General features: G+C 64.5%; 54 protein-coding genes (2 of these 54 only partly in view). 32 read left to right on the top strand and 22 right to left on the bottom strand.

The features are described from left to right. Positions 1–1,397, bottom strand: partial view of a methylmalonyl-CoA mutase subunit beta gene (locus tag EJ069_RS15340; RefSeq protein WP_126062006.1) — the 5' portion only. 46 nt of this gene lie to the left of the window's left edge; 1,397 of the gene's 1,443 nt are visible here — the first part of the coding sequence; it begins with the start codon at positions 1,395–1,397; its stop codon lies off the left edge, out of view. Between the two features lie 635 nt (positions 1,398–2,032). On the opposite strand from EJ069_RS15340, the gene EJ069_RS15335 reads away from it, so the two are divergent. The 7 genes from EJ069_RS15335 (at position 2,033) to EJ069_RS15305 (ending at position 10,837) form a co-directional block, all read left to right on the top strand. Continuing rightward, complete coding sequence (locus EJ069_RS15335) at positions 2,033–3,556, top strand: helicase HerA-like C-terminal domain-containing protein (protein WP_126062005.1); 1,524 nt, start codon at positions 2,033–2,035, stop codon at positions 3,554–3,556. Positions 3,557–4,000: 444 nt separating this feature from the next. Continuing rightward, positions 4,001–4,420 (top strand): AraC family transcriptional regulator, encoded by a 420-nt coding sequence (locus tag EJ069_RS15330; protein WP_245456574.1) that lies wholly within the window; start codon positions 4,001–4,003, stop codon positions 4,418–4,420. A gap of 197 nt (positions 4,421–4,617) precedes the next feature. Then, complete coding sequence (locus EJ069_RS15325; protein ID WP_126062003.1) at positions 4,618–5,070, top strand: hypothetical protein; 453 nt, start codon at positions 4,618–4,620, stop codon at positions 5,068–5,070. Further along, positions 5,067–8,999 carry a YadA-like family protein gene (locus tag EJ069_RS15320; RefSeq protein ID WP_126062002.1) on the top strand — a complete coding sequence of 1,311 codons (3,933 nt, stop codon included), beginning with the start codon at positions 5,067–5,069 and terminating at the stop codon, positions 8,997–8,999. Before EJ069_RS15325 ends, EJ069_RS15320 begins: the two co-directional genes overlap by 4 nt. Before the next feature lie 44 nt (positions 9,000–9,043). Then, entirely contained in the window at positions 9,044–9,583 is a 540-nt protein-coding gene (locus EJ069_RS15315; RefSeq protein ID WP_245456573.1) for an invasion associated locus B family protein, read from the top strand. A 12-nt stretch (positions 9,584–9,595) separates the two neighbouring features. Next, on the top strand, positions 9,596–10,315 hold the full coding sequence (locus tag EJ069_RS15310; RefSeq protein WP_126062000.1) for a hypothetical protein: 720 nt from the start codon (positions 9,596–9,598) through the stop codon (positions 10,313–10,315). Between the two features lie 48 nt (positions 10,316–10,363). Next, positions 10,364–10,837, top strand: a complete 474-nt coding sequence (locus EJ069_RS15305; RefSeq protein ID WP_126061999.1) for a DUF4189 domain-containing protein — start codon at positions 10,364–10,366, stop codon at positions 10,835–10,837. A gap of 31 nt (positions 10,838–10,868) precedes the next feature. Here EJ069_RS15305 and EJ069_RS15300 read toward each other — a convergent pair whose 3' ends face one another. From EJ069_RS15300 to EJ069_RS15275, 6 genes are all read right to left on the bottom strand, one after another. Beyond that, complete coding sequence (locus EJ069_RS15300) at positions 10,869–11,786, bottom strand: MurR/RpiR family transcriptional regulator (RefSeq protein WP_189476384.1); 918 nt, start codon at positions 11,784–11,786, stop codon at positions 10,869–10,871. Between the two features lie 10 nt (positions 11,787–11,796). Continuing rightward, positions 11,797–12,855, bottom strand: coding sequence for a C45 family peptidase (locus EJ069_RS15295; RefSeq protein WP_126061997.1), 1,059 nt, complete (start codon positions 12,853–12,855; stop codon positions 11,797–11,799). Then, positions 12,845–13,573 carry a glutamine ABC transporter ATP-binding protein GlnQ gene (glnQ, locus tag EJ069_RS15290; protein ID WP_126061996.1) on the bottom strand — a complete coding sequence of 243 codons (729 nt, stop codon included), beginning with the start codon at positions 13,571–13,573 and terminating at the stop codon, positions 12,845–12,847. The genes EJ069_RS15295 and glnQ overlap by 11 nt, the downstream gene beginning before the upstream one ends. Further along, the gene (glnP, locus tag EJ069_RS15285) at positions 13,570–14,226 is read right to left on the bottom strand and encodes a glutamine ABC transporter permease GlnP (RefSeq protein ID WP_042641969.1); all 657 of its coding nucleotides are present in this window, start codon (positions 14,224–14,226) and stop codon (positions 13,570–13,572) included. Before glnP ends, glnQ begins: the two co-directional genes overlap by 4 nt. Before the next feature lie 96 nt (positions 14,227–14,322). Next, the gene (gene glnH, locus EJ069_RS15280) at positions 14,323–15,075 is read right to left on the bottom strand and encodes a glutamine ABC transporter substrate-binding protein GlnH (protein WP_126061995.1); all 753 of its coding nucleotides are present in this window, start codon (positions 15,073–15,075) and stop codon (positions 14,323–14,325) included. A gap of 118 nt (positions 15,076–15,193) precedes the next feature. After that, the gene (locus tag EJ069_RS15275) at positions 15,194–16,021 is read right to left on the bottom strand and encodes a 3-keto-5-aminohexanoate cleavage protein (protein WP_126061994.1); all 828 of its coding nucleotides are present in this window, start codon (positions 16,019–16,021) and stop codon (positions 15,194–15,196) included. Positions 16,022–16,100: 79 nt separating this feature from the next. On the opposite strand from EJ069_RS15275, the gene EJ069_RS15270 reads away from it, so the two are divergent. Both EJ069_RS15270 and EJ069_RS15265 read left to right on the top strand, forming a co-directional pair. Further along, positions 16,101–16,991: a MurR/RpiR family transcriptional regulator gene (locus tag EJ069_RS15270; RefSeq protein ID WP_126061993.1), complete on the top strand. Its 891-nt coding sequence runs from the start codon at positions 16,101–16,103 to the stop codon at positions 16,989–16,991. Beyond that, entirely contained in the window at positions 16,988–18,313 is a 1,326-nt protein-coding gene (locus EJ069_RS15265) for an aspartate aminotransferase family protein (RefSeq protein ID WP_126061992.1), read from the top strand. The genes EJ069_RS15270 and EJ069_RS15265 overlap by 4 nt, the downstream gene beginning before the upstream one ends. Before the next feature lie 50 nt (positions 18,314–18,363). Here the strand turns inward: EJ069_RS15265 and EJ069_RS15260 are convergent, their stop codons facing one another. From EJ069_RS15260 to EJ069_RS15250, 3 genes are all read right to left on the bottom strand, one after another. Then, complete coding sequence (locus tag EJ069_RS15260) at positions 18,364–18,987, bottom strand: FMN-binding negative transcriptional regulator (RefSeq protein WP_126061991.1); 624 nt, start codon at positions 18,985–18,987, stop codon at positions 18,364–18,366. Between the two features lie 564 nt (positions 18,988–19,551). Then, positions 19,552–20,379 carry a L,D-transpeptidase gene (locus EJ069_RS15255; protein WP_126061990.1) on the bottom strand — a complete coding sequence of 276 codons (828 nt, stop codon included), beginning with the start codon at positions 20,377–20,379 and terminating at the stop codon, positions 19,552–19,554. Between the two features lie 272 nt (positions 20,380–20,651). Continuing rightward, on the bottom strand, positions 20,652–21,314 hold the full coding sequence (locus tag EJ069_RS15250; RefSeq protein WP_126061989.1) for a haloacid dehalogenase type II: 663 nt from the start codon (positions 21,312–21,314) through the stop codon (positions 20,652–20,654). Between the two features lie 150 nt (positions 21,315–21,464). Between EJ069_RS15250 and EJ069_RS15245 the strand changes: the two genes are divergently transcribed. From EJ069_RS15245 to EJ069_RS15230, 4 genes are all read left to right on the top strand, one after another. After that, positions 21,465–22,343: a branched-chain amino acid aminotransferase gene (locus EJ069_RS15245; RefSeq protein ID WP_126061988.1), complete on the top strand. Its 879-nt coding sequence runs from the start codon at positions 21,465–21,467 to the stop codon at positions 22,341–22,343. A 203-nt stretch (positions 22,344–22,546) separates the two neighbouring features. Beyond that, positions 22,547–23,149: a superoxide dismutase gene (locus EJ069_RS15240; RefSeq protein ID WP_126061987.1), complete on the top strand. Its 603-nt coding sequence runs from the start codon at positions 22,547–22,549 to the stop codon at positions 23,147–23,149. Between the two features lie 541 nt (positions 23,150–23,690). Then, a complete protein-coding gene (locus EJ069_RS15235) occupies positions 23,691–24,128 on the top strand; it encodes a cytochrome c (RefSeq protein WP_126061986.1) in 438 nt (145 codons plus the stop codon). A gap of 9 nt (positions 24,129–24,137) precedes the next feature. Continuing rightward, positions 24,138–25,085 (top strand): cytochrome c, encoded by a 948-nt coding sequence (locus EJ069_RS15230; protein ID WP_126061985.1) that lies wholly within the window; start codon positions 24,138–24,140, stop codon positions 25,083–25,085. 8 nt (positions 25,086–25,093) lie between these two features. Here EJ069_RS15230 and EJ069_RS15225 read toward each other — a convergent pair whose 3' ends face one another. Beyond that, positions 25,094–25,483 carry an SET domain-containing protein-lysine N-methyltransferase gene (locus EJ069_RS15225; RefSeq protein WP_042642111.1) on the bottom strand — a complete coding sequence of 130 codons (390 nt, stop codon included), beginning with the start codon at positions 25,481–25,483 and terminating at the stop codon, positions 25,094–25,096. A gap of 99 nt (positions 25,484–25,582) precedes the next feature. Then, positions 25,583–27,694 carry a S9 family peptidase gene (locus EJ069_RS15220; RefSeq protein ID WP_126061984.1) on the bottom strand — a complete coding sequence of 704 codons (2,112 nt, stop codon included), beginning with the start codon at positions 27,692–27,694 and terminating at the stop codon, positions 25,583–25,585. A 133-nt stretch (positions 27,695–27,827) separates the two neighbouring features. Here EJ069_RS15220 and EJ069_RS15215 point away from each other — a divergent pair, with 133 nt between their 5' ends. Next, complete coding sequence (locus EJ069_RS15215) at positions 27,828–28,172, top strand: SH3 domain-containing protein (RefSeq protein ID WP_245456672.1); 345 nt, start codon at positions 27,828–27,830, stop codon at positions 28,170–28,172. 416 nt (positions 28,173–28,588) lie between these two features. After that, positions 28,589–29,014 carry a MucR family transcriptional regulator gene (locus EJ069_RS15210; protein WP_126061983.1) on the top strand — a complete coding sequence of 142 codons (426 nt, stop codon included), beginning with the start codon at positions 28,589–28,591 and terminating at the stop codon, positions 29,012–29,014. 84 nt (positions 29,015–29,098) lie between these two features. On the opposite strand, the gene EJ069_RS15205 is transcribed toward EJ069_RS15210, so the two are convergent. Continuing rightward, on the bottom strand, positions 29,099–29,527 hold the full coding sequence (locus EJ069_RS15205) for a SufE family protein (protein WP_126061982.1): 429 nt from the start codon (positions 29,525–29,527) through the stop codon (positions 29,099–29,101). 111 nt (positions 29,528–29,638) lie between these two features. After that, positions 29,639–30,028, bottom strand: coding sequence for a DUF5330 domain-containing protein (locus tag EJ069_RS15200; RefSeq protein ID WP_126061981.1), 390 nt, complete (start codon positions 30,026–30,028; stop codon positions 29,639–29,641). A gap of 557 nt (positions 30,029–30,585) precedes the next feature. Here EJ069_RS15200 and EJ069_RS15195 point away from each other — a divergent pair. From EJ069_RS15195 to EJ069_RS15185, 3 genes are all read left to right on the top strand, one after another. Further along, positions 30,586–32,322, top strand: a complete 1,737-nt coding sequence (locus EJ069_RS15195; protein ID WP_126061980.1) for a PAS domain-containing sensor histidine kinase — start codon at positions 30,586–30,588, stop codon at positions 32,320–32,322. Then, on the top strand, positions 32,297–33,082 hold the full coding sequence (locus EJ069_RS15190) for a peptidoglycan-binding protein (RefSeq protein ID WP_126061979.1): 786 nt from the start codon (positions 32,297–32,299) through the stop codon (positions 33,080–33,082). The genes EJ069_RS15195 and EJ069_RS15190 overlap by 26 nt, the downstream gene beginning before the upstream one ends. Positions 33,083–33,153: 71 nt before the next feature. Then, complete coding sequence (locus EJ069_RS15185) at positions 33,154–33,501, top strand: DUF1491 family protein (RefSeq protein ID WP_126061978.1); 348 nt, start codon at positions 33,154–33,156, stop codon at positions 33,499–33,501. Positions 33,502–33,565: 64 nt separating this feature from the next. Here the strand turns inward: EJ069_RS15185 and EJ069_RS15180 are convergent, their stop codons facing one another. From EJ069_RS15180 to EJ069_RS15145, 7 genes are all read right to left on the bottom strand, one after another. After that, on the bottom strand, positions 33,566–33,985 hold the full coding sequence (locus tag EJ069_RS15180) for a carboxymuconolactone decarboxylase family protein (RefSeq protein WP_126061977.1): 420 nt from the start codon (positions 33,983–33,985) through the stop codon (positions 33,566–33,568). Further along, a complete protein-coding gene (locus tag EJ069_RS15175; RefSeq protein WP_126061976.1) occupies positions 33,921–34,349 on the bottom strand; it encodes a MerR family transcriptional regulator in 429 nt (142 codons plus the stop codon). The genes EJ069_RS15180 and EJ069_RS15175 overlap by 65 nt, the downstream gene beginning before the upstream one ends. Positions 34,350–34,543: 194 nt before the next feature. Beyond that, positions 34,544–35,551: a DUF2336 domain-containing protein gene (locus EJ069_RS15170; RefSeq protein WP_126064740.1), complete on the bottom strand. Its 1,008-nt coding sequence runs from the start codon at positions 35,549–35,551 to the stop codon at positions 34,544–34,546. Positions 35,552–35,948: 397 nt separating this feature from the next. Beyond that, positions 35,949–36,497, bottom strand: coding sequence for a DUF1254 domain-containing protein (locus EJ069_RS15160; RefSeq protein WP_126061974.1), 549 nt, complete (start codon positions 36,495–36,497; stop codon positions 35,949–35,951). Beyond that, on the bottom strand, positions 36,490–37,074 hold the full coding sequence (locus EJ069_RS15155) for a DUF1214 domain-containing protein (protein ID WP_126061973.1): 585 nt from the start codon (positions 37,072–37,074) through the stop codon (positions 36,490–36,492). Before EJ069_RS15155 ends, EJ069_RS15160 begins: the two co-directional genes overlap by 8 nt. A gap of 179 nt (positions 37,075–37,253) precedes the next feature. Continuing rightward, positions 37,254–39,410 carry a penicillin-binding protein 1A gene (locus tag EJ069_RS15150; RefSeq protein ID WP_126061972.1) on the bottom strand — a complete coding sequence of 719 codons (2,157 nt, stop codon included), beginning with the start codon at positions 39,408–39,410 and terminating at the stop codon, positions 37,254–37,256. Between the two features lie 235 nt (positions 39,411–39,645). Further along, entirely contained in the window at positions 39,646–40,284 is a 639-nt protein-coding gene (locus EJ069_RS15145; protein ID WP_126061971.1) for a TetR/AcrR family transcriptional regulator, read from the bottom strand. A 112-nt stretch (positions 40,285–40,396) separates the two neighbouring features. Here EJ069_RS15145 and EJ069_RS15140 point away from each other — a divergent pair, with 112 nt between their 5' ends. The 3 genes from EJ069_RS15140 to EJ069_RS15130 all read left to right on the top strand — a co-directional run bounded on the left by EJ069_RS15140 (position 40,397) and on the right by EJ069_RS15130 (position 44,919). Continuing rightward, positions 40,397–42,808, top strand: a complete 2,412-nt coding sequence (locus tag EJ069_RS15140) for an FAD-dependent oxidoreductase (protein ID WP_126061970.1) — start codon at positions 40,397–40,399, stop codon at positions 42,806–42,808. Between the two features lie 12 nt (positions 42,809–42,820). After that, a complete protein-coding gene (locus tag EJ069_RS15135; RefSeq protein WP_126061969.1) occupies positions 42,821–44,374 on the top strand; it encodes a trimethylamine methyltransferase family protein in 1,554 nt (517 codons plus the stop codon). A 137-nt stretch (positions 44,375–44,511) separates the two neighbouring features. Further along, positions 44,512–44,919, top strand: coding sequence for a DUF3168 domain-containing protein (locus EJ069_RS15130; protein WP_126061968.1), 408 nt, complete (start codon positions 44,512–44,514; stop codon positions 44,917–44,919). Between the two features lie 112 nt (positions 44,920–45,031). Here the strand turns inward: EJ069_RS15130 and EJ069_RS15125 are convergent, their stop codons facing one another. Beyond that, positions 45,032–45,418, bottom strand: coding sequence for an ester cyclase (locus EJ069_RS15125; protein ID WP_042642024.1), 387 nt, complete (start codon positions 45,416–45,418; stop codon positions 45,032–45,034). Positions 45,419–45,623: 205 nt separating this feature from the next. On the opposite strand from EJ069_RS15125, the gene EJ069_RS15120 reads away from it, so the two are divergent. From EJ069_RS15120 to EJ069_RS15075, 11 genes are all read left to right on the top strand, one after another. Beyond that, positions 45,624–45,923, top strand: a complete 300-nt coding sequence (locus EJ069_RS15120) for a hypothetical protein (protein WP_126061967.1) — start codon at positions 45,624–45,626, stop codon at positions 45,921–45,923. A 64-nt stretch (positions 45,924–45,987) separates the two neighbouring features. Beyond that, complete coding sequence (locus EJ069_RS15115) at positions 45,988–46,653, top strand: response regulator transcription factor (RefSeq protein WP_126061966.1); 666 nt, start codon at positions 45,988–45,990, stop codon at positions 46,651–46,653. Between the two features lie 22 nt (positions 46,654–46,675). Next, positions 46,676–48,064, top strand: a complete 1,389-nt coding sequence (locus EJ069_RS15110) for an ATP-binding protein (protein WP_126061965.1) — start codon at positions 46,676–46,678, stop codon at positions 48,062–48,064. After that, positions 48,061–48,231, top strand: a complete 171-nt coding sequence (locus EJ069_RS32780; protein WP_189341641.1) for a hypothetical protein — start codon at positions 48,061–48,063, stop codon at positions 48,229–48,231. Before EJ069_RS15110 ends, EJ069_RS32780 begins: the two co-directional genes overlap by 4 nt. Then, positions 48,228–48,665, top strand: coding sequence for a hypothetical protein (locus EJ069_RS15105; RefSeq protein ID WP_126061964.1), 438 nt, complete (start codon positions 48,228–48,230; stop codon positions 48,663–48,665). The genes EJ069_RS32780 and EJ069_RS15105 overlap by 4 nt, the downstream gene beginning before the upstream one ends. Before the next feature lie 108 nt (positions 48,666–48,773). Further along, positions 48,774–49,898 carry a c-type cytochrome biogenesis protein CcmI gene (ccmI, locus tag EJ069_RS15100; protein ID WP_126061963.1) on the top strand — a complete coding sequence of 375 codons (1,125 nt, stop codon included), beginning with the start codon at positions 48,774–48,776 and terminating at the stop codon, positions 49,896–49,898. 3 nt (positions 49,899–49,901) lie between these two features. Beyond that, on the top strand, positions 49,902–50,345 hold the full coding sequence (gene ccmE, locus EJ069_RS15095) for a cytochrome c maturation protein CcmE (protein WP_126061962.1): 444 nt from the start codon (positions 49,902–49,904) through the stop codon (positions 50,343–50,345). Continuing rightward, positions 50,345–52,330, top strand: coding sequence for a heme lyase CcmF/NrfE family subunit (locus EJ069_RS15090; protein ID WP_126061961.1), 1,986 nt, complete (start codon positions 50,345–50,347; stop codon positions 52,328–52,330). The genes ccmE and EJ069_RS15090 overlap by 1 nt, the downstream gene beginning before the upstream one ends. Beyond that, on the top strand, positions 52,327–52,788 hold the full coding sequence (locus tag EJ069_RS15085) for a cytochrome c-type biogenesis protein (RefSeq protein WP_126061960.1): 462 nt from the start codon (positions 52,327–52,329) through the stop codon (positions 52,786–52,788). The genes EJ069_RS15090 and EJ069_RS15085 overlap by 4 nt, the downstream gene beginning before the upstream one ends. Positions 52,789–53,229: 441 nt before the next feature. Beyond that, positions 53,230–54,786: a Do family serine endopeptidase gene (locus tag EJ069_RS15080; RefSeq protein WP_126061959.1), complete on the top strand. Its 1,557-nt coding sequence runs from the start codon at positions 53,230–53,232 to the stop codon at positions 54,784–54,786. 253 nt (positions 54,787–55,039) lie between these two features. After that, positions 55,040–55,565 carry the 5' portion of a response regulator transcription factor gene (locus EJ069_RS15075; RefSeq protein WP_042642042.1) on the top strand. The gene runs 149 nt beyond the window's last position, so 526 of the gene's 675 nt are visible here — the first part of the coding sequence; the start codon lies at positions 55,040–55,042; its stop codon lies beyond the right edge, outside the window.

The raw sequence follows: 55,565 nt of genomic DNA, 5'->3' as shown, positions 1-55,565 counted from the left end.
GGCTCGCAGGTCGCGACGCCTTCCGTCAGTGCCGGCCGCCGCTCCTGCGGCAGTGTCTCGACCGGGCGCTCCGTGCCGGCGCGGTACAGCGTCGTGCCGACGATGCCGCGTTCGCCGGCGCGGTAGGCGCCGTTGCGCTTGGCCGCCGCCGTCTGCACGCGGTTCTGGATGTAGCCCTGCTGCAAGCTGGCGAGCACGCCGCCCTCGGCTTCGATGCGCTGGAATTCTTCCCAGGCGGCGGCGCAGAGATCGTCGGTCAGCGCTTCGACGGAGCCCGAGCCGCTGGCGGGGTCTGCGACTTGGCCGAGATGGCTCTCTTCGGCCATGATCAGCTGCGCGTTGCGGGCGATGCGGCGGGCAAAGCCCGCCGGCAGTCCATGCGCGATCGTGTGCGGCAGGATCGAGATCGAATCGGCGCCGCCGGTTGCCGCCGCGAAGGCTGCGATCGCCGTGCGCAATATGTTGGTCTCCGGGTCGGCCATCGTCATCATGCGGTAGGAGGTCTCGGCATGGATGCTGGCGGTCGAGGCCGGGATCGAGCAGGCTTCCTGGATGCGCGCCCACAGCTTGCGCAAAGCCCGCACCTTGGCCAGCGACAGGAACTGGTCCTGGTCGACGCTGAGCGCGAAGCCGATATGCGGTGCCGCATAGACCAGCGGCTGGCGCGCCTTCTCGAACATCCTGAGATAGGACACGACGGAGGCCATCATCGTGCCGAGCTCCTGCGCCTCGGTGGCGCCGGCATTGTGGAAGACGCGGCCGTCGGCCTCGAGCAGCACGCCCGGCACGCCCATCGAGAAGAAATGCGCCAGCGACTGCGGCATCGATTCCTGCAGCGCCTCGATCGAGGTGCGCAGCCGCCCGGTGCCGGCGAAGATCGCCGCCGGGTCGATGCCGAAGGAGAGGTTCAGCTTGGTCGGATCGGAGCGGCGTTTGCTCAGGAAGGCGAGCAGCCAGTCGGCCACGGCGCGGCTCCAGGGATGGGCGTCGATGCGCACCTGCACGCGGTTGAGCGGCACGCCGTCGAGCACCCGTTCCAACGCTTCCGCGGTGCGCGGCAGGCCGTAGCCGAAGGCATTCGGCGCGCCCTCGAAGACAAGCGACAGGCCGGTGGCGCCATGGGCGATGTCTTCCAGGGCTTGCGCGCTGGCCCGGGCGATGTCCGGGTCGTCGACGCGCTGGCTGACGATCCAGGGCGCCGCCGGGTTTGTGCGCGGCCATGGCTCGGCGGCCGTCGAGCGCTGGCTGAGCGGCTCGATGCGGATGCCGTCATCGGAACGGGAAACGAGCTTTTCCTCGAAGGAACCGCCGGCAAGCGCCTTCTCCGCCAGCGCCTGCCAACGCTTGGCGTCCGGGTTCGGAAGGTCGACATCCCTGGTCATGGCGCCGGCGCCCATCGCTCTCCTCGCTTCTCGGCCGCATCAGCCGGGTCCAGCCAATCTAAGGTCGGGAACCGGATATCACAATGCGTTATCCGCCCGGGTTCTCCCTCGGCCAGCCAATCGATTGCCAAACATGCGCAAAATCCGCAAGTTCCTCAACACAGTGATTTTGAAACATTGCAGGGTTGTCGGGCAGGCTATCAACGTCCGTCTGGGGTAAGTCAGCGCAACGCCGGCGATGAGCTGGAGGCTCCTGAACCTCGTCATTCTAGGGCGGAGCAAGGAGCGAAGCGACGCGCGCAGACCCTAGAATCCATTCCGTTACCGAGACCGAAGTGTGCAACGGTGCAGAATTCTGGACCATCGCGGCGCTTCCAAGTAACGGCATGGATCCCGGGTCTGCGCGCGTCGCTTCGCTCCTTGCTCCGCCCGTGGATGACGACCGCAATAGGCGTCTCGGCCAATCGCCAAGGCCTGGGATCTGCCAACGCACACTAACCAACCGGTCAAAACTTCTGTGTTAAGGAACTAGCGCCAATGGCCAAATTCCGGGCCGCTCCCAAATCGATGCTGGCCATTGCCGCATGCGACGCGCGTTACTATACCTCGGGGTGAGGCCCTTTGAGCGGAACAGATTGCGGAGACCGGACATGGTTGACGAGACCAGCATCTTCATCGGCGCCAGCCGCAAGCCCGACGATTCCTATCAGCGCGCCGAAGAGCTCTTGCTGCGCTACGGCAACCGCCACGGCCTCGTCACAGGCGCCACCGGCACCGGCAAGACGGTCAGCCTGCAGATCCTGGCCGAGGGCTTTTCGAATGCGGGCGTGCCTGTCTTCTGCGCCGACATCAAGGGCGACCTTTCCGGCATATCCATGATGGGCGAGGCCAAGGATTTCCTGGTCAAGCGCGCCGAACAGGTGAAGCTCGATCCCTACCAGTTCCAGGAATTCCCGGTCATCTTCTGGGATCTGTTCGGCGAGCAGGGCCATCCGATCCGCGCCACCATCTCCGAGATGGGGCCGTTGCTGCTCTCGCGGCTGATGAATCTCACCGAGGCGCAGGAAGGTGTCATGAACATCGCCTTCCGCATCGCTGATGAAGAAGGCCTGCTGCTGCTCGATCTGAAGGACCTGCAGGCGCTGCTCGCCAACATCGCCGAGCGCGCCGACGAGCTCAGCGCGCGCTACGGCAATGTCACCAAGCCTTCCGTGGGCGCCATCCAGCGCACGCTCCTGGTGCTGGAACAGCAGGGTGCTGCGAATTTCTTCGGCGAGCCGGCGCTGCGCATCGCCGACATCATGCGCACCACCCGCGACGGCCGCGGCGCCATCAGCGTGCTCGCCGCCGACAAGCTGATGATGAATCCCAGGCTCTACGCCACCTTCCTGCTCTGGCTGATGTCGGAGCTGTTCGAGGAACTGCCCGAGGTCGGCGATCTCGACCAGCCGAAGCTGGTCTTCTTCTTCGACGAGGCGCATCTTCTGTTCGAGGACGCGCCGAAGGTGCTCATCGACCGCGTCGAGCAGGTGGTGCGGCTGATCCGCTCCAAGGGCGTCGGCGTCTATTTCGTCACCCAGAACCCGCTCGACATTCCGGAGAAGGTGCTCGCCCAGCTCGGCAACCGCGTCCAGCACGCGCTGCGCGCCTATACGCCGCGCGAGCAGCAGGCGGTGCGCACCGCGGCCGAGACCTTCCGGCCCAATCCCGACTTCGACTGCGCCACCGCCATCACTCAGCTGGCCACCGGCGAGGCGCTGGTCTCGATGCTGGAGGACAAGGGCGTGCCGGCCATGGTCCAGCGCACGCTGATCCGGCCGCCGTCCTCGCGGCTCGGCCCGATCACGCCGGACGAGCGTCGCAAGATCATCGCCGAGAGCCCGGTCGCCGGCCAGTACGACCAGGTCGTCGATCGCGAGTCGGCCTTCGAGATCCTGCAGAAGAAGGCCAAGGAGGCGCAGGATGCCGAGGCGCAGGCACAGCAGCAGAACAGCGGCGGCTCGCGCTGGACCATTCCCGGCTTCGACGATGTGCTCGGGACCGGCAACCGGCGGTCTTCCAACCGCCAGACCGTGGCCGAAGCCGCCATCAAGTCGGTGGTGCGCTCGGTCGGCTCCTCGGTCGGCCGCGCCATCGTGCGCGGCATCCTGGGGAGCCTGGCGCGCGGACGGTAGCACTGGGCCAGACCGCGGCTGTCTTAGCTTGGCAGGTCAAATACGTGATCGTCCCGCCGCAGTATGGTCGCCGTCGTGGGGGCGGGTCCATTCCGCATTCCAGTGCGGGTTGGTCTGACGATCGCCGCCCTAGGCAAATTTGCATAGCGCCCCGACGTCAGAGGCCGCCTTTGTTACCTCGCGACGAAAAAACCTTACTTGAGAACAAGTGGATAGCAACAGCGGTATCTAATGTTTTCGTGAGAGAAGGTTTTCCGCGCCGAACCGCAATTTCGTGAAATACCGCATGCCTCAAATCATGGCTTTTGCGTGGCTGTCGTTGGGTCGCAATCCGACGGCGTTCACCAACCATGCGCATGATCACGAATTGTTTTGCCTGGGGAACCGAAAACACGTGTTGAGGTTGGGCCAAGACGGGCGGGGGCTGAGCATCAGGAGGCCGTCTTGCGGCGCGACGATGATCTACCAGCCCTGTTATCGGAGGTCGCTTCCGACAGGCGCCCGTTGCTGAATGCAAAAGGCGGGCTGTCGGCCCGGCATACTCACCAGATCGAGCAATTCCTGAAAGAGAACTTTTCGCGCAAGCTGTCGCTGGCGGAGATGGCGGCCGTATGCGACCTGTCTCCCTACCATTTCGTCCGCGCTTTTTCGAAGACGTTCGGTGTTTCGCCGTATCAATCCGTTCTGCTTCTTCGCCTGGACTTTGCCGAGAAGCTGCTCACCGACAGCCGAATGTCGATCACGGACATTGCCGATTTGAGCGGGTTCTCGAGCCAGAGCCACTTCACCACGATGATGAGGAAGTATCGCCAAGTGACGCCTCAACAGGTGCGGACGAGGCGCCGCTCTCGATCCGGGAATTAAGGTCGTCCTAATTTAGCGGTGATCAAGTTTAACTTTGGCTAATTAAAGTAGTTCATCAAGTAACACGCTGTTAACTAGGGATATTTTGCGCAATATTTTTGAACGAAACAGCAATATATTGGAATACCCGAGATCAAAAACATGACCTCCTGAGGCAATTCGGGCAGACCCGGATTCTGATTTGGCTGCGGGGGCATATGAGCGACGATACGGCGATTCGCCGAAGCCTTTCCGAGGAGATCGGCTACTGGCTGGAGTCGGCTTCCAGGACGCTCGAGAAGCGCTACGGCAATGGCGTGCCCCTGGCCAAGCAGGACATGCTGCTTGCGCACTATCTCTACGGTCTCACCGCTGTCGTCCATGCCGGCGAGACGCCTGTCTCGCATCTGGCCGCCATGCGCTCCTACCTCGGCCGTCTTCTTCCGGAAAATCGGGTCGCCGAGGCGCTCCGGGCCGTGCCCGAGGAGGGAGACTCCTGGCTTGAAAACACGCTCGATCGCGTCGAGGCGATCGGGGAGAAGCAGGGCCATGCGCTGCAGGCGCAGGGCATCGATATCGTCATCCCATTTCCAAGCAGACACGCATCGGCGGCAGGGTCGGCGGAACCTGTCGTCGAGCGCGACCTACCAACGGAGGCACTCTCGCAATGAATCTCGGGCAAGGACGAACCACTGGCCGCTTCGCTGGAAACTGGGTTTCCGGCGCCATCGACAGCCGCGCGTTGCGCCGCCGCCTGATGGCGGCGCTGCGCAGCGCGTATCGCGTGCTTGGCATGCGGCGCAGGAGGGGCATGGGGCTCGGGACATTGGGCGTCGGCGGAGCCTTGGCTGTGGCGCTGGGCGCGATCGGCGTCGTCGCCTTCCCGCAGAGCGCCAGCGCAGACTACGCCGCGGGCGGCGGAACAGCGACGGCGGGCAACGGAGTGGCGATCGGCGTGAGCAGCCAGGCGACCGGCAACGGCAGTCCCGTGGCCATCGGAACTTCTGCCAACGCATCCGTGACCAGCGGAAACGGCTCTCCGATCGCCATCGGCATCGGCGCCACTGCAAGCGGAGCCGCCGGCATCGCGACTCCGGCTGGCTTTACGGACTTTGAAGCGATTGCGATAGGCAATGGTGCGAACGCCACGGGACAAACCAGTACGGCGACAGGCAGTCGAGCTCTGGCGACGGGGAACTTCAGCACGGCGACTGGCTCGTTCGCTACTGCAAGCGGGCTGCGCTCCAGCGCTTTCGGCATAAGCAGCGTTGCGTCCGGAGTGGATTCTCTCGCCCAAGGCAGCGGCGCCAGCGCAAGCGCTCAGAATGCCGTCGCCACTGGTTTCCAGGCGAAGGCGACCGCGCTGAACTCCGTCTACCTCGGCTCGCGCACCGTCGCGACATCGGGCGCTCTCGCGCAGAGCGCCATCGGCATCGGCACGGATGTGACGGCATCTCAGGCCGACGCCATCGCGATGGGGCGTCAGTCCGTTGCGTCGGCACAATACTCGGTGGCGATCGGCCTCAATGCAAGCGCCACGGGCACAGGCGGTGCGATGGCGCTGGGCCAAGGCACGGTCTCAAGCGGCATCAATTCCGTGGCGCTCGGCGTCCAGGCTAGCGCTACAGGGGGCGGCGGCAACGCCTTGGGCACCTTCTCCGTTGCTTCGGGAGCGAATTCCACTGCCGTCGGCACCAGCTCCTTGGCCAGCGGCGGCTATTCGTACGCCGGAGGCTGGGCATCCGTCGCCAACAAGGACAGTGCCGTTGCCCTGGGCAAATCGGCCAGCGCGACAGGGCTGAACACGACTGCGCTCGGCTCCAGCACCAGCGCCTCGGCCGATTTCTCATTGGCGCTGGGCAACCAGGCGGTGTCGAGCGGTGTCGGCTCGGTCGCGGCCGGTTCGGGATCCCAGGCCACGGGTGTGTCCGCTACCGCGCTCGGCAACAACGCCGCGGCTACCGCCGCGAACGCAACCGCGCTGGGACTGGGCGCGAACGCCAGCGCTCAGAACGCGATCGCCGTTGGCACGAGCGCCAAGGCCGATTCGGCCGAAGCGGTCGCCATGGGCAACAATGCGGTTGCCACCGGCGGCAAGGCCGTCTCCATCGGCTCCGGCAATACTGCTTACGGCGACGGCGCTGTCTCGATCGGCGATCCGAGCTATGCCAGCGGCACCGGCGCCTTCACCGGCGGCGCCAACAACATCGCCAACAGCGACGGCACGGCAACCGCCACCGCCGCCAACATGGCGGCCGGCGCCGTGGCCATCGGCAACAACAACAAGGCGATCGGGCAGGGCTCGGTGGCGCTGGGCAACGGCTCGACCGCGGGTGCGGCCGGCTTCACCGGCAATGTCGCGCTGGGCAATGGCGCCACCGCAACGGCAAGCTCCGGCGATGTGGCGCTCGGCTCGGGCTCGGTCACCCAGACGGCTGTCGGCACGGGCAGCGCGACCATCGGCGGCACGACTTACACCTTCGCCGGAACGACGCCGACCTCGACGGTCAGCATCGGCGCACCGGGCGCGGAGCGGACCCTGACCAATCTCGCGGCAGGGCGCCTCGACGGCGGCTCGACCGATGCGGTGAACGGCTCGCAGCTCTTCGCGACCAACCAGAAGGTGACGCAGAACACCACCGACATCGCCAATCTCAGCTCGTCGGTCACCAACATCAACAATGGCGGCGGCATCAAATATTTCCACGCCAATTCGACGCTCGCCGATTCCCAGGCGCTGGGAGCGGATTCGGTGGCGATCGGCCCGAATGCCGTCGCCACCAATGCCGGCGATGTGGCGATCGGCCTGAATTCGGTGTCCGGCACCACGACCGCGGTCGGCAGCACGGTCATCGGCGGCACGACCTATACCTTTGCCGGCGGGACGCCGGCCGGCGCCTTCTCGGTGGGCTCGGTGGGTGCCGAGCGCCAGATCCAGAACGTCGCGGCGGGGCAGTTGAGCGGCTCCTCGACCGATGCGGTGAACGGCTCGCAGCTCTTCGCCACCAATCAGCAGGTGACGCAGAACACGACCGACATCGCGACCAATACTGCCAATATCGCAACCAATACCGCGGACATCACAAATCTCGGCAACACGATCAACAATTTTGCCGGCGATACCTCGACCGCCTACACCGATGCCAATGGCGACGGCATCCGCTATGTCCGCACCAACGACACGACGCTTCCGGTCACCGACGCCTTCGCGCAAGGAGTCGGCTCTTCCGCGCTCGGCTACCAGGCGACGGCGTCCGCCGCCAATTCGCTGGCGCTCGGCCGCGGCACCACGGTCTCCATCACCGACGGCGTGGCGCTCGGCTCCGGCTCGGTTTCCGACCGCGCGGTGGCGCCGGCATCGGGATCGATCCTCTCCGGCACCGGCCTCATCCCCTACAACACCACGGACCTGACGCTCCTCGGCGCCGTGTCTGTGGGTAACTCGACATCCTATCGCCAGATCACCAACGTGGCCGACGGCACACTGGATCAGGACGCCGTCACGCTTCGCCAGTTGAAGGGCGCGCTGAGCTCCTTCGCGGTGACGGGGTCCATGTACTTCCATGCCAATTCGACTGCCGCGGACTCGCTTGCCGTCGGCACCGATTCGGTTGCGATTGGTCCGCGCACCACCGTCAATGGCGACAACGGCATCGGCATGGGCAACGGCGCCATCGTCCAGCAGACCGCGCCTGGCGGCATCGCGATCGGCCAGAATTCCACCGTCAACCAGGCCGACAGCGTCGCGCTCGGCACCAACGCGACCACCAACGGCGCCCAGGCCGTGGCCCTCGGCGCCGGCGCCACGGCCAACGAGCCGGGCAGCGTCGCGCTCGGCGCCGGCTCGACGACCGCGGCCGCGGTCGCCACCACAGGCACCACGATCAATGGCGTCGCCTACACCTTCGCCGGAACCGCTCCGACGAGCACGGTGAGCGTCGGCGATGTCGGCAAGGAGCGCACCGTCACCAACGTGGCCGCTGGCCGGATCAGCCAGACTTCGACTGACGCCATCAACGGCAGCCAGCTTTACGCGACCAATCAGGCCGTCGAGGCCATGCAGGGGAGCGTCGGCGATCTGAACGAGTTCGCGATCCAGTATGATAAGAACACCGACGGTTCGAAGTCGAACTCGGTGACGCTGGTCGGCGGCGACGTGAACGCGCCGGTCGTCATCCACAATGTCGGCGCCGGCACCGCCGACACCGACGCGGTCAACGTCCAGCAGCTCAATCTTGGGCTGGCGACCACGCTCGACAACTCCAAGACCTACACCAACCAGGTGGCGGCCACCACGCTGCAGCAGGCCAATGCCTACACCGACTCCAAGCTCAGTCAGCTCAACATGGATATGGGCGAGGCCAAAGGCGAGGCGCGCCAGGCTGCCGCGATCGGCCTCGCAGCCGCATCGCTGCGCTATGACGACCGTCCCGGCAAGCTCAGTGTTGCGGCCGGCGGCGGCTATTGGCGCGGCGAGGGGGCTGTGGCGTTCGGCGCTGGTTACACCAGCGAGGACGGGCGCGCCCGGGCCAACCTGTCTGGGACGACGGCGGGCGGGCATTGGGGCGTCGGCGCGGGCGTCAGCTTTACGCTGAACTGAGTCTGTTGATGGTCAGGCAAGCCGGCTCTGCTGTCGCAATCTGCATGACTTGCCTGCTCCTGTCCGGACCGTTTGCGGCCGGGCAGGAGGCGGGACCGTCTGCCTATCGGATAAAGCCTTCGGATGTCGCGGTGCCTGCGGGCGTGAAGCTCGGCGACTACCAACGAACCACGCGTCCGTTCGAGAACTGGACACTGATCTGCGACGAGAACCTCCAAGCCAGGAAGAAGGTCTGCAACATCAGCCAGTCCTTCGTCGACCAGAGCCAGGCCCCGGTCTTCAGCTGGACGCTGGCGGCCGACGAGAAGGGCAAGCCCTTCATGATCTTGCGGACCCCGAGCCAAGCCGGCGCGGGAAGCAAGCTCTCGCTCAAGCTTGCCGGTCGCAAGCAGCCCGTCGATGTCCAACTGCAGGGCTGCGATGCATCGGTTTGCGTCGGCTATCTGCCTGTAGGGCCGGCCCTTCGCGAGCAGATCGGGAAGGAAACCGTCGTCCAGGTTTCCTATTCGCTTCCGTCGGGAGCCACGGTCAGCCTGGATGCTCCCTTGAAGGGGCTGAAGACCGCGCTTTCGACCATCAAATAGAGAGACTTTGAAATGACACGCCAATCGATCGAAGACAGAATCCTGGCGCGCGCCGAGCCGGTTGCGCTGTCGGAGCCACAGGGCTCGCCGCCACGCTCGCAAGCCTGGCGCCTGGTGCGAAACACGGCGCTGCTCGGCGCGTTCGCCGTTCTGGTCGCGGCGGCGGTCGTCCTGTCGTTCCGTCTCTATCCCGCGCTCGGGACATTTGTCGCGGGCACGGCTTCCGCGCAAGCACAGGCGCCTGCGCAGGGCGAGCCGACGCAAGCCGCGCCTTCGCCGCCAGACGCCTCGGCGAACAAGAATCCGTTTCAGGCGCATGTCGCTCAGGCGGGCGTGCGCACCTGCGCCAACCTCTTTGCCACGCTCGGAGAGGCTCTGACTGCCGGATCGACCTATGCGGTCCAGACGCAATGGGACAAGACCTCGCCCGATGCGCACGCCGTGCAGGCGGTCGCCGGGATGAGCTACAACCTGCCGGACTATAAGACGCAGGCTGCCGGCGTCGTCTTTGCCTCGCCGCTTGGCCAGAGCTGCGAAGGCGGCTTCGTGCGCGTGGCGCCGTTCCAGCAGTCTTGCCAGGAAGTCGCCGGCACGCTGCCGAAGGGCAGCCAGCTGGCGGACAATCTTTCGAACACGATGCTTTTCAACCTGGCCAACAATGGCGGTCAGGCTCTGCTGGTCCCCACCGGCAACGCCTGCATCGTCGTCTCGGTCGCGCGCATGGGCGGATAGCCGGGCACAATTGTCGATTCCTCACAGCTGCAATCGGGAGCTACGAAAATGCTGATCAACCGTCGCCTCTCACTCCCGCTGCTGGCGGCACTGGCCGGGCTTACCATCGCCAGCCATGCCGCCGACCTGGTGGCGCCGCCGCCGGCTGAGACAGGCGAGGAAAAGGGCATCTGGGGCGCGATCGCCTATTCGCCGGATGACGGCCGTCACGGCTTCTTCTGGGGTGCCGACAAGCGCCAGGAAGCCGAAGACATCGCGCTCAAATATTGCGAGAACGCGGACGGCAAGGGCTGCCGGGTGGTCGAAGTGTTCCGCAACCACCGCCATTGGGACGATGACGACGGCACCGGCTTTCCTTATGAGCACTGCGCCGCTCTGTCGGTCGGCAAGAGCCGTGGCGCGGCCACCCCGTTCTGGGGCGCTGCGTCGGCCACGACCCGCCGTGAGGCCGAGGACAAGGCGACGGCCCAATGTGGCGGCGAGGGGAAGGAGTGCAAGATCCGCGAGTGGGTCTGCACCTGACGTCGCAGTGCGATAGAAGTGGCTGAGAAGATCAGCCGACCTCGATGTTCATCTCGGCGATCAGCCGCTCGCGTCCGGCCAGCGAGCTCAGCGCCTTGTCGCCAAGTTCGCGGGCGACGAGGTTGAGCAGCGCTTCGCAAAACACGACATAGGCGCCCATGCTGTTCGAATAGAAGCTGCTGGCATGCGGGATGAAGAAGGCATGCTCGGCCGGAGGGACGAGCGGCGAGGATCGTGAGTCGGTGATCGCGATCACCCTCTGGCCGTTTGCCGCAGCGATGCGGCCGACCTCGGCGACGCTGCGCGTATAGGGCGCGCAACTCGCCGTGATGACGACGTCACCCGGCTCGAGCTGCGATAGCGCCTCGGCGACGCCGAGCCGCGGCGCGTCGAGCAGCGCCACGTCCGAGCGCACCATCCCCAGGCAATAGGTGAGGAAGCTCGCCAGCGAGTGGAACTGGCGAACGCCATGCACGCGCACGCGGCGCGCGCCGGCCAGCAGCGCGGTTGCGCCCTTCAGCGAGGCGCTGTCCAACTGGCCGAGGAAGCCGTCGACATTCGCCGCCGTTTCTCGTGCCAGCCGCTCGAAGACCTCGGCTTCGGCGCCGCCCGCCGACGGCGTCGTCATCAGCCTTCCGGCCTGGCGGCTGTAGAAATATTGCTGGTCGTCGGCGATGGCCTTGCGGAAGACGGCCTGGAAATCGCTGAAACCTTCAAAGCCGAGACGCTTCGCCAGCCTGGTCAGCGTCGACGGATTGATGCCGAACTGATCGGCGAGTTCCGATATCGTGCGGACGGCGGACTGTTCGGGCGCCTCGACCAGCTTGGCGAAGACGTCATGCGCCTTGGAGCCGAGGGAAAAGCCCGCTTCGTCGCGGCCGACCGAGAGCGCCAACGCCCTCAGATCCTCGATGGTGCGCGGCGGCTCCGCGACGGCTTCCTCTGGCATTGTTTCCCGCTCACCCCGCGACAGGGACCAGCCCATCCCGCATGTCGAAGCGCGCTGCTTCGTGTGCGGCATCGTAGACAGCCCACTCGACCTTGTCAGCCCCGACGCGGAAGACGGCGCTGGCTAGCGTGTTCTCGACATCGCTGTCGGCCGGGTCCGTGCGGTAGATCGGCAGCTCCGGGTCGGCCGCGTCCCACAAGATGGCGAGCGCGCGGCGTTGCGGCTCGGACTGAGGCGTCTCGTCCAGCAGCGCTTCGCCTCGTCGTTGGCGTACGCCGGACGAACCGGTGACGATCTGCGACATGCGCCCGGTGTCGGCATGGATCAAGTGGTTCGAGTGAACGCGCGCCGATGCCAAGCGATCAACCGACAGGGCCTGCGCGGTGAACTCGACGCTGAGCAGCCGCGCGTCGCCGGCTTGCGCCAGGGTCAGGTGAAAGGCGCCGGCGCGGGGCGCCGATTTGAGCAGCGCCAGCGCTGCGTCGAGGTCCGGTGCGTCGAGCACTGCGCGGGCGAGCACCATGCGCGGCGCTCCTGCGCCGCCGGCCAGCGGCCTGGTGTTGTTGACCGTCTGCACCAGCTTCGCCGACGTCGCCGCGAATGTATGGCCCGGCAACGAGCCGGGATAGACGAAGGCGGTGAATTGATTGCCGCCCTCAGATGTCACATGGGCCAGCGCGCAATGGCCGGCGAAATCCGGGTCGCCATCCTCGTTATGGCCGATGACATGCGGGGATCCGGGCAATTGCACCGTCGTGCAGCCATCGGGCGCCATTGCCCAGATGTCGCCGCGGCAGTTCCACAGGAAGACGTCGTCGAAAGCCAATTCAAGCCCGGCGGCGAGGCCCTGCAGCTCGGCCCAATATCGCGGAAAGCGTTCCCGCACGATCGTCGCCATCATGCCGATGCGGGGATCGGCGCGCCGAGCGTTTAGCTCGCGCCATGCGGCGGACGTCTGGAAATGGCCGTTGAGCGCCGCTCGGCCGAAGCGCCCGAGAGCGACCCCGACGTCGTAGGGCGACCCCGAGACATCGATGAAGGAAAGCCGGCGGCCGGCGTCATGCGACATGCTGCAGAAACTCTTTCAAGCGAGGATTTTGCGGGTTTGCAAGCAGCTCCCGCGGCTCGCCGTCGACAGCAATCTTGCCGCCTTCCATGAAGATCAGCCTGGTCCCGACCTTGCGGGCAAAGGCCATCTCATGGGTGACGACGATCATCGTCATGCCTTCCTCGGCCAGCGCCTGCATCACGCGCAGCACCTCGTGCCTGAGTTCAGGATCGAGCGCCGAGGTCGGCTCGTCGAACAGCATCAGCTTCGGCTTGACGGCAAGCGCGCGCGCAATGGCGACGCGCTGCTGCTGGCCGCCCGAAAGCTCGCTCGGATAGTGATGCGCCCGTTCGGCAAGACCGACCTTGGCGAGCATTTCCAGCGCCTGCTTGCGTGCCTCCTGTCGCGTCTCGCCACGCACGCGGCGCGGACCGAAGGCGACGTTTTCCAGCGCCGTCATCTGCGGAAACAGGTTGAACTGCTGGAAGACCATGCCGGCTTCCTGGCGGATCAGGCGGACCTTGCGGCCGCCGGATTTGACGCTGATGCCGTCGACGACGAGGTCGCCGCCATTGATTTCCTCCAGCGCGTTGATGCAGCGAAGCAGCGTCGACTTGCCGGAGCCGGAGGGGCCGATCAGCACCACCTTCTCGCCGGGCTCGATCGACAGATCGACCTGATCGAGGATGGTAACCTGGCCGAAGCGCTTGGTGACTTTGTTGAACGCCACGATGCTCACAGGATGCGCATCCTCTTTTCGGTCAGCCTCAGAATGAGCGTAAGCGTGCCCGTCATGATCAGGTAGAACATCGCCACAGCCGACCAGATCTCGACGGCACGGAAGTTGGCCGCCATGATTTCCTGGCCTTGCCGGGTGAGCTCGCCGACGCCGATGACGATGAACAGAGAGGTGTCCTTGAGGCTGACGATGAACTGGTTGCCGAGCGCCGGAATCATGCGGCGGAAGGCAAGCGGGCCGATGATGTAGAAAAGCACTTTCCAGAACGGCAGGCCGAGCGCCAGGCCGGCCTCGCGCAATCCGCGATGGACGGAAAGGAAGGCGCCGCGCACGATCTCGGCGATATAGGCTCCGGCATTGATGATGATCGCCATGATCGCCGCCGCCAGCGGATTGATGCGGACATCCGCCAGGATCGGCAGCGCGAAATAGATGAACATCACTTGCACGATGATCGGCGTGCCGCGAATGATCTCGATATAGACCATGGCGATGGCGTTGAGCACGATGTTGCCATAGGCGCGCGCCAGCCCGGCGGCGAAACCGATGACAAGGCCGCCGGCAAGACCGGCGAGCGCGATCAGCACGGTGAGGCGGGCGCCTTTAAACAGCTCGGGCAAGGCCTGCCAGATGACGGACCAGTCGAAATCCATGAGAGCCATCCTTCAGGGAAGGCACGCCGGCCATGCCGGCGCGCCAGGAGATCCAACGGGAAGCCGGTGGATCAGATCCAAGGGGAACCCTTGTGATCAGCTCTTCGGGGGCTCGGTGCCGAACCACTTCTTGTAGATGGCCTCGTAGGTGCCGTCGCCCTTCAGCTTGGCGATCGAAGCATTGACCTTGGCGACGAGCGGGCTGCCCTTCGGGAAGGCGATGCCATATTGCTGAGCCATCATCTGCGGGCCGACGGTCTTCACTTTCCCCTGGCCGTTGGTCTTGATGTAGTAGAGCACGTTCGGGGTGTCGTGCATGGCGGCGTCGGCGCGCCCGGTCGCGACCTCGAGATAGGCGTTGTCGCTGTTCGGGAACAGGCGCAGCTCCGTACCCTTGAAATGCTCCTTGGCATAGTCGGTCGCCGACGTGCCGGTCTTAACGGCAAGCGTCTTGCCGACGAGATCGTCCGGACCCTTTATCGTGCTGTCGACCGGCACCATCAGAAGGAAGCCGCTGTCGTAATAGCCGTCAGAGAAGTCGATGACCTTTTTGCGCTCGTCCTTGATTGTGATGCCGGCCAGGCCGACATCGACCTGCTTGGTCTGCAGCGCCGGGATGATGCCGTTGAAGTCCATCGGCTGCAGCGTGTAGGTCACGCCGATATCCTTGGCGATCGCGGCCCACAGGTCGATGTCGAAGCCGACATATTTGTCGCCTTCCTTGAACTCAAACGGAACGAAAGCGGTGTCGGTCGCCACGATCAGGTCATCGGCGAAGGCCGGCTGACCGAAGACGAGCGTTGCCGCGACGGCAGCGGCGGCGGTGAGGCTTGCGAGTGCGAACTTCATTTTCGGGTTCCCCTTTTTGTTGGATTGCCCAGCAAGCGTAACACCGTCGATCCCACTGCGCAAATTGAAAATGCATTGTACTATAAGATGCATTTCATATTTGCAGGATGCCGACGCGTTAGGCATCCGACCACTGGCTTCGCAACGCGTCCGCATCGGCGAGCGTCAGCCCGCAGGCTTCGACCGCCAGCCTTGTGGCCACGACGAGATCCTGGTTTCCGGAAGCCAGCGTCCCATCGGGGAGAAAAAGATTGTTCTCGAAACCAACGCGTGCATGTCCGCCGAGCAGAGCAGCTGCCGTCACGGAGGCCACTTCCTGGTCGCCGAAAGCGCAGACCATCCAGTGCCTCGCTGCGGGGATGCCAGGCGCCAGGAAGGGGAGCAGGTCGGCGGGCCGGGACGTCTGCCCTACCGTGTAGCGGCCGAGGACATAGAGGACCGGCAGATTGTCGAAGGGGATCAGACCGCGACCCGCCAGCGCCGCGAGATAGCTCGCCTCCTCGGGCGCATAAAGGATGATCTGCGGCGTGACTTTTTCCACGCGCAGCGTTTTAAGAAACGAGGCGAAGGCCGCTTCATGCGTTGGGTCAGGCACGAGCTCGCGCAAGGCAAGCGAAACCGCCTCCGGCCGCGTTTCCAGCACCACCCGCATCTGCTCGTCGGGCCGATAGAGGCCCAGCGCCTCGCTGGTGATCTGGAGAACGAGCCTGTCGCCGACACCGGCCCTGATCGCTGCGGTCGCGGCCCGATAGGCATCGGTGTCGAGCAGATGGCGTCCGTCGCGGTTGCGGACATGGACATGGATCATGGCGGCGCCGGCCTCGAGCGAGGCGGCGGCCACATCAGCCAGCTCATCTGGGATAATCGGCAGGGCCGGGTGATCGGCTTTGGTGCGCCGGCCACCGTTTGGCGCCACGGCGATCGCCACGCGATTCTGGTTCGGCATCGACTGCTCCATTTGTTGCATATAGATAATCTGTGCAACATATATTGCACGATCATCCATTCGCGTCTATGGTCGTGGCATGATCCGCGCGCCACTTACCGATGCCATTGTCGAGGCCTTCGACGGCTTGCCTTCGCAGTTGCAGGACGCTGCCCGCTACCTTTTGGATAACCCCGAGGACGTCGCGCTGTTGTCGATGCGCGAGCAGGCGCGCCGCGCCGGCCTGCAGCCCTGGACGATGGTGCGTCTCGCCAAGCGGTTGGGCTTCGACGGCTACGAGCCGGTGCGCTCGCTCTATGCCAACGCCATGCGGCAGGGTGAGCTCGGCTTCGCCGGCAAGGCGGGCACTCAGCTAGCGCACCAGCAGGAGGTTGGCGACCGGGCGTTGGCCGGCGAGATGGTGCGGTCGCTGGCGGAGCAGATCGCAAGGCTTGGCGAGCCCGAACAGCTCGACGCGCTTGCCACGGCGGCCGAGCGGCTCTACGCAGCACGCCGAATATTCTGCCTCGGGCTGCGCTCCAGCCATCCGGTCGTCGCGCATTTTTCCTATGTCATGTCCTTCCTCGGCGAGAAGGCGGTAATGCTGGACGGTGCCTCGGGAACTGGCACCGACGCCATCCGCCTCGCGACCGCCGAAGACGTCCTGTTCGTGGTCAGCGTCGCTCCCTACACCAGGCTCACCGTCGATCTTGCCCGCCGCGCCGCGGCGGATGGCGTGCCGGTCATCGCGCTGACCGACAGTGCCGTGTCGCCGCTCGTCGGGCTGGCGGCCCTGTCGGTGCTGGTGCCGACGGAAAGCCCGTCCTTCTTCCATGCCATGGCGCCGGCCTTCGTCGTCGGCGAGATCCTCGTGGCGCTGGTCGCCGGCAAAGGCGGGGACAAGGCGCTGGCCGCCATCCGCCGCACCGAGGACCAGCTGTCGCAACTCGACATCCACATCTTGCCGCCGCGCGGCCGGAGGAAATCATGACCCATATCCTGCATCGCCAGATCAACGCCGTGCTGCCGGTCGCCAGCGGCGGCAAGGGCATCGAGCTCTTCGACGGCAACGGGCGTGCCTATATCGACGCGTCGGGCGGAGCAGCGGTATCCTGCCTCGGCCACGGCCATCCCGATGTCATCGCCGCCATGCACCGGCAGGCCGACACGCTCGCCTATGCCCACACCAGCTTCTTCACCAGCGATGTTGCCGAAGCGCTTGCCGACCGGCTCGTTGCCGACGCGCCGGCCGGCATCAGTCATGCCTATTTCGTTTCCGGCGGCTCGGAAGCGGTCGAAGCGGCGCTCAAGATGGCGCGGCAATATTTCGTCGAGATCGGACAACCGCAGCGCCGCAACATCATTGCGCGCAAGCAGAGCTACCACGGCAACACGCTCGGCGCGCTGGCGACCGGCGGCAATGAATGGCGGCGCGCCCAGTTCCGGCCGCTGCTCATCGAAACGCATCACATTGATCCATGTTTTGCCTATCGCTTCCAGGAAGCCGGCGAGACCGACCAGGACTATGCCGCTCGCGCCGCGCAGGCCCTGGAGGACAAGATCATCGAGCTCGGACCGGAGACGGTTATGGCCTTCGTCGCCGAGACGGTGGTCGGGGCGACGGCCGGCGCCGTGCCGCCAGTGGCCGATTACCTGCGCCGCATCCGCGACATTTGCAACCGCCATGGCGTGCTCCTGATCCTCGACGAGGTGATGTGCGGCATGGGCCGCACCGGCACGCTGCACGCCTGCGAGCAGGATGGCGTCGCTCCCGACCTGATGACGATCGCCAAGGGGCTGGGCGGCGGCTATCAGCCGATCGGCGCGGTGCTGCTCAGCCAGAAGATCTTCGACGCCTTCGCGAATGGTTCGGGCCTCTTCCAGCACGGCCACACCTATATCTGCCATCCGATGGCCTGCGCCGCCGCACTCGCCGTTCAGGACGTCATTTCCCGCGACAGGCTGCTCGACAATGTGAAGGCGATGGGCGCGCATCTGGCGCGCCGGCTCGGCGAGCGCTTCGGCAACCATCCGCATATCGGCGATATTCGCGGGCGCGGCCTGTTCATGGGCGTCGAGCTTGTCGAGGACCGTTCGACCAAGCAGCCTTTCGATCCGAAGCGGAAGCTGCATGGGCGCATCAAGAAGGCGGCCATGGCGAATGGTCTTCTGGTCTATCCCATGGGCGGCACGATCGATGGCGCGGTTGGCGACCACGTGCTCCTGGCGCCACCCTTCATTTGCGACGTCGCGGCCATCGACGCGATTGTCGAGCGTCTCGGCGATGCCATCGGCGAGGCATTGCGGAGCTAACCCATCGGCCCATCAGTTCGTCGGGCCAAGCCTACAGGCAGTCGCGCGGTTCACAGCGGAATGAGCGGCGCGACTTCGCGGTCGGACGGCCGCTCGCTTGCCGCCAGCCCCGCAAGCACGCCGGCGCGATCGGCGGCGTTGCGGTTCTGGCTCATCTTGCGCTTGCCTTCGAGCTTCGTGATCGGCATGCGCAGGCCGACAATGCCTTTCAACTGCGACTGGATGAAATCCGCCGGCGCGTCCGACACGGCCCAGGGGGCGCTGCGCTCGCCTTCATGCAAATTGGTCAGGCGGGTCACCACCTCGAGCAGCCGGTCGGCATCCTCGAAGAACTCGATCGGCCCATAGGCGTGCACGGCGACATAGTTCCAGGTCGGCACCACCTTTCCGGTCTCCTGCTTGGTCTGGTACCAGGCCGGCGTCACATAGGCGTCCGGTCCCATGAAGATGGCCAGGCCATCGCCCAGCGGCGGCACGCGCCATTGCGGGTTTGCCTTCGCGACATGGCCGTAGATGACGCCATGCTCGCCCTCGCTGTCATCGAGGAAAAGCGGCAGCGGCGTCGCCAGCGGCCCTTCCGCCGTGGCGGTGACCAGCGTCGCGAGCCTCGCCGCTCGGATCGTGGCCGTGAGGCTCTCCTTGTCGTCGTCACGGAAGGCGGGTGGCGTGTACATCGCAAAACTCCTTGCGGCATAAAATGCCTGAAGTCCGGCCTGCTTAGAACATCCTGTCGCGGAAGTTTTGTGTGGTCCAGTTTGAACAAGGACGGCGTCGCGCGCCGGATCATTCCGGTGATCAAGGAGCAGAATCATTTCCGTGACATCAGCGCAAACGCTGGAGATTGGTCGAGGCCGTCCCAACCTCGTCATTCTATGGCGGAGCAAGGAGCGAAGCGACGCGGCGCAGACCATAGAATCCATGCCGTGACTTGAAAGCGCCGCCACGGTGCTGAATTTTGCTCCGTTGCACGCCTTGGCGAAGGTAACGGCATGGATTCCAGGGTCTTCGCGACGGAGCTTCGCTCCTGCTTCGCCCAGGAATGACGATCGCGATGGGCGTTTCGGCCAATCTCCAAGGCATGCCAAACGGAGCCGACTGGTCAAAATCTCTGTTCAGTGCCGCCGCTGGAGCAACTTCGGGAAAGCGCGATGCGGTTCCCTGTCCGGAAGTGCCTGATTTCAAGACAAACAGTTAGGGCAGCTCAGCAAAACGCTGAGCAGCCCTAACCTATCGACGCTTCAGAAAATCTCGTTGGTGAGCCGCTTCACCGGACCGAGCAGGATCGAGCCGGTCGGCACGCCATTGTCGATCGGGATGGCCTGGCGGTCCGGCATGTCCTCTTCCGGCGCGCCGATATTGGCCGTCACGATGACCGGGGTCTTGGTCGGCACGCGGTCGTAGAGGTCGATGATGTCCTGGTTGATCAGGCGCACGCAGCCCGACGACACCGACTTGCCGATCGACCACCATTCGGGCGATCCATGCAGGCGGTAGAGCGTGTCCTGGTTGCCCTGGAACAGATAGAGCGCACGCGCCCCGAGCGGGTTCTTCAGCCCGCCCGGCATGCCGCCATTCTTGGCGCTGTATTGCGTCAGCTCCGGCTGGCGCGCGACCATCTCGTCCGGCGGCGTCCATTTCGGCCACTTCTGCTTCCACTGCACGACCGCGTCGCCTGACCATTCGAAGCCGGCGCGGCCGAGGCCGACGCCGTAGCGGATCGCCTGGCCGCCCTCGCGCACCAGATAGAGGAAATGGCCGGTGGTGTCGACGACGATGGTGCCGGGGCGCTGCCCGGTCGGATCGGGAACGATCTGGCGCAGGAATCTGTGATCGATCTTGTTCACCGGAATGGGCGGCAGGTCGAAGCCGTTGTCCGACATCGCGCCATACATCGTCTCATAATCGCCGAGCGGCGGCTCGACAGGGGCCTGAGGCGGCGGCGTCTGGATGGGTGCCGGGCCTTGATCGCTGGTCGTGGTGCAGGCGGACAGGGCAGCCGAAGCAGCGCCGAGGGCTGTGAAATTGAGGAAGCCGCGGCGGCTGATGCGGAAGGAAGCGTCTGACATGGTTGCCTTTTCTAGGTCTCAATTCGCAAGAAAGCATGAATGCGAGGGTCCGTCGCCGGCGCCATCCATAACAGTCGGGGCGATAGGCGGTTCCAATTCTGGCCTGAGGGTGGACAGAAAAAGGCGAAGCTGTGACCACGCCACAGCTGTTGCGCTGCAGCAACAGCGGGGTCAGGGCGGTTCGCCACTTCACGGAAACGCCGAACTGCCCTTTCTTTTGTTTTGACGCAATTCCGTACGGAAGACCGCTTCACACTTTTCCTGGAATTGCATCAGACACCTGCCAGCAGCCCGTCGAGCGACGGCAGGATCAGCCCTGGCGGAAAGTCGCGGTATTCATCCGGCTGGTTGGTCCGGTTGATCCAGACCGTACGGAAACCGAACTTCGTAGCGCCCGCTATGTCCCAGCGGTTCGACGACTGGAACGACACCGCTCCCGGATAGAGCCGCCAGCTGGTGACCACCATGTCGTAGACTGACGGGTCGGTCTTGAAGCGTTTGACCTGGTCGACCGAAAACACGTTGTCGAGGATCTGGTCGAGCGCTGCGGATTTGGCCGCGGCGTCGAGCATTTCCGGCGAACCATTGGAGAGGATCGCAAGCTTCGCGCCGGATGCCTTGAGCGCCTTCAGCACGGCCGGCACCTCCGGATAGCAATCAAGCCGCCAATAGGCTTCGAGCAGCTTCGTCCGCAGCGCCGGATCGGCCGAGGGCACCTTGCGCAGCGCAAAATCGAGTGCCTGCTCGGTCAGTTGCCAGAAGTCGGTGTAAGAGCCCATCAGTGTGCGCACCCAGGAATATTCGAGCTGCTTGGCGCGCCAGATGTCCGACAGCAACTGGCCGTCAGGCCCGATCTCGCCGGCATGGCGGCGCACGGCGGCGTGCACGTCGAACAACGTGCCATAGGCGTCGAAGACATAGGCCGCATGATGCATGCTTGAGTTTTGCGGCGCGCGGGCCTGCCATGCAAGCATTGATTGCAGTCAAGTGCCTCTGGCCTCAACGATTTTTCCCGATGTCGGTTGACGCCGGCCGTCAAAGCATCGTCCTATGCCGGCCTGAAGTCATCGATCTGGACGGCAAACATGACACTGGCGACGGCGGCGCAAACCGCGACTTGGACCTATGTGGACGGCGACTGGTATGAGGGCAACGTTGCCATTCTCGGACCGCGCAGCCACGCCATGTGGCTCGGCACCAGCGTCTTCGACGGCGGCCGCTGGTTCGAAGGCGTCGCGCCCGACCTCGATCTTCACGCCGCCCGCGTCAACGCGTCCGCCACGGCGCTTGGCCTGAAGCCGTCGATGACGGCGCAGGAGATCGTCGGTCTGACCTGGGACGGCCTGAAGAAATTCGACGGCAAGACGGCGGTCTACATCAGGCCGATGTACTGGGCCGAGCATGGCGGCTATATGGGCGTGCCGGCCGATCCGGAGTCGACCCGCTTCTGCCTCTGCCTCTACGAGGCGCCGATGATTCCGCCCTCCGGTTTCTCGGTCACGGTGTCGCCGTTTCGCCGCCCGACCATCGAGACCATGCCCACCAACGCCAAGGCCGGCTGCCTTTACCCCAACAACGGCCGCGCCATCCTGGAAGCCAAGAACCGCGGCTTCGACAACGCGCTCGTGCTCGACATGCTGGGCAATGTCGCCGAGACCGGCACCTCCAACATCTTCCTGGTCAAGGACGGCCATGTGATGACGCCGGCGCCGAACGGCACGTTCCTGTCGGGCATCACCCGCTCGCGCACCATCAACCTGCTTGGCGACTACGGCTTCAGGACCATCGAGAAGACGCTGTCGGTTCGCGATTTTCTGGACGCCGACGAGATCTTCTCGACCGGCAACCACTCCAAGGTCGTGCCGGTCACCCGCATCGAGAGCCGCGATCTGCAGCCCGGGCCCGTGGCCAAGAAGGCGCGCGAGCTCTATTGGGAGTGGGCGCATTCGACGTCCGCCGCCTGAGCCGCCGGAGTTTCACTGTTTCACGGAACGGCGACCCACTCTTTCTCCTGTTTGGCGCAATTCCGGAGGGAAAACCCTTTCACACTTTTCGGCGAATTGCTCTAAAGTCGCTCGGCGCTTCATTCCGGAGTTGCCCCAACCCATTCCAGACCTATCTAACTCCGGTAGTTTCACCGGATTTTTTCCTCGAGGGAGTACCATCCATGGCTTTTGAGTTGCCCGCCTTGCCTTACGACTACGAGGCGCTTCAGCCCTATATGTCGAAGGAGACGCTGGAGTATCACCACGACAAGCACCACAAGGCCTATGTCGACAACGGCAACAAGCTGGCCGCCGAGGCCGGCCTTGGCGACCTGTCGGTCGAAGAGGTGGTCAAGCAGTCCTTCGGCAAGAATGCCGGGCTCTTCAACAACGCCGCCCAGCACTACAACCACATCCATTTCTGGAAGTGGATGAAGAAGGGCGGCGGCGGCAACAAGCTGCCCGGCGCGCTACAGACGGCCTTCGACAGCGATCTCGGCGGCTATGACAAGTTCAAGGCGGATTTCATTGCCGCCGGCACCACCCAGTTCGGCTCCGGCTGGGCCTGGGTCTCGGTCAAGAACGGCAAGCTGGAAATCTCCAAGACCCCGAACGGCGAGAACCCGCTGGTGCATGGCGGCTCACCGATCCTCGGCGTCGACGTCTGGGAGCACTCCTACTACATCGACTACCGCAATGCGCGGCCGAAATATCTCGAAGCCTTCGTCGACAGCCTGATCAACTGGGACCATGTCCTGGAACTCTATGAGAAGGCCAAAGGCTGAGCATTTTTTTGATGAAAGCCCCGGCATGCCGGGGCTTTTCATTTCGTGCGGGAGGAAACTAATTCCTTAACACTGACATTTTGACCCGTTGGTTCGTGGGCGTTGGCAGATCCCATGCCTTGGCGATTGGCCGAGACGCCTATCGCGGTCGTCATCCACGGGCGGAGCAAGGAGCGAAGCGACGCGCGCAGACCCGAGGATCCATGCCGTGACCTGGAAGCGCCGCGGCGGTCCAGAATTCTGCACAGTTGCACACTTCGGTCTCGGTAACGGCATGGATTCCAGGGTCTGCGCGCGTCGCTTCGCTCCTTGCTCCGCCCTGGAATGACGAGGTTCAGGCGCCTCCAGCTCATCCCCAGCGTTTGCGCTGACTACCCCAGCGGACGTTGATAGACTTGCCCGACAAGCCTGCAATATTTCAAAATCACTGTGTTGAGGAAACTAAGACAGTCAGCAAAATCGTCACGGCGAAGGGGAATAATCCGCCTGTGACGTCCGTTAACACCCAATCCCCAATCTCTTCATCCACGGAGCCAATTGAATGAGAAAGCTTGTCCTTGCCATCTCTATGCTCGCCTTTGCCGGTTCGGCCGCCTTTGCCGATCCGATCCAGGAGCGCCAGGCGCTGATGAAGGAGCGCGGCAAGCTCGCCGGCCAGTTGTCCAAGGTGGTCAAGGGCGAGGAGGATTTCGACGCGGCCGCCGTGCTGACGACGCTGAAGGCCCTGCAGGCCAATGCCGAAAAGTTCGATGCCGAAAAACTGTTTCCGGCCGGCTCCGACAAGGGCGACACCACGGCAGCACCCAAGATCTGGGAAGATATGGCCGGCTTCAAGGCCGCCGAGGACAAGTTCCTGGCCAACACCAAGGAAGCGGTCGCCTCGCCGCCGGGCGATGTCGATGGTCTGAAGGCGCAGCTCAACATCCTTGGCGGCGATTGCGGCGCCTGCCATCAGACCTACAGGATCAAGAAGGGCTGATCGCCTGATATGGCCTGGCTGAAGAAGCTCGTCGGCGCCGCCATCGTGCTTGGCGGCGCGGCGGCCGCCGCCGGCTGGGCCCTGTCGGCACCGGTCAGGCTTGACGCTGGGGCCATCGCGCAGCTCGGCCCCGGCGACGCCGCCAGGGGCAAGCGCATCTTCTATGCCGGCGGCTGCACCTCCTGCCATTCCAAGCCCGGCGCCCAGGGCGACGCCCAGCTGCAGCTGGCCGGTGGACTGGAGCTCAAGACGCCGTTCGGCACCTTCGTTCCGCCCAACATCTCGCAGGACCGGAAGGACGGCATCGGCGCCTGGAGCGAGGAGGATTTTGCCAACGCCATGCTGAAAGGCGTGTCTCCCTCGGGCGAGCATTTCTATCCGGCCTTTCCCTATGCCTCCTACGCGCGCATGAAGCCGGCCGACATCGCCGATCTCTACGCTTTCATGAAGACGCTGCCGGCGGTCGCCGGCAAGGCGCCGGACCATAAGCTTTCCTTCCCCTTCACCATCCGCCGCGGCATCGGCCTGTGGAAGCTTCTCTATCTCAGTCCAGAGCCGGTGATCGCGTTGCCCGACGGCACGCCGGACAAGGTGCTGGCCGGCCGCTACCTCGTCGAGGGTCCCGGCCATTGCGGCGAATGCCACACGCCGCGCGATTTCGCCGGCGGCGTCAAGAAGGGCGAATGGCTGGCCGGCGCCGTGGCTGCCGAGGGCACCGGCGTCGTGCCCAACATCACTCCCGACGGGAAGAGCATCAAGGACTGGTCGGAAGCCGATATCGCCAACTATCTCGAGACCGGCTTCACGCCCGATTTCGATTCCGTCGGCGGCGCCATGGTCGAGGTGCAAAAGAACATGGCGCAATTGACGGCGGACGACCGCGCAGCGATCGCCGCCTATCTCAAGGCTATCCCACCGCACCCCAACGGCTATCCGGCGCGCAAGCCGGCGAGTTGACCTTTATATTACGGGTGGCGGTCGCCCAGGAAATCGAAGCCGTTTTCGAAAAAGTGGTTGTAGTCGCAGGTCAATTCCTCGCCGGGCGCGATATCGCGCAGCGCGTAGGTTTCCTCGGGCGAGGAGACGTCACAGTTCGGCTCGTCGGCGTGGTTCATGTAACGCGCGTCGTCCGCCTCGAAGACGATGTAGTTTGGGTCGCGCCGGTCCGGATAGGAATAGCGGTCGAGATAGGACTTTACCGGCCCGCTCTCGCCCTCATAGGTGTCGACGGGAATGCGCCGGTCGAACCTTGGGTCGAGCTTCCAGATCAGCGTGCCCTTTGCAATGCGGTGTTTGGCGAAGACGCCAATGCCCTGGATGGGCGATTTGTCGAGATAGACGTCGACGAGCAGCATGACGAACCTTGTGAATGAACAGCCGGCGCGGTCCAAGGGCCACGTCCAAAAAAGCAGAGCATTGCGTAACGCGCGCCCTTGTCAATTGCGAGTGGAAAATCAGGTCTTCCCGGTCACTTTCAGGGCATAGGCGTAAATGTAGGCGATCTCTTCCAGCCGGGAGAAACGCCCCGAGGCGCCTGCGTGTCCGGAATCCATGTTGATCTTGAACAGCACGGGGTTGTCACCCGCCTTGCGTTCGCGCAGCCGCGCCACCCATTTTGCCGGCTCCCAATAGGTGACGCGCGGATCGGTGAGGCCCGCCAGCGCCAGGATCGGCGGATAGTCGAGCGCCGCGACATTGTCATAGGGCGAATAGGCGGCGATCGTCTCGTAGTCGTCGGCGGACGCGATCGGGTTGCCCCATTCCGGCCATTCCGGCGGCGTCAGCGGCAGGCTGGCGTCGAGCATGGTGGTGAGCACGTCGACGAACGGCACCTCGGCGACGATGCCGCCGAAGCTTTCCGGCGCCATGTTGGCGATCGCCCCCATCAGCATGCCGCCGGCGGAGCCGCCTTGCGCGACGATGCGGTCATGCCTTGTGTAACGCTCGGCGACGAGATGGCGGGCGCAGGCGATGAAATCGGTGAAGGTGTTCATCTTCTTCGCCCGCTTGCCGTCCTCGTACCAGCCATAGCCCTTGTCCTTGCCGCCGCGCACATGCGCGATGGCGTATACGAAGCCGCGGTCGACCAGCGACAGGCAATTGGTGTTGAAGGCCGAAGGCACCGTGATGCCGTAGGAGCCGTAGCCGTAGAGCAGGCAGGGCGCCGAGCCGTCCAGCGGCGTGTCGCGATGGTAGAGCAGCGAGATCGGCACCAACTCGCCATCGGCCGCGGGCGCCATCAGCCGGCGCGTGACATAGTGCTCCGGATCGTGGCCGGAGGGCACTTCCTGCGTCTTCAGGAGCACGCGCTCGCGGCTGCGCATATTGTAGTCGAACACCTGCGCCGGCGTCGTCATCGACGAATAGGTGAAGCGCATCGTCTCGGTATAATACTCGTAGGAGCCGGAAAGGCCGAGCGAGAAAGCCTCCTCGTCGAAGGAGATGAAATGCTCCTCGCCGCTGGCGCGCTCGCGCACGACGATGCGCGGCAGGCCGTCCTTGCGCTCAAGTCTCACCATGTAGTGCTTGAAGCCCAGCACCGAGAGGATCAGCCGTCCCGGCTCGTGCGGCACCAGTTCCTGCCAGTTGGCGCGCACCGGATTGTCGACCGGCGCGGTCATGATCTTGAAGTCCTTGGCGCCGTCGGCGTTGGTCAGGATGAAGAAGACGTCGCCGCCTTCTTCCAGGTCGTATTGCAGCCCGGCCTCCCGCACCGCTACCAGCCTGGGCGCCGCTGAAGGATCATCGGCCGGCAGAAGCCGGTACTCGGACGTCTCATGGTCGTTGATGCCGATCAGGATCCAGTCATTGGCGCGCGTGCCGCTGACATCCATGAAGAAGCCCGGATCGGTCTCCTCATAGATCAGCCGGTCATTCTCCGGCTTGTCGCCGACCTTGTGGAAGAACACTTTCGACGGGCGATGGTTGTCGTCGAGGCGGGTGTAGAAGAAGCCGTCATCGCCGGCATTCCAAACCCCGCCGCCGCCCGTATCCGGGATCAGGTCACCAAGATCGGTGCCACCGGCAATATCGCGCACGCGGAGCGTGAAGAATTCCGAGCCCTTGTCGTCGAACGCCCAGATGAGCTTCTTGTGGTCCGCGGAATGGTCGACGCCGCCGAGCCGGAAATAGGCTTTGCCCTCGGCCTCCGCGTCGCCATCGAGCAGGATTTCCTCGCTGCCGCTATCGCGCGAGGTGCGGAAATAGCGCGGCTGCTCGCCGCCCTGCCGGAAGGAAGAGCCGTAGGCATAGGGGCCGTCCTTCATCGGCACCGTGGAGTCGTCCTCCTTGATACGTCCCTTCATCTCGGCAAACAGCCTGCCGCGCAGATCCGCGGTGCCGGCCATCAGGACGGCCTGATAGGCGTTCTCGGCCTCGAGATGGGCTCGAATCCGGCCGTCGAGCAATGAAGGTGCGCGGAACACGGCCTGCCAGTTATCGGCCCGCATCCAAGCATAGTCGTCGCTGCGGGTGATGCCGTGGTGCGTGTCGGCCACCGGATGTTTCTCAGGCGTCGGTGGGCTGGCGGCCGGGAAGGCGGGAGTCAGGGCGGAAGTGCTGGTCATTACGTCTCGCTGCGGAATTTGCTTGAATGACGAATGAACACGCCGCTCAGCGGCGGTTCAAGGGGCGCGGCTCAAGATGGTCTACAGAAGCCAAGTCGAAGGGGGAAAGATGAAATCCTGTGTTTCTACCGCTATGTCTGTCACCGTCCTTGCGGCGGGTCTGGCTTTTTCCAGTCCGTCTCATGCAACCGTCTTTGCCGCCTGGCAAGTGGCGGGCGTGCCGTTCGGCGACACGCTCAACGCGCGAAAACATCCCTCCAACGCATCGCAAAAACAGGCCGCCTATCCGAACGGCACCGTGCTGCAGATGACCGGCCGCTGCACAGGCGGCGTAAATCTGCTCGATATCGCCCGGCAGCCGCAATGGAAACAGCGCCAGGCGATCCGCTACCGCTGGTGCGAGGTGTGGCACGACTCGGCGCAGAGTGGCCATTTCGTCACCGGCTGGGTCTACGGCAAATATATCGCGCCTTATTGACCGACCGTCGGCTCGCCTTGTCGGACCGGCCGGCAGAGCAGCTTGCCTGCGCTACGTTGCGCCACAGGATTCATCGTGCTGGCGCAACAGGCATCCAAGCATTGGTCAAGCATCGCGAGCCATGTCGTGCGGCGATCGGATGTCTAACATGGGGGTGACGCAACGTCATGGCATGCTGGTCTGGCCAGAAAAATCTCGCGAAGTTACACGCCGCACGAATTTTTGAAGCTGAAACGGCAATATTTGATGAATATCGCCCAATATAAGTCAATATGCGAATTGACTTACTTGCGATGCGGCGTCATTAAGATGACCGACGCGAATCGCAGGGTTTTCCTGAATGAAATTCGCGCGATGCCCGACCTCGGAAAAAAGGGCGTAATTTTAGAAACAACTCTCGTTGGGGCCTGAGCACTATGGAAATCGTCGAAACACCTTCCAAAAACGGTGATGCGCTGATCGAGCTGACCGCCGATGTCGTCGCCGCCTATGTGAGCAACAACCCGGTGCCCGTTGGGGAATTGCCGAACCTTATCGCCGACGTCCATGCCGCGTTGGGCCGTGTCGGTGGTTCGCCGGAGCAGCCGTCGGCCGAGAAGCAGAAGCCGGCCGTCAATCCCAAGCGCTCCGTCCATGACGACTATATCGTCTGTCTCGAGGACGGAAAGAAGTTCAAATCGCTGAAGCGTCACCTGATGACCCATTACCATCTCACGCCGGAAGAATACCGTGAGAAGTGGGGGCTGGACGCCAACTATCCGATGGTCGCCCCCAATTACGCGGCTGCCCGCTCGCAGCTCGCCAAGAAGATGGGTCTGGGCCGCAAGCGCAAGGGCCGCTGATCGGCTTCGTTCCTCAAGCAAAGTTCGACGGCGCCCTTGCGGCGCCGTTTTGCTTTTTGGATAGCGAAGACGATATGGACCGGATCAGGCCGTCTGCTTCAGCGCCGCTTCCGCGTCGCGCTTGATGCGCTTGACCATCGAACGCAGGCCGTTGGCGCGTTGCGGCGACAGATGCTCGTCCAGCCCGAGCTCCTTCAGCGTCGCTTCAGCATCCGTGCTCTGGATCTCGCTTGCCCGCCGGCCCGAAAACAGCGCCAGCATGATGGCGACGAGGCCGCGCACGATGTGGGCGTCCGAATCGCCCTGGAAGCTGATCACCGGATCGGCGCCCGCTCCCTGCTCGGTGGTGAGCCACACCTGGCTGACGCAGCCGGGCACCTTGTTCGCGGCCGTGCGTTCGTTCTCGGGGAAAGGCGGCAGGCCCTCGCCGAGTTCGATCACATAGCGATAGCGGTCCTCCCACTCGTCGAGCAGGGAAAAGTCGTCGCGGATCGTCTGGATCGGGGTGGTCATGGCCCGCATATAGTGGCGCGGCACCGCCGCGTCACGGAAAAAGAAAGACGCCGCGGGCGTCGAGAGGTCGGACGGGCCCGCGGCGTAGCCAAGTGGCGGCTGAAGATTGTCTCAGTTCTTGGAAGTCAACAGCACCGGTATGTTGACCTTGGCGGGCAGCACGATGTCCTCGGCGACGCTGCCGGTGGTCATCTTGGCCGTGTCCGCAACCTTCGTCTCGGCCGCGCCTGCCTGCTCCGATTTGTCGTCGATCATGGCGGCGGCGATCTTGGCCGTTTCCTGAGCCCGGACTGTAATGGTGTACATGGCAGATTTGCCGGTTTCGCAGACATCGGGCTTGCGCTCGCACAGCCCCGCAATGTCACCCACTGCCTCGCGCGCCGCGAACAGCGCCTGGATCGGCCCGACGCTCTGCTGGCCGTCCTCGCCCGGACCGACGCCGAGCGGCAGCGCCAGCAGCACCAGCGAAAACCAGAAAGCCATCCTGATCAGAAAGCCCATCTCACTTGCCTCTCGTGCGGGATGGATCCTGCATCCATCCGTGACGGATCATGCATCCATCGGCATGACCTCTTTTATGGGCACGATAATGGCACGGTCACGCAAAGGACGGCTTGCCTCGAAACCGTGAATTTATCTCAAATTTTAGGCGAATTCGAAAGGAATTGGTTTTGAAGCGGACTTGTGTCGAATCTCATCGCCAGCATTAACTTTACGATAACCATATATCGCGTTGTTATTGAATGATTTTTTCTTGGACGGCGATTAGCCGCCTCAAGTTCAGGTCCGTTTTGGCACAGACCTCGCGGCTAACGCGCCGTTTACCATGGCGCCAACTCGACGTGCTTTGCGGGGCCGGCATCACAATATTTGCCTTGGGGCGGTCGCTGGCACCCGCCAGCCTTATCCATTCCTTAAACGCTGGATGCGAGTTTCAAGGCATTGATTGAGTCACCTGCCAGGCAGGATGTTTTTTACCACCGGGTACGCGTGCGTTGAGTTCGATTTCAGCCAGATACGTTCAATTGCCCGGCGCGGTTGCCGCCGGCTGCGAACGCTTGGTTCACCCCACCGTGACGAGTGAGGCGGAACGTTTGCGCCAGCGCCGCTTCATCGGGGTCATGCTCGCCTCGCCCTTCCTTGCCGCGGGTGCCGCGGTGACGCTAGTCACCTCGAGCCTCGGCGCGGCCGTCACCATGGCCGCCATCTTTGCCGCTTTCGGCTTGTGCTGGTTCGCCGCGCTTCTGGTCGCCGCCACTGGCCACATGGCGCTCGCCGGCCGCATGGCGGTCGCCTTGGGCGGCCTCGCGCTTGCCGGCGCAATAGCGGCGGCAGGGGGACTGGCCTCGCCGGTCGCGCTGCTTGGCTTGGCATTGCCGATCGAGACCTGGTGGGTCTCCGGGTCGCGGCGTGCCGCGCTATCGAGCGTGCTGGCGGCGGTCGCCGCGATCGTTCTGCAGCCCTTTGCCGGCCAGCTCCTGCCGCCTGGCGAAATCGCCGCCTGGCACTGGCTGCTGCCGCTGGCCTGGGCGCTGACATTGTTGCCGCGTGCCGCCGCCTTCGCCAATCCTGCCGGCCTGCGGCCGGCGGAGCCCGCCGGCGATCGTCTCGAGGATGTGATCGACGCCGTCGTGCTGCGCGTCGGCCGCCAGGGCGAAGTGCTCGAGGCCTCCGCCAAAGCGCGTTCGGTGCTGAAACTGGCGCCGGAGCTCCTGCTCGGCACCGGCCTGTTCGACCGCGTCCATCTGTCCGACCGCGTCGCCTATCTCACCGCCTTGGCCGACATGCGCGAGGGGGCGCCGAAGCGCCGGCTTGAGCTGCGCATCCGCCTGCCGCGCGAGGGTTCGAGCGCTGCCGATAATTTCCGTCCGTTCAGTCTCGACTTGCTGCGCGGCGAAGCCGAACGCGACGTCTTCATGCTGGTGCTGCGCGAGAACGACGATGTCGCGGAGCTGCGCGAGGAGCTTGCGGAAGCCAGGGAGGCCGCCGCGGCCGCCGAAGTGGCCAAGGGCCGCTTCCTGGCGGTGGTCAGCCACGAGCTGCGCACGCCGCTCAACGCCATCATCGGCTTTTCCGACATGCTGCTGCATGAGATGTTCGGCGCCTTCAAGGACCCGCGCCAGAAGGAATATGTCGGCCTGGTCAGGGAGTCCGGCCAGCATCTTCTGTCCGTCGTCACCTCGATCCTCGACGTCTCGCGCATAGAGGCGGGCGCCTATGCGACCGAGCTGGAGACGTTCCGTTTCGTCGAGGCCGTCGACATGTGCCGCTCGATGATGCGGCCGCTGGCCGACGCCAAGGGCATCGTTCTTGCCACCCAGATCGCGCCGGATGCCGGCGAGATCAATGCCGACCGTCGCGCGGTGCAGCAGATCCTGATCAATCTCGCTTCGAACGCCGTCAAGTTCACGCCCGATGGCGGCAGCGTGGTGATCGGCGCCAAGCGCGTCGGCTCGCGCCTGCATTTCTGGGTCAGCGACACCGGCATCGGCATTGCCGAGGAGGATATGGCCAATCTCGGCAAGCCTTTCATGCAGATCCAGAACGACTACACGCGCCGTTTCGAGGGAACCGGGCTCGGCCTGTCGCTGGTCAAGGGCCTGGTGGCGCTGCACGACGGCACGATGTCGATCGAGAGCGCGCCGGGTGAGGGCACCACGGTGACGATCGGCCTGCCGGTGAGCGGGCCGAAGCGGCATTCCGGTGCGCAACCCGGTGTGCTGGCCATGCCGGCGGCGAAGCCGAAGGGGGATAGAGATGGGGAGGGGAATGGCTCGCTCCGCAAAACGGCGTAAGGTGGTCGAACCCGATCGCGGCGTCCTTGCCGAAGGCGCGGCCGCGGTCGGCCAGTTGATCGCAAGCAACCCGGTCCTGGTCGGCGGTTCCACCGCCTTCCTGGTGACGCTGTTCTATGTCTCGGCCAATGCGCTCTGGTATCAGCCTTTTCCGCACACCGGCGCCTTCTTTGCCACCCGCAGCATCGAGAATTTCCCGCATACCGTCTCCAACGAGCCGGAGACCACCATCAACATCGTGCGCCAGCCGCCGGCACAGCCGGTGGCCAAGCCGGATCCGATCGTCCAGCAGGTGCAGGGCATCCTGAAGGACCTCAACTTCTATGACGGCACAGTCGATGGTCTGACCGGACCGGCAACGCGCAAGGCGATCCAGGCCTACCAATTGAAAGTCGGGCTGCCGGGCTCGGGCGAGATCGACGGCGCGCTGCTCGACCAGCTTGGCACGCGCCAGACGACGGCGGCGATTCCACATCCGGCGCCGCGGCCGGCCGACACGGCAGCAGCCACGCCGTCCGCCAAGCCATCGGTAATTCCAGTCTCGGCTCCAGCCGATGGCGCCACGCCCGATGCCCGCATCGTCAAGATCCAGGCCGGCCTGAAAGCTTTCGGCAACAACGACATGCAGCTCGACGGCAAGGTCGGCGCCCGCACCAAGGCCGCGATCAAGGAATTCCAGGCCCTGTTCGGTCTGCCCGAGACCGGCGAGCCGGACGACGCCGTCTACGTCAAGATGCGCGAGATCGGTCTGACGAACTGAGCGGCGGCAACGATCGTTTCGGTTCCTTCATTCTTGCGGTAAGAACCGCGCATGACATCCGGAAACCACCCATGCGCGTAACGACCGATCTGTGGGTCTCGGCCCTTGTACGCCGCGTCTTCGGCGCCGGCGGCTTTGCCGCGGTGGTCAAGCGCGGCGCGACCGAGGCGGGCGCGGTATTCGTGCTGTCGCGCGGGCGGATGGGGGAGGTCGCTCTTTATGGGCCGGCGCCGCAGACGAGCTACGACTCGGCCAAGCCGGATGAGCGCTTCTTCACCTTGCTCGATGCCGGCGACGATAGCGCCGCCTTCGATGCGCGGTTGGAGCGCGAGAAGAAATTCGATCCCGACATCTGGGTGGTCGAGATCGAGGCAGGGACTGTACCGGTCGAAGAGCTTCTTTCGGTAAAGGCCGACTAGGGCGTTTCACCATTCATGGGACCGGAATCGCGATGAGAGCAAGAGCGCCGGGCGAGAAGGTTCATCATGCCGCTTCCCCCTTCTGGACGGGAAACCGGGCAGCGAAGACTTCCTTGGCTGCAAACAGTCCGTTGAGCGCCGCAGGAAAGCCGGCATAAACCGTCATCTGGATGATGGTTTCGATAATTTCGTCCTTGGTCAGCCCGACATTGAGCCCCGCCTCGATATGGACTTTCAGTTGCGGGGTCGCGGTTCCCATCGCAGTCAGCGCCGCGATGGTCGCGATCTCACGGGCGCGCAGATCGAGGCCGGGGCGGCTGTAGATGTCGCCGAACGAGAACTCGAACACGTATTTCGCGAAGTCGGGGGCAATGTCCGCCAGGGCGGCGATGACATTGTGGCCGGCTTGGCCGTCTATTTCAGCGAGCGCCCGCTTGCCGCGTTCCAGCCGGCTTTCGCTGACGTTCGGGGATTGATGCGTCATAGTCCTTCATCCTCTTTTCAACGCCGGCATATCCGGCAATCTTGGTGTCGAGGACGAGAAGGCAGGCTTGCAGTTTGGCCAGATGCGCACGGACACGCTCGCGGTGCTGCTCGAGCAACGCGCCGCGCTCCGCTTCCGTGTCGACGCCGCGCTCCCGCAAGGCCGCGTAACGCAGCATTTCCCGAATAGGCATCCCTGTCGTTTTGAGGCGATCGAGAAATTCTATCCAGGTCAGGATTGATGCGTCGTAGTCACGTTGGCCCGATTGGTCCCTGTCGGCATGGGGAAGCAGCCCGATCCGCTCGTAGTAGCGGATGGTGTAGGCAGACAGTCCCGAACGCTTCGCCAGCTCGCCAATCTTCATCACGCTCTTCTTTCGTCACGACGCGCAGAAAGCTACGAGTTAGAGTGCGCTCTAAGTCAAGAGGCTTTGTCACTTCGTCGTGTCGCGGAAATGCTAAGTTTCGCGACGGCATCGGATCGTTGATTTTAGCTGAAAAAACAAACGCTTAAAGCGCATCCCCTGGATCCTTCCAAGCGCGAGGCGCTTGAAGCCGGTCAGGATGCCTTGAGACTGGAGCTCGCGTCGTCGCCGTTCGATGCGTCGCGTCGCTCGCCACCGATCGTGTCGGCCGCTTTGTCGCGGATGGCACGCGAAAGGGTCTCGGCCTTCCAGGCGCGCACCTTGTCCAGCGCCGCCTCGCGGTGCAGCAGCCGGTAGCGGTCGAGGAACAGCCGGATCGCCTGCGGGTGCGGGAACTCGCCGGGATAGACCGCGACCGCGATCAGGAAGGCCCTGTCCTCGCTGAGGTCGAGGGCACGCAGCGCCGCAAGCAGGGCGGTATAGCCCGACTGCCCGGTCACCGAGCGGGCCGTCGCGAAGTCGATCTCGAGCGCATCGGCCAGCGCGGTCTGGAAGAAGGCCGTGTTGCCGGTCAGCGCCGTCTCGCGCAGCCTCACATAGGCCGGCTGGCCGAGGAAGGTGTTGACGTCGGCAGCATCGCCGGCTGGGCGCATCATCGACCGCAGGCGGCGCCGCGCGTTCTCAGCCGCTTCGCCGGACACGGGACGGTCGGTGTCCGCCTTGGCCACGGGTTCCGGTTTCGGCGTGAGCTTCGTGACCGTTTCCGGCGGCCGCATCTTGACCAGCGTCGGTCTTTCCAGCGCGCGGATCAGGTCGGCGATCGTCGGGTTGAGCTCCTTGCGGCGCGCAATGGCGCGCGCATGCGGCAGCCCATGCCGGCCGATCAGCGCGATGAGGTCGATGTCGCTCAGCGCGTTGGAGCGGGTGAGCAGGGGCGCCGCAATCTCGACCGGCTCCTCGGCCAGTCGCCGCACCAATGCGGCCGGCGCGTATTCGCATTCGGAAAGGGCGGCGGCGACATAGCGGCGCGATTCGACCGAGACCTCGTCGAACAGCGGCAGCGTCAGGTCCTCGAGCTGGGCGATCTCGCGTCGTGAAGGGCGCGTCAGCGAGCAGAAGGCCGAGACCGCGGCGCGGAACAGCCTTTCGGCCTTTCCCGCTTCGGTCCGGATAGCGATTTGCCTGAAATCCGAAGATGACACGGAGGTTACGCCCGACACTCGACACAACTCCTGAACCGCGCAATCCGGCCGGGCCGGTTCGCAACTCCAGGAAAAACAAACATCAAATTAGCCGCGATCCGTTAGCGCTCCGTTAACCCTCTAGCCCCCTTAATCAACTTTGGAGGCGTTGCGTTGTGCTCCGGTCAAACCGAGAGGGAATGCGCGAACCATGGGCATGGTCCTGTCTTTTGTGCCGCGTGCGGCACCTGTAAATCGAGCAAGTCACGACACCGCGACGGCGGCGGTGATCATTTTCCCCGGCGTCCGTTATGAGTTGCACCCGCAGGCCGATGCGGTCCGGCCGGGCGACAGCGGCTCCGACAGGCCAGTCTCTCCGCCGCCCGCCAAGCCGCATCACTGAACGGGCTCGCCTTTCTCAGTCGTCCTGCAATTCGCAGCTGCTCTGCTCGAGGAAGCGCGACACGATCGGCTTCCAGCTCTCGTCCGGCACGAAGGCGCGGACGACGAAGATGCCTTCCTCGATCGGCGCCTCGACAAAGATCGCGCCTTGCAGATCCTCCGGAAGGTCGCGCCGCACATCGATCATCTGCGCCGGCGTCAGCACCACCGTATCGAGCTTCTCGCCATTGGCGTTGTGATCGTTGAAGGAATAGATGTTGTGGCCGCCGCGGTCATAGACCGAAGCCGACCAGAACGGCACGTCGCCGGGCGCCTTGATCCGCACCAGGCCGTCGGCAAGGTCGAAGCGGCAGGCGGCGGCATAAAACAGCGGATCGACCGATTTCACCACCGGCGCGCCGCCGGCTTCGGCGTCAAGCCGCGTCATCTTGTAGAGGTCGGAGGCCATCGCCAGCCGCGACCAGGCATCGCGCTCGGAAAATTCCGGCACCAGGAACAGCACGACGATATGCACGATGCCGGCGCCGAGCAGGCCGAGGATGAGGGCGTGCAGCAGCCTACGCATTGCAGCCCGCCTTCAGGATGCGGGGCAGCGTCACGTCGGAGAGGCCGGTGCTCGAGGCGATCGGCGTGTCGTAGAAGGTCAGCACGAAATACATCTTGCCAGACCCGCCGGTGAGCAACCAATTGCCGGGGGCAGGGCGATTGCCGACCGAAATGACGACGGAATTGTCGGGCCGGCGCAGCACTTCGTAGGACTGCAGCGCCGCCTGCCTTGGCTTGCCGGTGTCGATCACGCCAAGCGACTGATCTGCGGCATAGAGCGTCCAGAAGCGGGCGGTCGGGTAACCGCCTTCGATCGCGTAGGTGCATTCGCGTCTCAGCGGCTCGCCTGCATCGTCTCGCTCGGCGACGAAGGCCAGCCCCTCGGCCTGGCCGAGCGCCAGCACGCCCTCGCGCGCCACGCGCGCCTTGGAATAGGGGTCGGCGGCTAAAGTCCCGACTTCGGGGAAGGCCGTCCATTGGCCGATGCGGATCGCCCCGACGCCATCCTGCGCGTTCAGCGCATACCAGACGCTGTAGCCGCCAAGCCCGATGGCTATGGCAAGCGAAAGCAGCGTCAGGATGGCGTTCTTGAGCATGAGAGCCGCAAACAGAGGAGGTTGCCCGGGATATCGCGGCGCGGGGTGCCGTGGCAAGCCGGCTTCGCATGAGGGGTGGCTAGATCAGGACGACGTTCCAGCGGAACGTCGTCGTGATCTATTTTTTGTTGGAGCATGATCTATCCGAAAACCGGTTCCCACTTTTGCGGGACCATGCTTTAAAGCGCCGAAAGCGTTTCCGGCAGGGCGGGCGCATCGAGCACGGGCGCGGCCTGGAACGTCTTGGTCATGTCCCTCAGCGTCTGGGTGGTGCGGCTGGAAAGCACCGGCGGCCGTTCGGCCTTGGCTTGCGCCTCCGCGGCGTCGGCTTCCTTCTTCGCTGCTTCCTCTGCCTTGGCCGCGACCTCCGGATCGACGAACGGATGGTCGAGACCGGGGATGGGCTTCAGGTCGATGTTCTGGTGCGCATAGACCATCAGGCGCTGCCAGACCATCGCCGGCAGCGAGCCGCCGGTCATCTTGTTGGTTGCGGTGAAGTCGTCATTGCCTAGCCAGACGGCCGCCGTGTAATTGCCGGTGAAGCCGACAAACCAGGCGTCGCGGTAGGATTGCGTGGTGCCGGTCTTGCCGGCGACGACGATGTTCGGGAGCTGGGCGCGCCGCGCCGTGCCGATCACCGGCACCGCCGCCAGCATGGTGTTCATGTATTTCAGCGCCTTTTCCGACAGCACGCGGTGTGGCGGCGGCGCATCCTTGGCCCAGTCATAGACCACCTCGCCGGTGCGGGTGACGAGCTGGGTGATGCCGTGGCGCGAGCCGACGAAACCGTTCTGGGCAAAGACGCTGTAGCCGGTCGCCTGGTCCATCACCGTCATGCCGGATGTGCCGAGCACCATGGTCTTGTGCGCTTCCAGCGGCGATTCGACACCCATCGATTCGGCCATTGCCTTGATCGGACCGATGCCGAGATAATCCTTGGCGAGCCGCACCGGCACCGTGTTGATCGACTTGGCGATCGCCGTGAGCAGCGTGACATTGCCGGCCGATCCGCCGCTGTAATTGTGCGGCGACCAGCTGCCCCAGCTGATGGCGCCGCCCGAAACCACCGAGTTCGGCGTGAAGCCATGCTCCATCGCGGTGGCATAGACATAGGGCTTGAAGGATGAACCCGTTTGGCGCAACGCCTTGGTGGCGCGGTTGAACTGGCTGGCGCCGTAGTCGCGGCCGCCGACGATGGCGCGCACCGCGCCATTGGTCTCGATCACCACCACCGCGCCTTCGGTGACGTTGTATTCCTTGCCGAATTGCCGCAGATGGAACTCGACCGACTCCTCGGCCGCCTTCTGGATGTTGGCGTCGAAGGTCGTGTGGGCGACCAGCGAATGCTGGCCGGGCTTGGCGATCTTCTTGACCTCGTCGAAGGCCCAGTCGAGGAAGTAGTCCGGGCTCTTCTGCTCGCCGCGGTCGACGACGTCGGCCGGATGCAGTCTTGCCTGCAGCACCTGGCCTTCGGTCATGAAGCCGGAATCGACAAGGTTGGACAGCACCACATTGGCGCGCGCGCGCGCGGCCGGCAGGTTGATGTGCGGGGCGTATTTGGTCGGCGCCTTGAACAGGCCGGCCAGCATTGCTGCCTCGGCAAGGTTCAGATCCTTGACGCTCTTGCCGAAATAGAAATCCGCCGCCGCCTCGATGCCGAACGTGCCGCCGCCCATATAGGCGCGGTCGAGATAGAGCTGCAGGATCTCCTTCTTGGAAAGGTTCGCCTCCAGCCACAGCGACAGGAAGGCTTCCTTGATCTTGCGCTCGAGGGTGCGCTCGTTGGACAGGAACAGGTTCTTGGCTAGCTGCTGCGTGATGCTCGAGCCGCCCTGGACCACCGAATTGGCGCGCATATTCTCGAAGAGCGCGCGCGACAGGCCGAGCACATCGATGCCGTAATGGTCGAAGAAACGCCGGTCCTCCGTCGCCAGCACCGCCTTGATGACGATGTCCGGCATCTCGTCGACCGGCACGGAATCGCGCTGGATGATGCCGCGCTGGCCGATTTCGTTGCCGTAGCGGTCGAGGAAGGTGACGGCGAAGTCGCCCTGGTTGCGCCAGTCGCCGGTGGTGATGTCGAAGGCGGGCATGGCGAGCGCGAGCAGCACCACGAAGCCGCCGGCGCCCATGGTGAAACCTTCGCTCAGCACCTCGATGATGGCGCGGCGCCAGCCATGCACGCGGAACCGGCGGGAAAAGATGGTCGCCGCTTCCCAGAATTCGCGCGCCTTGAAACCGATTTCATAGAGCGAGCTATCGAGCCACGCGTCCACGGCGAGCAGCGCCGAAGCGATCCGGCCTCTTCTCCTGCGTGGTTTAGAGGGATTGTCCATTCCAGAATTCCACCCCGGCACTTCCGCCCGAAACAGCCGTGGCAGTTCCGGGGCGCCCTCCCTGCCAGACTAATCGACCATTTTAGCACCACTCACAAGGGCAGCGAAGCCACACCCAGGCTTTGTTGAACGCCATGGTTGATTGTGCCCCGAGCAATTCCAGGAAAAGTGAGCACTTCCTGGAAAAGTGTGTGGCGGTTTTCCGTCCGGAATTGCGCAAACAGATACTGCGATGTCACCGCGCCGCGATGAAGCGCATGAAATGCGCCACATCCGCCTCGCTCGGCTCCAGTCCGGTGAAGGAGCGAAGATAGGCGGCGAGATGGCTGACACGTGCCTCGACCGGTTCCTTGAGGTCGAGCACGTAATAGCCGATCTGCATGTAGTAGAGGACGCGGGCGCGGATGAAGGCGTCCTCGCTCTCGTAGCCGTGCCGGCGGTACATGTCGCGTATGGCCAGCAGTCGCTCCTCGTCGGCCTTGTCGATCATGCGCCGCACGTCGTCAGAGCGCCTTGCCCATTCGCGAACGGCGAAATCGAGCCTGGGATCGAACAGGCGCTCGTCGGCCCAGCATTCGAAGACGTTCATCACACCCATGATGATGGTGTCGGCCGGCCGGCGCGCCCGCTCGACGATCGCCGTGGTGTTGGTCTCATGCCAATGCTTGAGCAACTGGTCGAGCAGGTCCTGCCGGCTTTCGAAATACCAGTAGAAGCTCGAGCGCGAGACGCCGAGCTTTTGTCCCAGCGTCAGCACGCGCACGCTCTCGATACCGCCGGAAATCAGCGTCTGCAGCGCGAGGTTGATCCAGTCCGCGCGGGTTACCTTGATGTTGCCGGGCGCCGGCTCGTCCTGGGGAGCGGTCATGGTCATGAGCCAACAAGTGGCACGGCGCGGAGCAGCGCGCAAGCTCTGGACAGAAGTGTCTAGACACATGTGTACGGGACGTATATCTTGAGAGCCTATAACGAGAGGGGAGAGGCTCGTGAAGTCGCATTACCGGGCAGTGGTCATCGGCGGAGGCGTAGTCGGCGCCTCGGTGCTCTATCACTTGACGCGCTTTGGCTGGAGCGACGTGGCGCTGATCGAGCGCGCCGAGCTGACGGCGGGCTCGACCTGGCATGCGGCGGCCGGCTTCCACGCGCTCAACGCGGATCCCAATGTCGCCGCGCTGCAGGACTACACCATCAAGCTCTATCGCGAGATCGAGGCCGAGTCCGGCCAGAATGCCGGCCTGCACATGACAGGCGGCGTCAACATGGCGAGCGACCCGCAGCGCTGGGAATGGCTGAAATCGGCCTGGGCGGTGTTCCAGTCGGTCGGCATCGAGACGGCGCGGCTGGTGACGCCCGAGGAAATCAAGGAGATCTGCCCGATCGTCGATGTCAGCGGCGTGCTGGGCGGCCTCCATGATTCCAACGAGGGCCATCTCGACCCTTACGGCACCACGCATGCCTATGCGGGCGCCGCCAGGAAGCGCGGAGCGGACGTCATCCTGCGCAACCGCGTCGTCGAGCTGAAGCAGCGCGCCGATGGTGGCTGGGACATCGTCACCGAGAAGGGCACAATCGTCGCCGAGCATGTCGTCAATGCCAGCGGTCTCTGGGCCAAGCAGGTCGGGCTGATGGCCGGCGTCGACCTGCCGGTGACGCCGATGGAGCATCATTATTTCGTCACCGAGGACATTCCGGAGGTCGCGGCGCTCGACAAGGAGCTTGGCCTTGCCGTCGATCTCGATGGCTTCCCCTATCTGCGCCAGGAGCGGAAGGGCGTGCTGCTCGGCGTCTATGAGCAGAACCCCAAACACTGGAACATGGATGGCGCGCCTTGGGACTACGGCATCGAGCTGATCCCGGAGGATATCGATCGCATCAGCCCTGAGCTTGCCAAGGCCTATGAGCGCTTTCCCTGCCTTGCCACGGCCGGTATCCGCAAATGGGTGAACGGCGCCTTCACCTTCACGCCGGACGGCAATCCGCTGGTCGGTCCGGTGCGGGGCTTGAAGAATTATTGGGTCGCCTGCGGCGTCATGGCCGGCTTCAGCCAGGGCGGCGGCGTCGGCAAGTCGCTGGCCGAGTGGATGATTTACGGTGAGCCGGAAGCAGACATCTTCGGCATGGACATCGCCCGCTACGGCGCCTTCGCCGCCAACCGCGAGTATCTCAGGCAAACGACGCGCCAGTTCTATGCCCGCCGTTTCGTCATGACCTTCCCCAATGAGCGCCTGCCGGCCGGCCGGCCGCTGAAGCGGCCCGGCGCCTATGACGGCATGAGCGCCGCCGGCGCCGAGTGGACGGCATCGTGGGGGCTGGAGATCCCGGCCTATTTCGCGCCGATGGGCTTCCGCGAGGAGACGACGCTGAAGCGCTCCAATGCCTTCGAGATCGTCGGCGACGAGGTGCTGCAGGTCCGCGGTGCCGCCGGCCTCGTCGATACCACGGCCTTCTCGCGCTATGCCGTGTCAGGCCCTGGAGCAGAGGCGTGGCTCGACAAGCTCCTTGCTTGCCGGCTGCCGAAGCCGGGCCGCGCCAAGCTTGCGCCGATGCTTGGGCCCAGTGGCCGGCTGAAGGGCGATCTCACCGTGCTCAACTGGGGTGGCGGCGAATACTGGATCATGGGTTCCTACTATTTGCGCGAATTCCACATGCGCTGGTTCGAGGCGCATCTGGCGGATGGCGTCACAGTCACCGACATCTCGGATGCCACATCCGGCTTCCTCATCACCGGACCGAATGCACGAAAGATCCTCGAATGCACCACGCATCAGGACATCTCCGCCAAAACCCTGCCGTTCATGGCTTGCGGCGAGTTCGATATCGGCATGGTCCGGGCACGCATCGCCAGGCTCTCAATCGCCGGCGAGCTCGGCTTCGAGATCAACTGCCCGGCCACCCTGCATGCGACGCTGCGCGAAACACTGCTTGCCGCCGGCCAAGACCTCGGTCTTGCCGAGATCGGCTATTACGCGCTGAATTCGCTCAGGCTGGAAAAGAGTTTCGGCATCTGGTCGCGCGAATTCACGCAAGGCTACACGCCCGGCCAGACCGGGCTCGACCGCTTCATCGCCTTCGACAAGGGCGAGTTCATCGGCCGGGGCGCGGCGCTGAAAGAGCGCGAGGCGGGTGCCTCGCAGCGCATCGTGACGCTAGAGGTCGACGCTGTCGACGCCGATGCCAGCGGCTCTGAGCCGGTCTGGTCCAAGAGCCGGCGCGTCGGCTTCGTCACCTCCGGCGGCTACGGCTATACCCTCGGCAAGAGCGTCGCCCTGGCGTTGCTCGATGACGGTTTCGCCGGGGAGGGGACCGAGCTTTCCGTACACATTGTCGGGGTCGAACGGCCGGCGCGTGTCATTGCCGCCTCGCCCTACGACCCTGAAGGCAAGGCGATGCGGCAATGAGGAGGAACCGCCATGATCGATGAGGCCGCACGTGATCTCAGACGCGAGCGCCGGCGGGGACGCACCGGCGAGGCGGGCAGCGAATCCAGCCGCCATCCGAACTACCGCTCCCTGAAGAACCCGTTCCGGCCGCAGCCAATCTTTTCCGAAGACCAGGTCGCCGCCATCCAGGCTGCCGCGCTGCGCGTGCTGGAAGAACTCGGCATCAAGGTGCTGCTGCCCGAGGCCCGCGCCGTCTACGCCAAGGCCGGCGCCTTGGTCGACGAAGACAGCCAGATGGTCAGGATCGGCCGCGACATGGTCGAGGCAGCACTTGCCTCGGCGCCGCGCTCCATTCCGGCACTTGGCGGCGACCGCTCGCGCGACCTGACGCTCGAGCTCGGCTCGATGGCCTTCCTGGCGGGCTCCGGCGCCCCCAACGTCACCGATCTCGAGCGCGGCCGCCGGCCGGGCACGCTCGCCGCCTTCGAGGAATTCATCAAGCTGATCCAGCATTTCGACGTGCTGCACATGCTTGGACCCTGCGTCGAGCCGCAGGACATCGACAACCGCTTCCGTCACTATGCCGTCAACCGGGCGCAATTGACGCTGTCGGACAAGTTCCCCTTCATCTTCGCGCGCGGCACGCCGCAGGTCGAGGACGGGTTCGAGATGATCCGCCTGGCGCGCGGCCTCTCCGAGGACCAGTTCCGCGCCGGCGCCCATTGCTACACCGTCATCAACACCAACTCGCCGCGCCAGCTGGATATCCCGATGGCGCAAGGCATCATCGACTTCGCCAGGGCCGGCCAGGTCCTGATCATCACGCCCTTCTGCCTGGCGGGCGCCATGGCGCCGATCACGGTTGCCGGCGCGCTGACCTTGCAGCATGCCGAGGCGCTGGCTGGGTTGACGCTTGCCCAGATCATGCGGCCCGGCGCGCCGGTGGTCTATGGCTCCTTCTCCTCCAATGTCGACATGAAATCCGGCGCGCCGGCCTTCGGCACGCCGGAACATATCAAGGCGACGCTTGGGGCGGGGCAGCTCGCCCGCTACACTGGGCTGCCTTGGCGCTCCGGCGGCGGCAGCGCCGCCAATATTGCCGACGCGCAGGCGGCACACGAGACGCAGTTCGCGCTGTGGGGCTCGGTGCTGGCCGGCGCCACCGTCTGCATCCACGCGGCCGGCTGGCTGGAAGGCGGCCTCAGCGTTTCCCTGGAAAAGCTGATCACCGACGTCGAGGCGCTGCAGACGGTCGCGGAGCTTTGCGCCACCACGCCGGGCGACGAGGATGCCATCGGCTTCGAGGCCATCGCCGAAGTGCAGCCCGGCGGCCACTTCTTCTCGGCGACCCACACTATGACGCGCTACCGCACCGCCTTCTACGAGCCGCTGGTGGCCGACTGGTCGAACTTCGGCAACTGGACGCAATCCGGCGGCAAGACCGCGACCGAGCGCGCCACCGGCATCTGGAAGCGCATTCTTTCCGACTTCCAGCCGCCGGCCTCCGCTGCCGCCACCGCTGGCGTGCTCGACGAGTTCATTGCCAGGCGCACCGAGGAGGGTGGCGCCGCACCGGTCTCGTGATTTGACGAAAACGTAATAAATTCGAGACCTTCGCCATTCACGTTATAGTCAAAACGATTCGCGATCTGGCATCGGATCGCGAGCGCGGCTACGTTGCCGGGCAGCGTGAGGAGATATGTATTGGCGATGGACGGTAGATGACGGCGCCTGGCGATCTGATGCAGGCCTTGTTCCTGAGGCTGAAGACCGATGCGTCGCTGTCGGCGCTGCTTGGCGGCGCCGGCCTACTCGAGCAGGCAAGCGACAAGGCCGCCTTTCCGAACGTGACTTACGGCCGCACCAGCGCCTTCGACCTCGAGACCGGCGCCGACAACGACAGCGACCAGTTGGTCACCTTGCATATCTGGTCGAAAGCCCAGGGCGAGGCCGAGACACGCCTCATCATGGACAGCATCAGGGCGCGGCTCGACGGCGCGGCATTTTCGATTGGTTCGCGCGGCCAGACGCGCCTGTCGCTGGAATTCGCCGAGGCTCGCTATGACGAGGATCTGGCCGTCCACCATGGATTGCTGCGCTTCCGCGCGCTGACGCAGGAAGCCGCCTGAGAGGCGGGCGCCGATGCGTGTCGCCCAGGAGTAAAGCGGTGGCTCCAGAATATTCATCAAAACAACCGCTTAAGCGCGCCGTTTGAATCGGTTTCGCGCGAAGTGCCTTGGCCTACAGCTGCGCTTGGATGGCAGCCTTGTCGATGACCGACCAGACTTCGCGGATCCGCCCATCATGGAACTCGTAAAAGACGTTCTCGGCGAAGGAAACGCGCTTGCCGTGGACAGGCAGGCCGAACAGCACGCCCTTGGGCCGGCAGTCGAAATGCAGGCGCGCCGCCACGCGCGGCGGCTCCGAGACCAGAAGCTCGATGTTGAAGCGCAGGTCGGGAATAGCCTCGAAATCGCCCTCCAGCATGCGGCGGTAACCCGAAAGCCCGATCGTCTCGCCATTATACTGCACCTCCTCGCCGACGAAGCGGCCGAGATTATCCCAATCCTGCTCGTTCAGGCAGGCGATGTAGCCCCGATAGAGACCGGCAATATCCTCTCGCGTCATCGCATCCTCCATGGCCGTCCGGCGTTTCTACACTAGCTAGCGCAGTGCGCGGTGAAGGCAGGTCAAAAAGCGTAGCGGATCAAGTGCTTTTCCGGCTATGAATTGAGCCTTGGCGCCGCCACGCGCGCAGGGGGAATGGCGGGCATGATTTTCGATCGTTCACCGTTCATTTCACGTTCAGCCCATATGCGTTAGAACCGTGATCATGAAAAACCTTGGCTCACATCTCCGCAAAGCAGTGCTGGCGCTTGCCGCGGCCGGGCTTCTTGCGTCGCAGGCGATCGCCGTGCCGGTCATTGAGCCGTCGGCCGATCAGCCGGTGGTGCTCGCCGCCGGCGATTGCTACGCGATCGGCCAGCAGGTCGCCGCGCAGAACGGCGGCACGCTCGCCAAGGCGTCGCAGGCGACGCGGGGCGGCCAGCAGGTCTGCGTCATCGTCGTGCTCGTCCCCGGCAAGGACGGACAGCGTCCGCGCCGCTCGGAAATCGTCGTCCCGATGAGCTGACCCCTCTCGTTTCCCAGGCCAGCGGAATCGGCCTATACGTCTATCCAGCAACAGGCTTCAACCCATGCGCGTGCTCGTCGTCGAGGATGACAAGGATCTCAACCGGCAACTGGCCGATGCGCTGGTCGATGCCGGCTATGTCGTCGACCGCGCCTATGACGGCGAGGAGGGCCATTTCCTCGGCGACACCGAGCCTTACGATGCCGTGGTCCTCGACATCGGCTTGCCGCAGATGGATGGCATCAGCGTCGTCGAGCGCTGGCGCCGCGGCGGCCGCAAGATGCCGGTGCTTATCCTCACCGCCCGCGACCGCTGGAGCGACAAGGTGGCCGGCATCGACGCCGGTGCCGACGATTATGTCACCAAGCCCTTCCATATCGAGGAGGTGCTGGCCCGAGTGCGGGCCCTGATCCGCCGAGCGGCCGGCCATGCTTCGTCCGAGCTCACCTGCGGGCCGCTGCGCCTCGACACCAAGGCATCCAAGGCCGACGTCAATGGCATGCCGCTGAAGCTCACCTCGCACGAGTTCCGGCTGCTCGCCTATCTGATGCATCATATGGGCGAGGTGGTGTCGCGTACCGAGCTGGTCGAGCATCTTTACGACCAGGATTTCGACCGCGATTCCAACACCATCGAGGTGTTTGTCGGCAGGCTTCGCAAGAAGATGGGCATCGACATGATCGAAACCGTGCGTGGCATGGGCTATCGCATGCGAGAGCCGGAGGCGTGACGCGGAACCGCTGAAGCCAGCGATGGGAAGGTGGATTTCAAGGCTGCGGCTCTGGCCGCGCTCGCTGACCTTCCGCGTCATCGCTTTCTCGACCATCTGGGCGATCCTGACGCTGGTCGTCATCTTCACCCTCATCGCCACGCTTTACCGCCAGGCCAGCGAGCGCGGTTTCGACAGCCTGCTTTCGGCGCACCTGTTCAACCTGATCGGCTCCGTCGGCATTTCCGACAATGGCGCGCTGACCGGGGCGCCCGACCTTGGCGACCTGCGCTTTTCCGAGCCGAATTCCGGCTGGTACTGGTCGGTGGAGCCTGCCTCCGAAGGCGTGCATGGTGAGATTCATTCTTCCTCGATGACGACCTCGCTCCTGTCGCCGAGCGTCGCGGAGGTCCCGTTCAACGCGAACTTCCAGCGCAGCTACTCGATGGAGGGCATCAAGGGCGAGCAGCTCGAAGTGTTCGAGAGCGAGTTCGTGCTGGACGCCAAGAACCGCGCCGCCCGCTTCCGCGTCATGGGCAACCACAGCGAGCTCGAGCAGGAGATCGCGAGCTTCCAGCGCCGCCTGCTCACCTATCTGTCGCTGTTCGGGGTCGGCATGATCGCCATCAACGCCATCGCCATCCTCTTGGGCCTCCAGCCCTTGCGCCGGGTCCGCAATGCGCTCGCCATGGTGCGCGAAGGCACGGCCCAGCGCCTCGACGGCAGCTTCCCGGCCGAGATCGAGCCGCTGGCGAACGAGACCAATGCGCTGATCGAAAACAACCGGCGCATCGTCGAGCGCTCGCGCACCCAGGTCGGCAACCTTGCCCATTCGCTGAAGACGCCTCTAGCCGTGCTGCTCAATGAGGGCCGCGCGCTCGGCGGCGCCAAGGGCCAGCTGATCGCCGACCAGGCGGCTTCCATGCAAAAGCAGGTCGATCATTACCTGCAGCGCGCCCGCGTCGCCGCGCAGCGCGACAGCGTCGTCTTTCGCACGCCGGTTTCGCCGCTGGTTGAGCGCATGGTGCGGGTTCTGCGCAAGCTCAATCCGCAAACGCGGCTGGCGCTGTCCCTGCCGCCGGCCGAGATCGTCTTTGCGGGCGAGCGCGAGGATCTCGAGGAACTGCTCGGCAATCTGCTCGACAATGCGATGAAATGGGCAAAGAGCGCTGTTGCCGTGACGATCGCCACTATTTCGGGAAGCGGCAACCTGTTTGAAATCGTTATAGAGGATGACGGTCCGGGCATTCCCGAAGACAGCGCGCGAGAGGTGTTGAAGCGTGGCAAGAGACTGGACGAGACGAAGCCGGGAACGGGGCTTGGCCTTGCCATTGTCGCCGACCTCGTCAACGAGTATGGAGGCTCGCTGGCGCTGGGACGGTCGGGGATGGGCGGCTTGAGGGCGGTGGTGAGATTGCGGAGCCTTCAATGATGTTTTTTATCGATTTGCGAGCAGCGACTGACGGCCAAATTTCCGACAAATATCAACACTATGGCCAGGATGCTTCCCCGATGGCGCGGCCCCCAATCCATCTCTCTGAAGAAGTCCATTTCGCTCAAGAAGCTCATCCCGCTCAAGAGAACCGGTTGTTGGCATGAAGATCCGCGTCGCGCTCGTTTCCGCCCTGCTCGCCGTTTCCGGCTGCACGACACTCGGCAGGGGCGGTCCAACCTCTCCGGCCACGCCTGTTTCGACGCCGCCCGCCGGCGGCAAGGTGTCGACCAGCATCGTCTCGGCGATGAATGGCGGGCTTATCGGCGGATCGATCGGCTCGGGTCTGAGCGATGCCGAAAAGCGCAAGGGGTTGGAGGCGGAGTACAAGGCGCTGGAATACAACACCAGCGGCCAGAAGGTGACGTGGAAGGGCGACAACGCCTCCCATTATGGCGAGGTGGTCGCGGCCCAGCCTTATCGGGTCGGCTCCCAGGATTGCCGCCAGTACACCCACACCGTCTTCACCGGCGGCGCGGGCGTCACCGCGCGCGGCACCGCCTGCCGCAACGCCGACGGTAGCTGGACGCCGCTGACCTGATAAATCGGCCCAATTGATATACATCAAGGCCGGACAGAGCATCCGCCGTCAAAGCGTCGCAGTATGCTTATGTTGGCAGGGCAGGGCTCTGCCTTTATTGGAAGAGCCATGCTGTTCTGGGTCATAGCCGCAATCCTCACGCTGGGCGCCAGCCTGGCGGTGCTATTGCCGCTCACAGGCGGCATGAAGGGTGCATCGGCGCCTGGCGATCATGACCTCGAAGTCTATCGCGACCAGCTTTCCGAGCTGGATCGCGACGTGGCGCGCGGCCTGATACAGCCGGGCGAGGCCGAGGAGGCGCGCGCCGAGATCGGCCGCCGCATCCTGCGTCTCGGCGCGGCCGAGCGGCCGGCCTCCGCCAGTGCCTCTTCCTCCCGCGGCATCAGGTTTGTCGCCAGCCTGGCCGTGCTTGCCGTGCCGCTGCTGAGCTGGGGGCTGTACGGCATGCTCGGCTCGCCCGATCTGCCTTCGCAGCCTCTGGCCGAACGTCTCGCCAAGAATCCCGCCGATTCCTCGGTCGACGAGCTGGTCGCACGCGCGGAAGCGCATCTTGCCGCCAATCCGTCGGACGGCAAGGGCTGGGACGTGCTGGCGCCGATCTATCTTCGCCTGCAGCGCTTTCCCGACGCGATAACCGCCTACCGCAACGCCATTCGCCTCGACGGCGACAGCGCGGTGCGCCAGGCTGGTCTCGGCGAGGCGATCGCGAGCGCTGCCGGCGGCATCGTTTCGGCCGATGCGCAAAACGCCTTCCAGGCGGCTCTCAAGCTCGATCCGGCCAATGCCAAGGCGAATTTCTACCTGGCCGTAGGCCTTGCCCAGGAAGGCAGGAAGGACGAGGCTGTCGCCGCCTGGCAAAAGATGCTCGGCCAGCTTCCGCCGGATTCGCCTTGGCGCAGCGCCGTCCAGCAGGCGCTTGCCGAGGCTGGCCAGCCAGCGGTCGCGGCGAGCGGGCCGGATGCCCAGCAGATGGAAGCCGCGCAGCAGATGTCGCCGCAGGACCGGCAGGCGATGATCGAAACCATGGTCGCGGGCCTCGACGACAAATTGAAGCAGAATCCCCGTGACGAGGAAGGATGGATGCGCCTCATTCGTTCCTATGCCGTGCTCGGCAAGCCCGATCAGGCGCGCGAGGCGCTCGGCCGCGCTGTCGCCGCCTTTGGGGCCGACAGCGAGCAAGCCAAGAAGTTCACCGCCTTCGCCGCCTCCCTCGGCGTGACGGCGACGGAGTAAGAGATGACGCGCAAGCAGAAGCGATTGTCGGTGATCGTGGCGGGGTTGGCCTTCCTCGCCGCGGCCGCCGGCCTCACCTTCTACGCGCTCGGCCAGAAGGCCTCCTATTTCTACATGCCGGCAGAGCTGGCAACGGCAAGCGTGCCGCCCGGACAGCGCATCCGCCTTGGCGGCCTCGTCGAGAACGGCACCGTCGTGCGCGGCAGCGGCGCAACCGTCGCCTTCTCGATTGCCGACACGCAGAAATCGGTGAAGGTGACCTATACCGGCATCCTGCCCGATCTCTTCCGCGAGGGGCAGGGCGTCATAGCCGAAGGCGCTTTCGGTCCGGACGGGGTTTTCGTCGCCGACAGCGTCTTGGCCAAGCATGACGAGCGCTATATGCCGAAGGAAGTCGCCGACGGCCTGAAGGCCAAGGGCGTCTGGGTGGAAAGCAAGAGCCAATAATGGTTGAGACCGGACATTTCGCCCTCGTGCTCGCCTTCGCGCTGTCGCTGGTGCAGATGCTGGTGCCGCTGGTCGGCGCCCGCACCGGCAATCAGCGGCTGATGGCGGTCGGCGGCCCGGTCACCGTCACCGGCTTCGCGCTGACGGCGCTGTCCTTCACGGCCCTTGCGAGCGCCTATGCCGGCTCGGACTTCTCTGTGGCCAACGTCTGGGAGAATTCCCATTCGCTGCAGCCGATGATCTACAAGATCACCGGCACCTGGGGAAACCACGAAGGCTCGATGCTTCTGTGGGTGCTGATCCTGACCTTCTTCGGCGCGCTCGTCGCCGTCTTCGGCGACAATCTGCCGGCCACGCTCAAGGCCAATGTGCTTGCCGTGCAAGGCATGATCGGCGCGGCCTTCTTCCTGTTCATCCTGACCACGTCCAACCCGTTCATCCGCCTCAATCCGGCGCCGGTCGAGGGGCGCGACCTCAATCCGGTCCTGCAGGACCTCGGCCTCGCCATCCACCCGCCGCTTCTCTATCTCGGCTATGTCGGTTTCTCGGTCTGCTTTTCCTTCTCGGTCGCGGCGCTGATCGAGGGCCGCATCGACGCCTCCTGGGCGCGCTGGGTACGGCCGTGGACGCTGGTCGCCTGGATGTTCCTCACCGGCGGCATCGCCATGGGTTCCTACTGGGCCTATTACGAGCTCGGCTGGGGCGGTTTCTGGTTCTGGGATCCGGTCGAGAACGCCTCCTTCATGCCCTGGCTCGCCGGCACGGCGCTGCTCCATTCGGCCATCGTCATGGAGAAACGCTCGGCGCTGAAGATCTGGACGCTGCTGCTTGCCATCCTCACCTTCTCGCTGTCGCTGCTCGGCACTTTCCTGGTGCGTTCGGGCGTGCTGACCTCCGTGCACGCCTTCGCCACCGACCCGGCGCGCGGCGTCTTCATCCTGTGCATCCTGACGCTGTTCATCGGTGGCTCGCTGGCGCTGTTTGCGCTGCGCGCCTCCAGCCTGACGGCCGGCGGCCTGTTCCATCCGATCTCGCGCGAGGGCGCGCTGGTCCTCAACAACCTCTTTCTCACCACCGCCACCGCGACGGTGCTGGTCGGCACGCTCTACCCGCTGGCGCTTGAGGCGCTGACCGGCGGCAAGATCTCGGTCGGCGCGCCCTTCTTCGATCTGACTTTCGGCCCGCTGATGCTGCCATTGCTGGCGATCGTGCCGTTCGGCCCGTTGCTCGCCTGGAAGCGCGGTGATGTGATCGCCGCCTCGCAGCGGCTGATGGCGGCCTTTGCGCTCGCGATCGCCGCGATGCTGGTCACCGGCCTGTTCATCGACGGCGCCTCGGTTTTTGCAGCGCTTGGTGTCGGCCTCGCCGTCTGGCTCGTCGCCGGCGCGCTGACCGACCTTGCCGTCAAATCCGGCGCCGGCTCGGTGGCGCCGGCTGTCATGCTTCGCCGTTTCGCCGGCCTGCCGCGCTCGGTCTTCGGCACGGCGCTTGCCCATCTCGGCCTTGGGCTGACCTTGCTCGGCATCGTCGGCACGCTCTGCTTCGGCAGTGAAAAAATCCTCACCATGCGGCCCGGTGAGACGGTGGATCTCTCCGGCCACACGCTGCGCTTCGAAGGGCTTTTTCCCCAGAAGGGTCCGAACTTCACCGAGGATCGCGCCCGCTTCCTGCTGATCGGCGCGGACGGAAATGCCAATGGCGAGATATCTTCGGCAAAACGCTTCTTTCAGGCCCGGCAGATGGCAACGACCGAGTCCGGCATCAGCACGCTCGGCTTGAGCCAGCTTTATCTGTCGCTCGGTGACGAGGGCAATGACGGCTCCGTCGTCGTGCGCCTCTGGTGGAAACCGCTGGTGACGCTGATCTGGGGCGGCGCCCTGGTGATGATGGCGGGCGCGGCCATGTCGCTGGCCGACCGCCGCCTGCGTGTCGGCGCGCCCGCGAGGCGCCGCAAGCCGGCCGCCGCGTTGACGAGCCCGACATGAAAGCGAGGTTTTCACTCGCCTCGCTGGTTCTGCTCCTGGCGCTGTTCTTGGCCGGCGCAGCCCAGGCGGTGAAGCCTGACGAAGTGCTGCAGGACCCGGCTTTGGAGGCGAGGGCGCGTGCGCTGTCGGAAGGTCTGCGCTGCATGGTCTGCCAGAACCAGTCGATCGACGAATCCGACGCCGATCTGGCCCGCGACTTGCGCATCCTCGTGCGCCAGCGCCTCGTCGCCGGCGACACCGACCAGCAGGTGATGGATTATATCGTCTCGCGCTATGGCGAGTTCGTGCTCTTGAAGCCGCGCTTCACCCTGCGCAACGCGCTTTTGTGGGGCACGCCGGTGCTTCTGCTTCTGGCCGGCGGCCTGTTCATCGTGCTCAGCGCCCGCTCGCGCCGCCCGGCATCGTCGGCGCTTTCGGCCGAGGAAAAGGCGGCGCTGGACAAGATGCTGCGCGACTAGTTCCATCATTGACGTCGACAATTGGCGGTAGCCGTTCGCGGGTCGTCATTCTATGGCGGAGCAAGGAGCGAAGCGACGCGCGCAGACCATAGAATCCATTCCGTTCCGACGACGCGCTGCCAACGGTGCAGAATTCTGCTCCGCTGCGTCCTCGACGAACGTCACGGCATGGATTCTATGGTCTGCGCGCGTCGCTTCGCTCCTTGCTTCGCCCTGGAATGACGACGTCGCGGAGGTATCAGCTAATCTCCAAAGGGCGGCTACACCTCGCGTGTCCGTTCGGCTTCCACGGCTTCGATCACCGCGTCGATTTCCACCAATCCCCAACATTACAAAACTTTCATGTACCGGAAATGGCGCCGTAATGTGCGGCTCCCTAATTCTCTTGCCCGAGGATGCTTCGCCTGAGCGCATCCGCGTCGATAGAGGATAAGAAACCCCATGAATAATGCCCCCAATTCATATTCCCGCACCCGAAAGCGCCTGATGGCCGCCGTCGCTTCCCTGGCCATTGTCGGCACGGTTGGCGCGGGTATGCTCGCAACCGGCACCGCCCCCGTGCTGGCCGATGCCGTGCGCGTCGAGGCCCCGCAGATGCCGAGCTTCGCCGATGTCGTCGAGCATGTCTCGCCGGCGGTTGTCAGCGTCAAGGTCAAGGCCAAGATCCAGCCGACCGCCGATGACGGCTCGGACGATCAGGGCGGTTTCGACAACCTGCCCGACAACCCGCAGCTGCGCCGCTTCTTCAAGGAGTTCCGCGGCTTCGGCGACCAGGGGCAGGGCGGCCAGTTCGGCATGCGCCGCTTCGGCCATCGCGACCACGGCAATGGCGAGCCACGCCCGGTTGCCCAGGGCTCGGGCTTCTTCATCTCGGAGGACGGCTATCTCGTCACCAACAACCATGTCGTGTCGGAAGGCTCGGATTTCACCGTCGTCACCAATGACGGCAAGGAACTCGATGCCAAGCTGATCGGCACCGATCCGCGTACCGACCTCGCGGTGCTCAAGGTCGATTCCGGCGGCAACAAGTTCACCTATGTCGACTTCGCCGACGATTCCAAGGTCCGCATCGGCGACTGGGTGGTTGCCGTCGGCAATCCGTTCGGCCTTGGCGGCACCGTCACCGCCGGCATCGTCTCGGCCCGTGGCCGCGACATCGGCGCTGGCCCCTATGACGACTTCATCCAGATCGATGCGTCGGTCAACCGCGGCAATTCGGGTGGCCCGACCTTCAACCTCAACGGCCAGGTTATCGGCATCAACACCGCCATCTTCTCGCCGTCGGGCGGCAGCGTCGGCATCGCCTTCGACATCCCGGCCTCCACCGCCAAGCAGGTCGTCCAGGACCTGATGAAGAGCGGCTCGGTCCAGCGCGGCTGGCTCGGCGTCGAGATCCAGCCGGTCACCTCCGACATCGCCGAATCGCTCGGCCTGAAGTCGGACAAGGGCGCCTTGGTCTCGAGCGCCCAGGATGCCGGTCCGGGCAAGAAGGCGGGCATCACCGCCGGCGACGTCATCACCCAGGTCGACGGTAAGGACGTCGCTTCGCCGAAGGAGCTCGCCCGCATGATCGGTGCCTATTCGCCGGGCAAGTCGGTCGACGTCACCATCTGGCGCGACGGCAAGTCCGAGACGGTCAAGGTCGATCTCGGCACGCTGCCCGCGAGCGACAAGCAGGCCTCGAACGACGACAACAGCAAGCAGTCGGCGCCTGCCGCCAAGCCCGACACGCTTGCCGATCTCGGCCTGACCGTCACCAAGGCGGAAAAGGGCAAGGGCCTCGTGGTCACCGATGTCGATCCCGACAGCGACGCGGCCGACCGCGGCATCCAGCCGGGCGACGTCATCACCTCGATCAATTCGAACGAGGTGAACACCACCGACGACGTCTCCAAGGCCATGACCGATGCCGCCAAGGCCGGCCGCAAGGCCGTGCTGATGCAGATCACCCGCGACGACTCGAACCGCTTCGTCGCGCTGCCGGTCGGCAAGGGCTGATATTAACTTTCAGCTTCCCCATGGCGGTATCAACACCCCCGAGCCGCCGTGGGGAAACATGGGGCCGAGCACGTAAGTCAGTCACCGTGTTTCGCTCCTGGCGGCAGCGGGTTTCCCATCACCCGCTGCCGCTTTATCGCATGTCGCCCAAAAGTGGGCACCGGTTTTGGGAAGAAGACATGCGACTAATGAAGGCAAAGCAGGACGCAATGACTGCCCCTCAAACCTCCATGAAATCGCGTATAACGGCTCCATGAAGATTCTCGTCATGGAAGACGATCGCGAGGCGGCGGACTACTTGCAGAAAGCCTTCGCCGAGGCGGGCCATACCGCCCATGTCGCCGGCGACGGCGAGACCGGCTTCGCGCTGGCCGATGCCGGCGACTATGACGTGATGGTGGTCGACCGCCTGATGCCGCGCCGCGACGGCCTGTCGGTGATCGCCGCGCTTCGCTCGCGCGGCAATACGACGCCGGTTCTGATCCTGTCGGCGCTGGGCGAGGTCGATGACCGCGTCACCGGCTTGCGCGCCGGCGGCGACGATTATCTCACCAAGCCCTACGCCTTTTCCGAATTGCTGGCCCGCGTCGAGGTGCTGAACCGCCGTGCCGGCGCGCGCGAATCCGAGACCGTCTACCGTGTCGGCGACCTCGAGCTCGACCGGCTGTCGCATTCGGTCAAGCGGGCGGGGCGCGAGATCACGCTGCAGCCGCGCGAGTTCCGCCTGCTCGAATATCTGATGCGCCATGCCGGCCAGGTGGTGACCCGCACGATGCTTC

The organism is Mesorhizobium sp. M2A.F.Ca.ET.043.05.1.1, from assembly GCF_003952445.1.
Lineage (GTDB): Bacteria > Pseudomonadota > Alphaproteobacteria > Rhizobiales > Rhizobiaceae > Mesorhizobium.
The sequence above is the reverse complement of the archived record's forward strand: the minus strand, read 5'-3'. Positions and strand labels throughout refer to the sequence as shown.

Excerpts from the sequence above, each read along its gene's own strand:
- EJ069_RS15335 (WP_126062005.1), top strand. The coding sequence starts at position 2,033 with ATGGTTGACGAGACCAGCATCTTCATCGGCGCCAGCCGCAAGCCCGAC.
- EJ069_RS15325 (WP_126062003.1), top strand. The coding sequence starts at position 4,618 with ATGAGCGACGATACGGCGATTCGCCGAAGCCTTTCCGAGGAGATCGGC.
- EJ069_RS15320 (WP_126062002.1), top strand. The coding sequence starts at position 5,067 with ATGAATCTCGGGCAAGGACGAACCACTGGCCGCTTCGCTGGAAACTGG.
- EJ069_RS15315 (WP_245456573.1), top strand. The coding sequence starts at position 9,044 with ATGACTTGCCTGCTCCTGTCCGGACCGTTTGCGGCCGGGCAGGAGGCG.
- EJ069_RS15310 (WP_126062000.1), top strand. The coding sequence starts at position 9,596 with ATGACACGCCAATCGATCGAAGACAGAATCCTGGCGCGCGCCGAGCCG.
- EJ069_RS15305 (WP_126061999.1), top strand. The coding sequence starts at position 10,364 with ATGCTGATCAACCGTCGCCTCTCACTCCCGCTGCTGGCGGCACTGGCC.
- EJ069_RS15300 (WP_189476384.1), bottom strand. The coding sequence starts at position 11,786 with ATGCCAGAGGAAGCCGTCGCGGAGCCGCCGCGCACCATCGAGGATCTG.
- EJ069_RS15295 (WP_126061997.1), bottom strand. The coding sequence starts at position 12,855 with ATGTCGCATGACGCCGGCCGCCGGCTTTCCTTCATCGATGTCTCGGGG.
- glnP (WP_042641969.1), bottom strand. The coding sequence starts at position 14,226 with ATGGATTTCGACTGGTCCGTCATCTGGCAGGCCTTGCCCGAGCTGTTT.
- glnH (WP_126061995.1), bottom strand. The coding sequence starts at position 15,075 with ATGAAGTTCGCACTCGCAAGCCTCACCGCCGCCGCTGCCGTCGCGGCA.
- EJ069_RS15275 (WP_126061994.1), bottom strand. The coding sequence starts at position 16,021 with ATGCCGAACCAGAATCGCGTGGCGATCGCCGTGGCGCCAAACGGTGGC.
- EJ069_RS15270 (WP_126061993.1), top strand. The coding sequence starts at position 16,101 with ATGATCCGCGCGCCACTTACCGATGCCATTGTCGAGGCCTTCGACGGC.
- EJ069_RS15265 (WP_126061992.1), top strand. The coding sequence starts at position 16,988 with ATGACCCATATCCTGCATCGCCAGATCAACGCCGTGCTGCCGGTCGCC.
- EJ069_RS15260 (WP_126061991.1), bottom strand. The coding sequence starts at position 18,987 with ATGTACACGCCACCCGCCTTCCGTGACGACGACAAGGAGAGCCTCACG.
- EJ069_RS15255 (WP_126061990.1), bottom strand. The coding sequence starts at position 20,379 with ATGTCAGACGCTTCCTTCCGCATCAGCCGCCGCGGCTTCCTCAATTTC.
- EJ069_RS15250 (WP_126061989.1), bottom strand. The coding sequence starts at position 21,314 with ATGCATCATGCGGCCTATGTCTTCGACGCCTATGGCACGTTGTTCGAC.
- EJ069_RS15245 (WP_126061988.1), top strand. The coding sequence starts at position 21,465 with ATGACACTGGCGACGGCGGCGCAAACCGCGACTTGGACCTATGTGGAC.
- EJ069_RS15240 (WP_126061987.1), top strand. The coding sequence starts at position 22,547 with ATGGCTTTTGAGTTGCCCGCCTTGCCTTACGACTACGAGGCGCTTCAG.
- EJ069_RS15235 (WP_126061986.1), top strand. The coding sequence starts at position 23,691 with ATGAGAAAGCTTGTCCTTGCCATCTCTATGCTCGCCTTTGCCGGTTCG.
- EJ069_RS15230 (WP_126061985.1), top strand. The coding sequence starts at position 24,138 with ATGGCCTGGCTGAAGAAGCTCGTCGGCGCCGCCATCGTGCTTGGCGGC.
- EJ069_RS15225 (WP_042642111.1), bottom strand. The coding sequence starts at position 25,483 with ATGCTGCTCGTCGACGTCTATCTCGACAAATCGCCCATCCAGGGCATT.
- EJ069_RS15220 (WP_126061984.1), bottom strand. The coding sequence starts at position 27,694 with ATGACCAGCACTTCCGCCCTGACTCCCGCCTTCCCGGCCGCCAGCCCA.
- EJ069_RS15215 (WP_245456672.1), top strand. The coding sequence starts at position 27,828 with ATGTCTGTCACCGTCCTTGCGGCGGGTCTGGCTTTTTCCAGTCCGTCT.
- EJ069_RS15210 (WP_126061983.1), top strand. The coding sequence starts at position 28,589 with ATGGAAATCGTCGAAACACCTTCCAAAAACGGTGATGCGCTGATCGAG.
- EJ069_RS15205 (WP_126061982.1), bottom strand. The coding sequence starts at position 29,527 with ATGACCACCCCGATCCAGACGATCCGCGACGACTTTTCCCTGCTCGAC.
- EJ069_RS15200 (WP_126061981.1), bottom strand. The coding sequence starts at position 30,028 with ATGGGCTTTCTGATCAGGATGGCTTTCTGGTTTTCGCTGGTGCTGCTG.
- EJ069_RS15190 (WP_126061979.1), top strand. The coding sequence starts at position 32,297 with ATGGCTCGCTCCGCAAAACGGCGTAAGGTGGTCGAACCCGATCGCGGC.
- EJ069_RS15185 (WP_126061978.1), top strand. The coding sequence starts at position 33,154 with ATGCGCGTAACGACCGATCTGTGGGTCTCGGCCCTTGTACGCCGCGTC.
- EJ069_RS15180 (WP_126061977.1), bottom strand. The coding sequence starts at position 33,985 with ATGACGCATCAATCCCCGAACGTCAGCGAAAGCCGGCTGGAACGCGGC.
- EJ069_RS15175 (WP_126061976.1), bottom strand. The coding sequence starts at position 34,349 with ATGAAGATTGGCGAGCTGGCGAAGCGTTCGGGACTGTCTGCCTACACC.
- EJ069_RS15160 (WP_126061974.1), bottom strand. The coding sequence starts at position 36,497 with ATGCGTAGGCTGCTGCACGCCCTCATCCTCGGCCTGCTCGGCGCCGGC.
- EJ069_RS15155 (WP_126061973.1), bottom strand. The coding sequence starts at position 37,074 with ATGCTCAAGAACGCCATCCTGACGCTGCTTTCGCTTGCCATAGCCATC.
- EJ069_RS15150 (WP_126061972.1), bottom strand. The coding sequence starts at position 39,410 with ATGGACAATCCCTCTAAACCACGCAGGAGAAGAGGCCGGATCGCTTCG.
- EJ069_RS15145 (WP_126061971.1), bottom strand. The coding sequence starts at position 40,284 with ATGACCATGACCGCTCCCCAGGACGAGCCGGCGCCCGGCAACATCAAG.
- EJ069_RS15135 (WP_126061969.1), top strand. The coding sequence starts at position 42,821 with ATGATCGATGAGGCCGCACGTGATCTCAGACGCGAGCGCCGGCGGGGA.
- EJ069_RS15130 (WP_126061968.1), top strand. The coding sequence starts at position 44,512 with ATGACGGCGCCTGGCGATCTGATGCAGGCCTTGTTCCTGAGGCTGAAG.
- EJ069_RS15125 (WP_042642024.1), bottom strand. The coding sequence starts at position 45,418 with ATGACGCGAGAGGATATTGCCGGTCTCTATCGGGGCTACATCGCCTGC.
- EJ069_RS15120 (WP_126061967.1), top strand. The coding sequence starts at position 45,624 with ATGAAAAACCTTGGCTCACATCTCCGCAAAGCAGTGCTGGCGCTTGCC.
- EJ069_RS15115 (WP_126061966.1), top strand. The coding sequence starts at position 45,988 with ATGCGCGTGCTCGTCGTCGAGGATGACAAGGATCTCAACCGGCAACTG.
- EJ069_RS15110 (WP_126061965.1), top strand. The coding sequence starts at position 46,676 with ATGGGAAGGTGGATTTCAAGGCTGCGGCTCTGGCCGCGCTCGCTGACC.
- EJ069_RS32780 (WP_189341641.1), top strand. The coding sequence starts at position 48,061 with ATGATGTTTTTTATCGATTTGCGAGCAGCGACTGACGGCCAAATTTCC.
- EJ069_RS15105 (WP_126061964.1), top strand. The coding sequence starts at position 48,228 with ATGAAGATCCGCGTCGCGCTCGTTTCCGCCCTGCTCGCCGTTTCCGGC.
- ccmI (WP_126061963.1), top strand. The coding sequence starts at position 48,774 with ATGCTGTTCTGGGTCATAGCCGCAATCCTCACGCTGGGCGCCAGCCTG.
- ccmE (WP_126061962.1), top strand. The coding sequence starts at position 49,902 with ATGACGCGCAAGCAGAAGCGATTGTCGGTGATCGTGGCGGGGTTGGCC.
- EJ069_RS15090 (WP_126061961.1), top strand. The coding sequence starts at position 50,345 with ATGGTTGAGACCGGACATTTCGCCCTCGTGCTCGCCTTCGCGCTGTCG.
- EJ069_RS15085 (WP_126061960.1), top strand. The coding sequence starts at position 52,327 with ATGAAAGCGAGGTTTTCACTCGCCTCGCTGGTTCTGCTCCTGGCGCTG.
- EJ069_RS15080 (WP_126061959.1), top strand. The coding sequence starts at position 53,230 with ATGAATAATGCCCCCAATTCATATTCCCGCACCCGAAAGCGCCTGATG.